This is a genomic window from Chitinophagales bacterium, assembly GCA_019638515.1.
Taxonomy (GTDB): Bacteria; Bacteroidota; Bacteroidia; order Chitinophagales; family LD1; genus UBA7692.
Map to the genome: position 1 here is coordinate 1 of JAHBTS010000008.1, position 57,671 is coordinate 57,671.

The following is a 57,671-nucleotide window of genomic DNA, read 5'->3' on the forward strand; positions in this document are numbered from 1 at the left end:
GTTCAGTGCTTTGAAAAAGCAGGCAAAAGAAGGTTGATATAGTTTAGTGCAGAAATTGGTTAGTAAATAGAGACGCGTTTTAGCAATGGGTTAGTGTTTTATTGCTGAATGGAAGTGAAGTAATAAACTTAACTTATAGACTGGGGTGGATACTTGTTTAAAACAGTAAATGCTTGGCAACAAGAGTAGTTTGTATTTGCAGTTAGTTTACAGAAAACAAAAAAGGTTAGCAAGCGCAATGCCAGCTAACCTTTTATTGAATTTTTATTAAGTACTTCGCTATTTTGTATAGCAAATTTTTCGTGTACCTTTTCTAAAAACAGGCCCCTTAGGTTTTCCGGTAAGGTTTTGGTCAATAGAAGTGTAAAGCCAGCAATCATCAATTACAATGGTAGAGCCATCGGTGCCTTTTACTTCTGCAATTACAATTTTTAAATCGCTTTTAGTTGCTTTTTCTAATAACACATTTATGGGAGTTTGAGCTGCAATTATGGTTTTTCCATTGGCAACCACATCTTTTTCAATTACAAACAAACCCATACCACCTTCGGATTTCAACACCTTTTCATTAAAATCTTTTGAAGCAACCATGCTTACAAGCGTTTTGGAGGGAACAGATTGTGCAAAGGATACAGATGCAAACGCAATAGCTGAAAGAGTGATAAATGTTTTCATTGTCAATTTATTTTTTTCAAATTTAAAAAAATAAAAAAGCCGTCTCAAAACTTTGAAACGGCTTTTTTTTATTAGCAATAAATTATTTGCCTTTTTTAGGAGCAGTACCAGATGTTCCGAATAAGAATACAGTAGTGTTTGAAGCACCTCCTGAAATTGTATTTTGGAGTGCATATTCAGTTCCAGAAACAAGTGGTGTAACCGGACGGAATTTGTAAACACCCGGTTCAACTTTTTCATATTCCAATTTTATATCATCGCGTTTTACAGATTTACCTTTAGCACCAAAAGCTCCGGCAATTGCTGCAGCAGACTGTGCTAATTCTAATTCGCGCGATTTTTTTGCAGGAATAACTTTGGTTAGGTTCCAAGCTGTTTCCGGATCGGTATCGGCATCCGGTAATTTTACAATAAATGATGCTTCAGATGGGTCAATTACTACCGGAGATTTTTCGCCCAAAATGTTTACGAAAGTAACTACTGATGCACCGTAAGAAAATCCTTTTGTTTTACTCTTTACTTCGGCAACTTGCTTTTCAAGTTTTGCTAAACTGCCATCCGCTTTTAAAAGCATGGGTACATTCTTAAATTCAGGGATTTGTGTAGCTTGGCTAAAGCCAATGGTTGCAAGCATCATGAATGATGCAAAAATTGCTGTTACTTTTTTCATGTTTTTTAAATTTTATACTTCAAAAGAGTAAAAAAAAAATGAAAGGTTTAACTTGAGAGTAAGAATATTGAAAAATTGGAGTATTTTTTAAAACAAAAAAAGGGTCGCGATGTGGCGACCCTCCTCTGACTATGGACACTTTGTTTGGTGACAAAAAATGGGGAATTGGGATAAGTGGTTGGGTATAGTGGTTAGTGGTAAAGCATTTTAGTTAGAAGCGAGGGCTACGCTAGGGAAAGTACGCGTAACTCCGTCTTTAGAAACTGTTTTAACTCTGTAGTAAGAATCGATGTTGTTAGGCAAAGGATATTTATCTGCACGGAACACGTAGTTACCGTCTTCGATTTCGGCACCTTCGGTTTGTATGTATTTTACTTGGCTGAAGAATTCGCCACCGTTGCCGCTTCGTTCAATAATAATATGGTCGTATTGCGCCATATCTTGGGCAAGGATGTGCAAAGTAACTTCGCTTTTGCTGCGTTCAATTTCGAGTGCTACATCGGCATTTGGATCTTTAAAGGCATGCTTTTGCCCCGGATTTGCTGCGAAAGAATATGAGAAGGTTCCTATTACTGCTAAAGTGGTGATTATGTTTTTCATAGGACTTTGAATTTAATTGGTTCTGCCTTCTATTACGGCAACTTTTACCAAAAGGTTTCACCTTATTCAAACTTTTTTTTGTGAGTATAAAGGCAATTAGTTCTTTCGCAGCGCAAAAACATATTCATGAAGGCTCTTGAAACTTTACTTACAGAAATTTCTGATGGCATTTTAACCATTACCATCAATCGCGAAACAAAATTAAATGCACTCAACAAATTGCTGGTACATGAGTTGGGAGAGGCAATAGACATGCTCTATAATAATGAAGAAATAAAGGCATGCATTATTACCGGAAAAGGAAGTAAAGCTTTTGCAGCCGGTGCCGATATTGCAGAATTTAAAGGCATGACCAAGCAGGAGGGTATTGCTTTGGCTCAAAAGGGACACGAAGTTTTTAACAAGATTGAACTTTCGCCTAAGCCAATAATTGCAGCCGTAAACGGTTTTGCATTGGGAGGCGGGTGCGAATTAGCCATGGCTTGCCATATTCGTATAGCAAGTGAAAATGCCAAGTTTGGACAACCTGAGGTAAACCTCGGTATCATTCCCGGTTATGGAGGTACGCAACGTTTGGTGCAGCTAATTGGCAAGGGAAAAGCATTTGAATTGCTAATGACAGGCGATACCATTGATGCCACATGCGCAGAGCGATTGGGTTTGGTAAATGATGTGGTGCAGACGGTGGAGTTATTAGAAGTTTGCAAAGCTATGTTGCAGAAAATAAATACTAAAGCACCATTTGCTATTTCTAAAGTAATTGAGTGTGTGCACGCCCATTTTAAAGATGGTATTGACGGCTTCGATACAGAAATAGAACTCTTTAGCGATTGTGTGGCTACCGAAGATTTTAAAGAAGGCACCAATGCCTTTTTGGAGAAAAGAAAGGCTGCATTTCAAGGAAAATAATCAAGTTTACTATTCAATATAAAAAGCATGTTACTTACGGTTTACAAATCAAAAATCCATCGCGCTACTGTTACACAAGCAGATTTGAATTATATTGGTTCTATTACCATTGATGAAAATTTAATGGAGGCCGCCAATATTTTTGAACACGAACGTGTACAGATTGTAAATGTAAACAATGGTGAGCGACTCGAAACCTATGTTATTAAAGGCGAACGGGGCAGCGGTGTAATTTGTTTAAACGGGCCGGCTGCACGCAAAGTAGCAGTAGGCGATATTATTATCATTATTTCGTACTGCATGGTAAACATGGAGGAGTATAAAACCCATGAACCTAGAACAGTACACGTAAATGCTGCTAACCAATTAACGCCTTAATGAATAAAGCTGTTGCCAACATCCTTAAGTTCTTGCTATCACTCGGCTTTGGAGTCTTGCTGGTGTGGTTGGCTCTTAAAAATTTATCGCAGGATGATGTGGCTAAAATGAAAGATGCTTTTGCCCGCACAAACTATACTTGGCTTATTCCTGGTGTTGCCATAGGTGTGGTAAGCAATATTTTTAGAGCATATCGTTGGCGGCTATTGCTTAGTGCAATAGGCTACACTCCGGGAATTGCCAATACTATTTATGCTGTAATGGTAATGTATTTGGGCAATTTGGCATTTCCACGCCTAGGTGAGGTTTCGCGGTGTGCATTGCTTGCCCGCTACGAAAATATACCTATTCAAAAATCAATAGGCACCATGATAACAGAGCGTATTGTAGATGTTATTTGTATGCTGCTTATTGGCTTGTATCTCTTTATTGCAGATTACGATGTGCTGGCAGGCTTTTTTGAGCAAGCTATTTTAAACGGTAAATCGCAAGGTAGTTCTTCGGCAATAAAATGGATAGTGCTGGCAGTAGGCGCTTTGCTGGCATTGGGTACATGGTTCTTATTAAAACGGTTTCGCCATAATGCCTTTGTTAGCTCGGTGTTAGAAAAAGTTGAGGGCTTGCTTGAAGGTGCCAAGAGCGTATTCAAGTTGAAGAATGTATGGCTGTTTATTTTTCACAGTATAATGGTTTGGCTGTGTTACACACTTATGGTATATGTGTGCTATCAGGCATTAAGCGAAACCGCTACTGCTAATTTCAACTCGGCACTTGCCATTGTATTTTTTGGTGGTGTGGCATTTATTGCTACTCAAGGAGGCATTGGCTCATATCCGTTGGCGGTGCAGGCTGTACTGTCTTTGTATGGTATTGCCGGAGTGGTTGGTTACGCCTTTGGCTGGATAGTTTGGGGTGTGCAAACGCTGCTTGTAATTGTGGTAGGTTTACTTTCGTTGGTATTAATTTCAGTATCAAATAAGGCAAACACTAAAGCGTGAGCAGCAATTCAAAAATTTTGAGTGAAGCCCAACTTCTGCAGCAAGTAAAGCAATGGAAAGCAGCAGGCGAAAAAATTGTTTTTACGAATGGTTGTTTTGATGTGTTTCACTATGGACATTTACAGTTGCTATTTGCTGCAAAGCAGTGGGGCAGCAAATTGCTGGTAGCGCTTAACAGCGATGTTTCTGTGAGATTATTGAAAGGAGAAGACAGGCCAATTAACAGTGAGCAGCATAGAGCGGCATTGCTGGCTGCATTAACTGTGGTGGATGCGGTAGTGCTATTTTCAGAGGAAACTCCGGAAATACTTATTCAAAAGGTAATTCCTGATGTGTTAGTGAAAGGTGGTGACTACAAGCCATCGCAAATAATCGGTGCCGATACGGTAATAAAGCATGGCGGTGAGGTAAAAATTGTGCCGTTGGAAGAAGGTTTTTCTTCCAGTAAAATTTTAACGTTGCTGAAACGTAATTAAGTTATGCAAAATAAGAATGTAGTTGTTACCGGAGGCAATGCAGGCATTGGCTTGGCAACCAGTATGGCATTGGCAAAGCAAGGCGCCAATATTTTTTTAGTAAGTAGAAATAAGGATAAAGCTGCCGATGCTGTTGAAGCAATAAAGCAAGCCACAGGTAATGGCAATATACAGTACCTTATTGCAGACTTGAGCGTGCAACAGTCTATTCGCGAGTTAAATAAAGAACTACGCAATAGGTTAGCATCTATTGATGTGCTTATCAATAACGCAGGAGGCGTTTTCCCGCAATTCAGTAAAAGTGCCGATGGTTTGGAAATGACAATTGCTACCAATCATTTCTCGTATTTCTTGCTTACCAATTTACTGTTGGATTTAGTGCAGCAATCGCCTTCGGGAAGAATTGTAAATGTGGCATCGCGGGCACACGTTAATGCTTCGATAGATATAGAATCGTTTACGCAGGATAAAGGTTATTTTATTTTTAAAGCCTATGGGCAAAGTAAGTTGGCCAATGTGTTGTTTACGGCAGAGTTGGCACGTAGGCTGGGTGACTCGCATGTAACGGTAAATAGCTTACATCCCGGATTGGTGAAAACAGACATCGGCAATAAAAAAACAAATTGGTATTCTACCTTGGCATGGACTTTATACTCGCGCATTGGAGGGTTGAGTATAGAAGATGGTGCGGCAACATCTATTTATTTGGCAAGCTCAAAGGATGTGGCAGGTATTACAGGTAAGTATTTTGCCAAATGTAAGGCTACCACACCTTCGGCATTGGCTCAGGATGTAGCATTGCAAAAAGAGCTATGGCGTATTAGCGAGCAATATTGTCCTTTAGTTTAACTTTTTTGGGCACTTAATCTTTCTTCTAAATTTTTTATGCTAACTCCCTGCTTTGCAGGAATGTGCGCCATTGCATATTCGGTGAGTGCTGTAATGGTGAGCGATGGATTTACGCCTAAATTACATGGCATAATAGAGCCATCGAGCACATAAAAATTAGAATAACCATGTACTTTGAAATAATCATCAACTACACCCTCTGCTGCAGTTTCTCCCATGGGGCAGCCACCAAGAATATGAGCCGTAGAAGCTAAACCAAGCGTAACTTCTGTAAGTGCATTCATGGGAGTGCCATTTACTTTGGCAGCATAGCGGTACAAGGCTTCTTGCCCAATTGGAATATACGTGGGCACGCTTTGGTTAGAATCATTTACCATAGAAATGCTACTGCCCCAAAATCTACGTTTTAAACGTATGCGCATAGAATTTTCGAGCGTTTGCATGATAAGAAATATTACGCTGTTGGTAGCCGGAGCTTTTGTGAAGAATAGCTTGGCGTAAGAAATTGGATTTTTAATGATTTGTCCAATCATTTTAGCTGTGCGTACAGCAGGCGATCCATCGCCTACTGCCAGTGTGCCTAAGTGTACCATAGCTCCGCTGCCATCGCCAAATTTGCAGATTTCTATTTGTGTGTTTTCATCGGGCGAAAACACGCGCGAAATGGCAAGCCCGTTATTCAGTTTTATATTGGCTCCGCCCACACCGCTCAGCATTTCGCTATTGGTTAGAATATTTTCGCCTAATTTATCCGATAAGTTGGGTAGTGTTTTGTATAAGTGTTTTTGTTTGAGTAGTAAATCCATAGTGCCCAATACTCCTCCGCTTACAATCAAACCTTTACTTTTAAATATAATTTTCTTTTTGCCCAACCATTTGGTAGAAGATTCTGTATGAATGTGGTATTCATCTTGCAGGTATTCTATTTTAGTTACTTGTGTTTCGGCTAAGATGGTGGCGCCAAATTCATGTTCTGCCAGCCAAAGATAATTTTTGTCTAGCGTGTTTTTGGCGTTGTGGCGGCAGCCGGTCATGCAAGCTGCGCATTCAATACAGCCTTTGCGTAAAGGGCCTAAGCCATTAAAGTACGGATCGCTTTCTTTATCGGTATCGCCAAGGTAAACACCTACGCCATCTACACTTTTATAGGTATTGCTATAGCCCATTTCTTGTGCTACTGCTCTTAATACATCATCTTCCGGATTGTCTTTTTTGTATTGGGTAGTACCCAACATGAACTTTGCTTTTTCATAGTAGGGTGCAAGTGTGCTTTTCCAGTCTTTAAAGTGAGCCCAAATTTTATTGGTGTAGAAATTTTCTTTGGGCATCATGTGTGTGTTGGCATATACCAGCGAGCCACCACCTACGCCTACTCCGCTGAGTACAAAAACTTCTTTAAAGAAAGTGAGTTTTTGAAAGCCAAACCATCGTAGCAACGGAAGCCAAATGTATTTGGGAACATTCCAGTCGGTTTCGGGAAAATCGGTAGCATTCCATCGCTTACCTTTTTCAATTACTAATACGCTATATCCTTTTTCTGCCAGGCGCAGTGCGCTCGTGCTGCCTCCAAACCCGGAGCCTATTACAATATAGTCGTACTCTTGTTTCATTACTTGGTGTTTAGTTTGAAAAAGCGATTTATACAAAAAACTCACAGTGGCTTCATACTTGCATTGTATTCATACACGGTGTATAGCACAGTTTCTCCAACTGCTTTTAAGGTATTTTTATCTATAGCTTTAATGTCGTCTTGGTGTGTATGCCAATACCAACCAAAGCCGCTGGGTGTGTTGCTATCGTGGTGAATAATATCTATGGTTGGAATTTTGGCACGCTCATTGATGTATTTATGGTCATCAACAATTGGGTCGGTGGTTTGGTTAGAAAAATAGTTGCCATGCCCTAAGATTTTTGCATTGTTCCATACACGGTCTAAAACCCATCCCGCATAGGCTGTTGAAGTTCCCTCGCGGGTAAACACGGCTCCGGGCGCACCTACCATATCCAATAAAATACCGAAATCTGCCTTATAGTCTGTTTGGTGTGGGCTGCGGCTCCAATGCTGTGCACCCAAGCAGTAGGAGTCGGGTACATAATTAGTACTGTTGGCAGGTTGGCCATAATCCTCGCTATCTAAAAACAAAAAATCTACTCCTATGTTTTCTAACTCTTGTGTGCGGATAGTTCTGAGTATTTCCAGTAATACTGCCACTCCGCTTGCGCCATCGTTGGCTCCTAAAATTGGTTCGTTTTGGCGGCTATGGTCTTGGTCGGCAAATGGACGGGTATCCCAGTGTGCAGTTAATAGCACTCTCCTGGCAGCCGAAGGATTTACCGATGCAATAATGTTTGTGGATTTTAAGATGGTGCCATCATAAGCGGTAGCATCAAATTTTTGTACATAGTAGCTGTCGGCATACTTTTTCACAAAGTCTGTAAGCCATGCAGCGCAGGCTTCGTGGGTTTTGGTATTGGGTACTCGTGGACCAAACCGCACTTGGGTTTCAATATAACTAAAAGCCGAATCGCTTTCAAATTTTGGAAATGTAATATCGGGTTGGGTTGAGGTTTTTTGCTCGGTGGTGGGTGGTGTTTCGGTTTTGGTTGGTTTAGTAAACCAGTTACAAGAAGAGAGTGTAAAAAGTGCAGCCGATAGTACAAGGCTAGCAATGTTTTTTAATAGCACGGTATTGTATTTAATGCGATAAATGTAGCTATTGGCTGCATATTTAAAAGGTTGAGCCAGTAATTTAGCTAAATCGGCAATGGTTTTGCGCCTTTAGTTGGGCGTGGAGAATAATTCATATTATTTTTTCTTTTGAACTCAATTTTTGTGCATATTGAACGTTATGCAAGCGCATTAGTAAAATGCTGTTATTTTCGCGCTCCAAAATGAAGAAGGCCTTCGCACTGTTTTTATTGTTTAATAGTGTATTGGCGCTGCAAGCTCAGTTTCATGAGTTTGGGGCGTTTGCTGGCTTTGCGCATTATTTTGGCGATTTAAATCCTCAGTTTAGTTTTGCCATGCCACGTCCTGCCGGAGGAATTTTTTATCGCTACAATATAAAAAAACGGGGAGCATACCGTGCTTCATTTAATTATGGAATGCTGGAATTTCGCGATGATGCCACTAAAATTCCGGCTAACATTCAACGCAATCTTTCGTTTAGAACTAACATCGTAGAAATTACTAACCTTATTGAATTTAATTTTTTGGAGTACGATAAAACCAAGAAAAAGAAATGGTTTACGCCTTATCTTGCCACAGGTTTTACGCTTTTCTTTTTTAATCCTGAGGCCAATTACAAAGGCAAATGGGTTTATTTGCAGCCATTGGGAACCGAGGGGCAAAACGACCCTGATTATTCCGGAGTGAAAAAGTATAAGCTCTATAATTTTTCTATACCGGCAGTTTTTGGTTTTAAGTTTTCGGTACAGAATTGGAATTTGGCAATAGAAGGTGGTTGGCGACAAACGTTTACCGATTACATAGATGATGTAAGCGGGCTTTACCCGGGTTACGCATCACTGCCCGGTGGATCAAAAGGCTTTGCTGCGCAGCTTTCAGATCGCTCGAGAGAACGGGGAATTGAGCCTATTGGCAAACCCGGCACACAACGTGGCGAAAGCCCCAAAACAGATGCTTATTTATTTGCAGGTATTACCGTGAGTTATACAATTATGCGCATTCAATGTCCAAAACCTTTTAGCACCCGATAATTATTATAGATTTATGATGGCAGATGGCAGCAATAAGATAAAAAACAACAGCAGAGGCAGTGTGGATACCAATCCTGCTTTGTTTTCTTTTTGCGATTGCTTACCCTGTTTTCTGTTTTTTTGATTTCTAAATTAACCAATGAGCGATTTAAAGGAACAAATTGATATTACTAATCTGCCAAAGCACATAGCCATTATTATGGATGGCAATGGGCGCTGGGCAAAGCAGCAGGGAAAGCATCGTGTGTTTGGGCACAGCAATGGCGTAAAGGCCGTTCGCGAAACGTCTGAAACTTGTGCAGAATTAGGCGTAAAACATTTAACGCTCTATGCTTTTAGTACCGAAAATTGGAATCGCCCGCAAGAAGAAGTAGGCGCTCTTATGGAATTGCTGTTAAAAACTGTGAGGTTAGAGATAAAAACGCTGATGAAAAATGATATTCGCCTCCGCGCAATTGGTAACTTAGAAGCTTTGCCTAAGGCTACGCTTCGCGAGTTGAACGATGCTATTGAAAAAACAGCGGGCAATAAACGAATGGATTTAATTTTAGCTTTAAGTTACAGCGGAAAAAGTGAACTCACTAAGGCCATGCAACACATTTCGAGTGATGTAGTTGCCGGGAAACTTCAAGTAAGCGATATTACCGAAAGCTTGGTGAACCAATATTTATATACAAGTAATATTCCGGATCCGGAATTACTAATTCGCACCAGTGGCGAAAAAAGAATAAGCAACTTCCTGCTTTGGCAGTTGGCTTATTCTGAATTGTATTTTACCGATTTATTTTGGCCGGATTTCAATAAACAAGAATTATACAAAGCCATTTTAGATTACCAGCAACGCCAACGTAGATTTGGCAAAACCGGAGAACAAATTCAATCACAAACTGCTTAAATAAGATATTGAGCGTTACGAATAGTATGTTGAAATTTTTTAAGCAATTTATATTGAATAACAGTAGGCAATTATTGCTAATACTGTGGTGTTGCATACTGCTTTTTCCGGCAGTTACATTTGCACAATCGCAGCATGTAGATTTTAGTAAATCTGCCGAATTAGAAATTCAAGAAATAAAAGTTGAAGGCACTAAATACTTAGACGAAAGAATATTGGTTACACTTTCGGCATTGCGTGTAGGCGATAAAATTAAAGTGCCGGGCGAAAGTATTTCAAAAGCCATTAAAAACCTTTGGAAGCAGCGCTTATTTACATTTGTTTCCATAAAGATAACCAAACAAGAAAAAGACAAAGTTTGGTTGCTCATAAAAGTAGAAGAAAGGCCGCGTATTTCGCGCTACACCATTAAAGGCGTAAAGTCGGGTGATTTAGAAGAAGTGCGCAAAAAAATAGATCTGCGAGCCGGTAGTATTTTAACCGAAAGCGTAAAAGCGCAAGCTGCCAATGCACTAAAAACATACTTTATAGATAAAGGCTACTTGAACACAACTGTAGAAGTTACCGAAAAGCGCGATTCGCTTATTCCCAATAGCGTAAAGGTAGAACTTTGGGTAGATAAAGGACAGCGTGTAAAAATCAACTACATCACCTTCGATGGCGTGCAAAGCGTTACCGCCAACCGCTTGCGCAGAGCCATGAAAGAAACTAAAGAAAAGGTAAAGTTTGATTTAGATGAAATACTAAACTTTAGGAAAAATATTAAAGACAGTATTTGGCGCAAACATCCATATAAATTGCTGGAATTATCGCCTATGCGTATTTACGAATATGTAGATAGATACACCAACTTGAACTTCTTTAAAAGTTCAAAATTTAAGCGTAAAGAGTACGAAGACGATAAACGGAAAATTATTGAATATTACAACTCACAAGGTTTTCGCGATGCCGCCATCGTAACAGATTCGGTGTACTTAACCGATTCGCGCAATTTAAATATTGATATTAGTGTAGATGAAGGAAAACGCTACTATTTCAGAAATATATATTTGAATGGAAACACTAAGTATTCCGACTCATTAATTTACCGAATCGTAAATATTAAAAAGGGCGAAATCTACAATCAAAAACTGTTAGATGAAAAATTATTCATGAGCCAAAACGGTGGCGATTTAAGTTCACTTTACATGGATGACGGCTATTTGTTTTTTAGCGTAACACCAATGGAAGTAAAAATTGATGACGATTCTATTGATGTGGAATTGCGTATAAACGAGGGGCCACAGGCAACCATAAAAGATGTACGCATTCTAGGAAATACCAAAACCAACGAAAGAGTAATTAGGCGCGAACTATACACATTGCCGGGTAATAAATTTAGCAGGAGCGACCTCTTGCGCTCACAAAGGCAAATTGTGAATTTGGGATATTTCGATCCGCAACAGTTAGATATGGTGCCCATTCCCAATCCTGAAAAAGGAACGGTGGATATAGAATATCGAGTTACCGAAAAGCCATCGGATCAATTAGAACTCTCGGCAGGGTGGGGCGGAAGACAGAGCCAAGGCGGAGGCTTGGTTGGTACACTAGGCTTAACGTTCACCAATTTCTCATTAAGGAATATGTTTAAGAAAAAGGCATGGAATCCTTTGCCATCGGGCGATGGGCAGCGTTTAAGTGTGCGCGTGCAAAGCACCGGAGCACGTAGCCAGTTCTATACCGTATCGTTTACCGAGCCTTGGTTGGGCGGTAAAAAGCCACAATCGCTTACGCTTAGTTTTAATAGAACAAGGCTTAATAATTTAGATCTGAACTATAAGATCGATGGTAAGTATATTGCCACTGCTGCCACCATTGCATTTGGCACACGATTAAAGAAACCAGATGATTTCTTTACAGCAGAAGTTGCCATGACTTTTCAACGCTATGAATTAACCAACTACCCTAACTCTTTCTTTATTTTCCAAGAAGGAAAGGCAAACAACTTGAGTTTCTCTTTCAACCTTTCAAGAAATTCAATAGATGCGCCTCTTTACCCAACACGCGGTGCATTGTTTGATTTTACGGTGAGTGCCACACTGCCATATTCACTCATGTTTCCGGGTAGAAAAAACATAGACTACAGCAATCCCGATTTGCCCAACTCTTCGCGCTACAATTGGATAGAATACCACAAGTGGAAATTTAAAGTAGATTGGTATTTGCCTATTTGGAAAAATTTGGTGCTAAAAACAAGTGCCAAATTGGGATTCTTGGGGTTGTATAATAGCAATATTGGCTATTCTCCATTTGAACGTTTTGAGTTAGGGGGCGATGGCATTTCTAACGCTCAAATTTTAGGTAGAGATATTATTAGCTTACGCGGTTATCCGGTAATATCGCCAAGTGGCGGTGCTCCGGTGTACAATAAATTCTCTATGGAGTTAAGGTACCCGATTTCACTAAATCCTTCGGCAACCATTTATGCCTTAGCCTTTTTCGATGGTGGGAACTATTGGATGAATATAAAAGATTACCGTCCTTACGATTTAAGAAAGAGTGCCGGATTGGGTGTGCGCGTATTCTTACCAATGTTTGGCTTACTCGGTTTCGATTACGGTATCGGTTGGGATAAAACACCGAAGGGTGGAAACAATATCTTCAGCAAGTACGGTGAGTTTAGAATTGTACTTGGATTTGAACCGGAATAGTTTTGGCTTTTCAAAAAAAGCTGTTTACCTTCCGAATCTTCATTCACTAAAAGAAAATTTATGACCTATCCAATTAACTGGCTGGTGGTGTTTGGTTCGGCAATAGTGCCTATTGTTGTTGGCTTTATATGGTATCATCCAAAAGTATTTGGCAATATATGGATGAAAGAAAGCGGTACAATGCCCGATGCACCTAATAAATCCAACATGGGAATTGTGTTTGGTGCAACAGTTTTTTTGTCGCTTATGCTGGCCGCAGCATTGGTGTTTGCAGTGGTACATCAATTGCATATTTTTTCAACCGTAATGGGCAATCCCGAACTGCAAGATCCCAATTCGGAGTTAAATACTTTACTCAAAACACTTATTGAAAAATATGGGCAAAATTTCCGCACCTTTAAGCATGGAGCCTTGCACGGGTCAATGGCGGGCTTTACCATGGCGCTGCCCATTGTTGCCATCAATGCTTTGTTTGAAAGAAAGAGCGCCAAATATATTTTCATAACTGCCGGGTATTGGATTGTAACATTTACATTGATGGGCGGTATTATTTGTGGTTTTGCATAAGATGGCTTTCAGCAATTTAAAATGGCGTGTAGCGCAGTTTTTTGAATTATGGTGGTGGCGTTTTTATTTTAAAAACAAGCAAAAACACACTTACCTCGAATGGAAAAAAAAGTATTGGGAAAGCGTATTTAAAAAAGTAGAATCGGTATTGCACATTCAGCCTCAGCAACAAATTTTGGAGTTGGGATGCGGTCCAGCAGGATGTTTCATTTTTCTGAATAAAAATAAAATAACAGCAGTAGATCCATTGCTGTTGGCTTACGAGCAGAAGTTGCCATTTTTCAACCCGAAAGAATATGGACATGTAACTTTTGTACCTGCATCTATTGAAGCGGCATCTATTCACCATAGTTTTGATGTGGTACTTTGCTTCAATGCTATAAACCATGTGCGCGATATTCAACTTTGTTTAAAGCGCTTGTATAGTTGGGTAAAGCCGGGCGGTAGAGTACTGCTCTCGGTGGATGCGCATCGCCACAGTATGTTGAAGCGTGTTTTTGCAACTATTCCGGGCGATATTTTACATCCACATCAATACACATTGCAGGAGTACGAAACATTGTGCAGTATGGTCGGTTTACACAAAGAAACTGTTGTACTGCTAAAGCAGGAATCTATTTTTTCGCATTACTTGTTGGTGCTATCAAAATAAGTAGTTGCTGAGGTGGTTTTGCAGTAATTTTTTGGTTGAATTATTTTTTTTGAAAAACTTTTTTTGGGTTAGTACTTGTAGAAATCTGAAAAGAATATACATTTGCGCTCCCAATCGAGAGGGCGCATAGCTCAGTTGGTTCAGAGCATCTGCCTTACAAGCAGAGGGTCGGAGGTTCGAATCCTTCTGCGCCCACAAACAAAAAGCTACCTACAGGTAGCTTTTTTTATTTTAATTGTTTAATCTGTTTCGCTATTTTAAAAATCAATATGTACATGAAGACTTTTTTTTCAGTGTTGGCGGTATTTGTAATGGTAATGGCATCAAGTTGCTCAAAAAAATGTACCACTTGCACTTTGCCAAGTAAAAAATGTGCTACGTGCGTAGTGCAAGGTGCTACGCAAAATCTATGCGAAGGTGATATTCCCGGAGGTGTAAGTTTAGAGCAAGTAATGTTAGGAATAACATTGGCAGGCGGTAGTTGCACGCTCAACGATTCTTCGGCAGTAAAAGAAGAGAAGTTTTGCTGGAGCGATAACGCCAGTGAAAACACAGCTAAGTTAGGTAGAATAACTTTGGAAGATAAAGGCTATACCTGCGTAGAGAAGTAATAAACCTAAGCCTGAGGTAAAGTAGTATTGTTTTTCTGGCAAGCAATGTTGTAGTGCACTAAAAGAAAACAGCACAAGCGATTGGGTTTTGTGGCAGCTTTCTTATTTTGCAGTTTATAGAATAAAAGCATTGCTAGTAAATGGAAGATAGTATACAAGCTACCGAGAGTGATTGGTGGAAATGGGGCGATCCTGCAAAACGGAAAAAGCTCACACAATATCAAAAGTTGAAAACGCATTTTGAAACGCGTTTCACCACATCGTTCGATAACATAAATAATACGCCTGCGTATAAAATAGCAGTAGATTCATCCGATGAGGTTGTTCAACTCTTCTCTCGGCATTTACCTTCTATAGAAATTAAAACCACTATAGATGCGCGCTTAAAAAAAGCTACCGGAAAGAGCTACCCCGATTTGTTATCTGCCTTTTATCATAGCAACATTCACTTACCCGATGCAGTAATTTGCCCATCTTCGCCAAGCGAGGTGCAGCAAGTAATAGCGTGGGCAAGCGAGCATCGTATTGTAGTTGTTCCGTTTGGTGGTGGAAGTAATGTGGTAGGCGCATTTGCGCAAAAAGAAAAGACAACTAAGCATGTCGTGCTGGATTTAAGTGCCTTAAACAGTGTAGTAAGCATAGATGAGGTAAACCATACCGCTGTTTTCGAGGCCGGTATTTATGGGCCGGAATTAGAACAGCATTTGAATAAGAAGGGGTTTACACTTGGGCATTTCCCCCAATCGTTTGAATACTCTACTTTGGGAGGATGGATTGTAACACGCTCGGCAGGGCAGGAGTCTTCTTATTATGGAAGGATCGAAGATATTGTTATAGCATTAAAGGTGGTTACACCTCAAGGCGAAATTTCTGCAGGTGCCTACGAAGGCGATGCGGAAGGTGTAAATATTAAATCGCTTTTCTTTGGTTCCGAAGGCACCTTTGGCATAGTGGTAGAAGCGAAAGTGCGTATTCACCCATTGCCCCAAAGTAAAAAATGGGTAACGGCCGTTTTTCCTTCGTTTGAAAACGGGACACACGCTTTGCGCGAATTGATTCATGCGGGTTTGTATCCTTCGGTTGTGCGCTATTCAGATGAACAAGAAACGTTTTTTCTATCGCAATTATCGCACGAAGCACCTTCGGTATTTTCTAAATTGAAATCGTATTTCACCCAGATGGTTTTGAAGTTTAAGGGCATCGAAAAACCTTCTCTGATGATGCTGCGTTTTGATGGCGCCTCAGATGAAGCAGTGCAGAGATCGGCATTTGCTTCATCTGTAATAAAAAAATACAATGGCCTTTTAAGTGGCGAAAGTTTGGGTAAAAAATGGGAGTTGTCTAGATTTGGACTTCCTTACTTGCGCGATGATTTATTGGAGCGTGGTATTTTTGTTGATACTATGGAAACCGTGCTTCCGTGGAATAAGATTGGCGCAATGAAGGCAGACCTACAGTTGAAATTGCAACAGTTACCGGCCTTTGGAAATGAAAAAGGGATACTGCTAGCACACCTGTCGCATGTGTACACAGCTTCGAGCAGTATTTATTTTACGGTAATTACCAGGCAAGATAGCGTGCAACCACTGGCACAGTGGCAAGCAATTAAAACTGTAGTTACGGATACCATTGTGGCGCATGGCGGGGCAGTGTCGCACCACCACAGTATTGGACGCGACCATCAAAAATGGTATGTGCAACAAACTGACACACTTACACGTGAAGTGCTAAAGGCAATAAAGCATACACTCGATCCCAATACAATTTTAAATCCCGGAAAATTGTTTGATGAATAGAGAGCAGCAAATAGCGCGCGCCCAAACAGAGCAATTTGATATTTGCATTATTGGTGGCGGCATTACGGGATCCGGTATTGCACATCATGCAGTTGCAAATGGCTATAAAGTATTGCTGTTAGAACGCGAAGATTTTGCTTATGGAACTAGTAGCCGCTCTTCAAAAATGATTCATGGTGGATTGCGGTATCTTAAAAATTTTCAGTTGCAATTGGTGCACGAAGCATTATTAGAGCGTGGCCATTTATTAGAGATGTATCCACATTTAGTAAAGCCCATTCCTTATGTTTTACCTTCGTATGGTTCCAAAATAAATTTATGGGTTAAAAATATCGGGCTTAGTTTATATGATGCGCTGGCAGGAAAATCTGCTATTCCGCCTCATCGCTTACTTTCTGCCAAAGAAGTATTGCAGCACTTGCCCGGATTGAATGCTGCCAATCTTGCAGGTGGAATTATTTATTGGGATGCAAGTACCAACGATGCCAAGTTAGTACTTGAAGTAATTTCTACTGTTGCACAGCAAAGTGCGGTTGTGCTTAATTATTGTGGCGTAGTTGGCTTTAATCGGCAAGAAGATAGCATACAAGCCATACGCTGTAAAGATTTTGTTTCTGGTGAAATTTTTGAAGCAAAAGCAACAGTGTATGTAAATGCTGCCGGAGTTTGGACTGATGAAGTTTTGGGTATGCTAAGTGCCTCTGATACTTCTGTAATGAAGCCAAGCAAGGGAGTACATGTAGTAGTTGCAACTTCAAAAATGCCTAAAGATACAGTTGCCATTGTTGCTTCGGCCAATGGCGATGGGCGTTTGCTTTACAACTTGCCGTGGGAAAACAACTTAACCATTTTGGGGACTACCGATACAGATTTTTTGCACCCGCCCGATACGGTAAATGCTACACAAAAAGATGTGGATTATATATTACAATCGTTCAATAAAAGTTTTCCCTCTGCTCACCTCTCTTATAGCGATATTATTGCTGTGTACGCAGGTTTGCGGCCAATGCTTGCAGATGAGAAATCTTCTAATAGTTATGGTCGGTCGCGGGAGTATAAAATTTGGTGGAACGCTACTAATATGTTGAATATAGCCGGGGGCAAACTCACTTCGTTTCTTTCTATGGGCGCGCATTGCTTAGCTATAGCTAAAGAAAAATTAAACTCACCAGCTAAATTTGAAATACCTGTGGTGCATAGTACAGCAACTGTATGGAGTTTACAATATGGAAAACAGGGTTGTTTTATAGATGCAATTATTCAAGAAGATAAAGCAGCAGCGCATAAAATTTCAGATGCTTACAGTTATTCAGTTGCAGAAATAATATTTTTTATCAGGCATCAGTTTGCTGTTACCTTAGATGATATTTTAACCCGCAGAACACATATTACTTATGCAATGAAAATGTGGGACGAAACAATGGTGCAAACTATAGCCAAAATAATGGCAAAAGAATTAGGAAAAGATAATGCATGGATACACCTGCAAATAAGCAATTACCGTAGCCGATGGCAGCAGTACCATCCCGATTTTACATACCCAAATTAGCAGTATGAAACGCATCGCATTTATTATTCATGGTAAGGCAAAAGGAGCTTCGGCTCTAGCCGAAAAAGCCAAACTATTATTTGCCGAACACGATGTGCTGGTTGAAGAAACAAAGCATATAGCACATGCTACCGAAATTGCTTGTGATGCAGTAAAAGCAGGCTATCGGTATATTGTTTGCGCAGGTGGCGATGGCAGTTTAAACGAAACTGCCAATGGTGTAATGAAAGGTGTAAAAGTATTGCCCGAGCATGAGCAACACCTTGTTCGCCTAGCGGTATTGCCCCTTGGTGCAGGAAATGATTTTATTAAAACCATACAGTCGCCCAGCACAATAGAAACACTATATCAGTCTATACAAAACGATACTTGTACGTTAATAGATTTAGGACATGCAACTTATTTTACAGTTGGTGGCGAAAAGGTGCAGCGATGGTTCGTAAATATCACCGATGTGGGAATGGGCGGTGTGGTAGCCGAACGTTTAAGCCGCTATTCCAAATGGATGGGAGCTGCGCTAACGTATCAGCGCGCTATTGTAGGTACATTGCTTACCTACAAAAACCAAGCAATAGAAGTAAAGAGCAATTCATTTTCTTATACCGGAAGCGTAATGAATTTTGTGGTAGCAAATGGAAAGTATTTTGGTAGTGGTTTAGGTATTGCTCCCGATGCAAATGTAGCTGATGGTAAATTTTCAATTGTAATTCTTGGTGAAATTTCGATGCTTGATTACATTAAAAATTTGGGCAACGTAAAAAAGTGCAAAAGAATATTGCATCCTCAAATGAAATATATGGAAGCAGAATATATAAGCATACATGCCCCCCAAGGAAAACTTCCTATCGATATGGATGGCGAATTTGTTGGATATAGCCCTATTGAATTACAGCTAGTAAAACAGGCCATTCACTTTGTAGTGTAAATTGGCTAATTGGTTTTAAATTTAATCTTCCACATGCCTCGCAATTCGCCTAAGCTGTAGCCTGTGGCCAAATCGTTAGGATATTTTTGTTTTAAAAGAACTTGGGTTCCTTCAGTAATATCGGAAGTGTTTCCGTGGCATTTTATACAAGCCGGCATGGCTAAAAATATGGGCTTGTAGTACACCACTTCGCCTTCGTTTTTTTGTTCTGCAAAAGATACTTTTTGCGTTTCTATTTTTTTCCATGCCAAGCTATCGGCAGTGGCGTTAATTGCATTTAAAGGGTTTCTATTCTTATTGCTTAACCTTTGTATGCTTGCGTGGTAAATGTTTGAAAGCGAATCGGTAATAGGCATTGCATGTATATTGCAATAGGTTACGGCATGCTCGGAACCGCCTTGCTGCATTGCAGCACTTACGCGCTGCATAAATACTTGTTGAATTTCGGTAGTAATACTATCGCCCAGTGCTGTATAGTTGGGTGGTGGTGCGGTACTAACCGATTGAGGTGTATTGCCGCAGCTATTAAGTAATAGTGCTAATGGTAACATTGCTAAGTATCGCATTGGTGTAAGATGGTAGTGAAAAGATAGAGAGGCATAAATCAAGTATATAAAATTATGCAGGCAGTATATTTTGCTTACAGCGCCCTATTTAATTCATTATTGTAACTTTTTTGTAACCCATTCCTGCACAGTATGTTTACAAAACTGATAAATATTAGCTTTTAAATATGCGCAGGTAAACTATTTTTGACGGGCTTAAATTTTAAACAGTGAGTACAAAAACAGATAAAACCATCAGTTCTTATCTCTTTAAATCCTCTATTGGCAAAAAGGCTTTAATGGGATTAACGGGACTTTTCTTGATTTCATTTCTTGTAATTCATGCTGCTATAAACGCCATGATTTTTTACAACGATGGAGGTGAAACATTTGGGCATTGGGCACATTTTATGGGAACCAATCCAATTATTAGAACTTTAGAAATTGGCTTAGTGGCAGGCTTTCTCATTCACATTGTGGATGGTATTTTGCTTTTAAAACATAACAACGATGCCCGCCCCGTAAAGTATGCTTACAGCAATGCAAATGCCAATAGCAAATGGTATTCGCGCAGCATGGGCTTGTTGGGAACCTTATTATTGTTGTTCCTAATTATTCACACAGCTCATTTTTGGATACCAAACAGAGCCAACCAATTTGCCACAGGCGAAGAGTTGAATTTATATTCTTTAATGAAAGAAAAATTTAGCTATTGGTATATAGTGGTAATTTATTTGGCAGGTTGCATTTCGCTACTTTGGCATTTAATGCACGGTTTTAAAAGTGCCTTTCAAACATTGGGTCTAAACCACGTGAAATACAATGCGCTCATTGCCAATGTAGGCACTGTGTTTTCAATTGTAATTTCAGCACTTTTTGCTTCTATGCCTTTGGCATTTTATTTTCAACTTATTCAATAGAAAGAACCTTTAAAATATTTAGTACATGGCAGCATTAGATTCAAGAATTCCTGATGGTACAATCGAAACTAAATGGACAAAATATAAATCTACCGTTCATTTAATAAATCCGGCAAACAAACGCAGTATTGAAGTGTTGGTTATTGGTTCTGGCTTAGCCGGAGCGGCAGCCGCAGCTTCGTTGGCAGAGTTGGGATATAAAGTAAAAGTATTTTGCTTTCAAGACTCGGCACGTAGAGCGCACTCTATTGCTGCACAAGGAGGTATAAATGCCGCTAAGAATTATCAGAACGATGGTGATTCTGTTTATCGTTTATTTTACGATACCGTAAAAGGTGGCGATTACCGCTCGCGCGAAGCCAACGTATATCGCTTGGCAGAAGTGAGTGCCAATATTATTGACCAATGTGTGGCACAAGGTGTGCCGTTTGCGCGCGAATACGGTGGTATGTTAAGCAACCGCTCGTTTGGCGGTACACAAGTGCAAAGAACTTTTTATGCTGCAGGGCAAACCGGTCAGCAGTTATTGTTGGGCGCTTATTCCGCATTGCAGCGTCAAGTAGGTATGGGTATTGTAAAAATGTATGCCCGCCACGAAATGCTAGATGTGGTAATGATAGATGGAAAATGCCGTGGAATTATAGCCCGCGATTTAGTAAGCGGCAAGTTGGAACGCCACTTTGGGCATGCCGTTTTATTGTGTACAGGAGGTTATGGCAATGCATTTTTCCTTTCTACCAATGCAATGGGTTCCAATGTAACTGCAGCGTGGAAAGCGCATAAAAAAGGCGCATTTTTTGGTAATCCTTGTTTCACACAGATTCACCCTACTTGTATTCCGGTTTCGGGCGACCACCAAAGTAAGCTTACGCTCATGAGTGAATCGTTGAGAAACGATGGTAGAATTTGGGTGCCTAAAAAGAAAGAAGACGCAGAGGCAATTAGAAAAGGAAAGAAAAAAGCCAGCCAAATACCTGAAGAAGATCGCGATTATTATTTAGAAAGAAGGTATCCGGCTTTCGGAAACTTAGTACCGCGCGATGTGGCTTCACGTGCTGCAAAAGAACGCTGCGATGCAGGTTTTGGAGTAAATGCAACGGGTGAAGCTGTATTCCTCGATTTTGCATTCAATACAAAACGCTATGGAACCATAGAAGCTGCTAAACATGGTTTAACCAACGTGTCGGATGCAGAGCTGGTGGCAATGGGTAAAGAAGTAGTAAAAGAAAAATACGGCAACTTGTTTGATATGTACAAGCAAATTACCGGAGTAGATCCATACGAAGAGCCCATGCAAATTTATCCTGCCGTGCACTACACTATGGGAGGCTTGTGGGTAGATTACAATTTAATGACAACCGTTCCGGGCTTATATGCCTTGGGCGAAGCTAACTTCTCCGATCACGGAGCCAATCGCTTGGGAGCATCTGCACTCATGCAAGGTTTGGCCGATGGTTACTTTGTAATTCCATATACCATTGGCGATTATCTCTCAAACGAAATTCGAGTAAAAGCAATACCTACCGATCACGAAGCGTTTGTGCAAGCAGAAAAAGCAGTACAAGAAAAAATTGATAAGTTTTTCTCCATTAAAGGGAAACAACCAGTAGATCATTTCCATAGAAAGCTAGGAAAAATAATGTGGGAAAAGTGCGGTATGGCACGTAATGCCGAAGGCTTAAAATTAGCCATAACCGAAATTCAGCAATTGCGCGAGGAGTTTTGGAAAGATGTACGCGTACCGGGTACTGCCAATGAATTTAATCCTGAGTTGGAAAAGGCAGGAAGAGTTGCCGACTTTTTAGAGTTAGGCGAATTGATGTGTAAAGATGCACTCAATAGAAACGAATCTTGTGGCGGACACTTCCGTGAAGAGTACCAAACAGAAGAAGGCGAAGCACTCCGCGATGATGCCAACTACAGCTATGTTGCCGCATGGGAATTTAAAGGCAACGATTGGGAACTACATAAAGAAGAGTTGAAATACGAGAATATTAAAATTGCACAGCGTTCATACAAATAAGCTGATACTAAAATAAATGAATAGAAAGTAATTAGAAATTCAAGCAAAAAATACAGTTATGAGTGGCAATATGAAAGTAACCTTAAAAGTTTGGAGACAAAAGGACCAAAATGCAAAAGGTAGTTTAGAAACACACCAAGTAAATGATGTATCTCCAGATATGTCTTTTCTTGAAATGTTTGATGTACTGAACGATAAACTTATTTGCGATGGTAAAGACCCAATTGCATTCGACCACGATTGCCGCGAAGGTATCTGCGGTATGTGCAGTATGTACATAAACGGACAACCGCACGGACCATTACAAGGTGTTACAACCTGCCAGTTGCACATGCGCTCGTTTAAAGATGGCGATACTATAGTAGTAGAACCATGGCGTGCAAAGGCATTTCCGGTTATTAAAGATTTAGTAGTAGATAGAAGTGCTTTCGATAGAATTATTTCTGCCGGAGGTTTTGTATCTGTAAATACAGGCAATGCACAAGATGCCAACTCTTTGCCCATTGGAAAAGAAGATGCCGATATGGCGTTTGCATCGGCTACCTGTATTGGTTGTGGCGCTTGTGTAGCGGCTTGCAAAAACGCATCTGCCATGTTGTTCGTTTCGGCCAAGGTTTCGCAATTTGCACTGTTGCCACAAGGGCAGCCGGAGCGCCATTCGCGTGTGTTAAACATGGTGGCTCAAATGGATAGTGAAGGTTTTGGAAATTGTACCAATACCGGAGCTTGCGAAGCAGAATGTCCCAAAGGTATTTCTATTTCAAATATTGCACGTATGAACCGCGATTTCTTAAACGCTGCTGTGGTAGAAGAATAAGTTTATACAAACTCTCTTAAATAAAAAAAGAGGCTGTCACAAAAGGACAGCCTCTTTTTTTATTTGGGTGAAGCAAAGTTTGCAATAGAATTTGCTTAGTGCTGAATAAGCACTTGTGCCCTGCCGCCAACTTTGCCATTATTTAAAATTACCTCAGCAACATAGCTGCCGGCCTGTATATCTGCTGTTGAAACCCGCGCAAAAATACTGTTTTCGTTTACGGCAGTTTCTTTCACTATTCTTCCTTCTAAATCTATAAGACGAATGCTGTGTACGCCCATTAAAAAAGGAAGGTTATTTCTTACAAAAAACATATCAGCCGAAGGATTAGGATAAATTTTGTACACTACATCTTCTACTTCATTTATAGAAGCACAAGTAATTACAACTTGTTGGCAAGAAGAATCTACTCCAAATTTATTGTAAGCATACAAGCATACATTGGCTTGCCATGTGGTAGAGTTTGTATGGGTAATGTTTAGCGTATCGCCAGTTGCAAGCGTATCGGTAATACCGGTTATTGCATTTAATTTCCAAACTACTGAATCTGCATGTAAAGAAGCATTGCTGAAAACCGCACCACAATTGGTTGTGCTGGCGGTATAGTTAAAAGCAGCATTAGGAAGTATCACCGGTTCTTTTACTTCAATAAAAATATAAGCAGTATCGCAAAGCGAAGGTGTGCCATTATCGCAGATAGTATAGCGTATTGTATCGAATCCTACATAACTCGCGTTGGGTTGATACAGTATGGTTTGGCTGTTTATTGCGGTGTCGTTGCCATGCGTAGCATTTTGGAGGATAGAAACGGTAAGCGCATTTTGGTCGGGGTCGCTATCGTTTGCTAGTACAGGAATGGATATTGAATTTGGTTGAAATACGATAACTGTATCGTTTATAGCAATTGGCTTTTGGTTGGGTGTGCCAATAGTTGCAACACGCACCGTATCGCAAAATGTGTGGCTGCCACCTGCATTAGTGGCTGTTAAGCACACGTAATAATTGCCGTTAGAAGTATAGGTGTGTGTAGGATTTTGTGTGTTTCCGTTAGGCGTATTATCGTTATAGTTCCAACTCCATGTATTGGGGTAGTTATCTGAACTATCTGTAAAAGTTACTACTCCATTTGGTGCAACCGAATAGGTAAAAGCTGCAATGGGCGGGTTGGGGTTTTGGAGCGACCAGGCAACTTGTAAAAGTGTGCCGGAGGTATCATAACTAAAGGTGAGTGCTGAGCCGCGCGCTTCTTTGGTTAAGTAAGTATAGCGTTTGGTGGTATCAAAAGTATTGCTGAAGGTTGAAAATATATTTGGAATAATTGCCACTTCAATTTTGGTATTACTGGTTTCGTAGCGTTGGTCGCGCAGGCATTTATAGGCAGCATGTGGTGTAATTACTTTTCCCCACCCGTCTATTGTATCGGTGTACTTTCCGGTGTAGGTTACCTTTACTTGGCTTACGGCAGGCTGCCCAACTGCAGAGCCGGCCACCGTTTTAGTAAAGCCCCAAGTGCCGCTATAAGTGTTGCCATACTTTGTTGGGAATTTGGCAACAATTGGTTCGGGATTAAAAGCTACATCAGTAGAAAATCCGGGAAGCAGTTCTCCGTCTAACCCTTGCCATGTTACTCCTGTTGCAGTTGTTTTTGAAAAAAGAAACGATACTCCATTGGCAGTAGTTGCCAAGTTGGAAGATGAGAATTTTGTTTTTTGCGGATTGGTAAGCGCTCTGTATTCAATTGTATCGTTATCGAATAAAACCAAGTTGCTGAAATCGTAAGTTCGGTTGGCACCTTTTAAACCATAGTTTACCGAAGGAAGAGGGAAGGTGTCGCGGGCTGTTTTTTGTGTCCAGCCAACATAGGGCATATTAGTAGAATCTAACTGAATAGGTTGCTGGCTATAGGAGTTAATGAATAATACAGTTGCTATAAGCGCAAGGCATAAGTTTTTCATTACAGCGTTTTTTAATGAGAAGTGAATTGCCAATAATAAAACTTATATAACAAAAAAGGTGAGCATATTTTCTGCTCACCTTTCTTACAATAACAAGGTAGTAAAAACTACTGACCCAAATATGCTTTAAGCGATTTGCTGCGAGTTTGAGAACGTAATTTTGTAATGGCCTTATCTTTAATTTGGCGGATACGTTCGCGCGTAATTCCTAATTCTTCTCCAATATCTTCTAATGTTTGCGGATGCTCTACTCCAATACCAAAGAAGCGCTTAATAACTTCGCGTTCGCGATCGGTTAAAGAAGAAAGCGTACGCTCCGTTTCTTGGCGCAACGATTCTTTATAGTCTAAATGCGCGTCTGTTTTTTCGGCATTCAGGTTTTCCAATACATCAATAAGTGCATTGCTTTCGCCATCGGTAAAAGGAGCATCCATAGAAACGTGGCGGGCAGAAATACCCAAAGTAGCTTCTACTTCTTCAACTGTAATTTCTAGAATATCTGCCAACTCCTCCGGTGTGGGTTCGCGTTGGTACTTTTGTTCTAAATCGGAGAATGCTTTGTTTATTTTGGTAAGTGAGCCTACTTTATTAAGCGGTAAGCGAACCAAGCGGCTGTGTTCTGCCAATGCTTGAATAATAGATTGGCGAATCCACCAAACAGCATACGAAATGAACTTGAAACCACGGGTTTCATCAAATTTCTGTGCGGCTTTTACCAAGCCGAGGTTGCCCTCGTTTATTAAGTCGTTTAATGAGAGTGAGTTGTTTTGATATTGTTTGGCTACCGAAACCACAAAGCGCAAATTGGCACGTGTAAGTTTTTCTAAGGCTGTTTGGTCGCCTTGTCTAATTCTGCGTGCTAATTCCACCTCCTCTTCGGGAGTAAGCAAATCTTCCTTGCCAATTTCCTGAAGATATTTCTCAATAGACTGGCTTTCGCGATTGGTAATTGATTTGGAAATCTTGAGTTGCCTCATGATTTTATTGTGTTTTTATTTAATAAAAGATAAAGAAGCGTGCGAAGTTAGAAAATTTTATTCGCGCTTGCAATATAAGTGTTCAAACGAACGAAATCAAGAGATAGTTTAATTGTGATGTTAATTTTCTTTAGCGGCTTCTGCGGGTTTGGGTTCGCTTGCCGGTTTAGGCTGCTGCCCATGAATTTCGCGCAGCCAACTTACAATTTCAGGCAAAATATCATCGGTGTTTTCGTGCATGAGTGCGTGTGTCATTCCCGGAAACACGGTCATTTTTTTGCGGCTGTTGATTTTGTTGAAAATCTGTTGCGTATAGCTAACCGGGAAAATAGAATCTGCATCGCCCTGAAATACCATTACGGGCACTTTGATTTCTTCAATCGGTTTTGCCATTGGTGTGGTAGCAAGCGATTGAAGCGCTTTGAGTGAGATTGTTTTTAATGTAAGTGGATCGTTTTCTATAAAGTTTTTAGCATTGCCAAAATAGCGTACGGGAATTTTTTCTAGATCAATATAGCTTGTAATGGGAATTTGTGCTGCTGGTAGAATGTTTCCTGCCTTTGCCAATAGGGCTTTCAGGTATTTAAACAAGCGGGGATGCCTTGCCAATTGTATGGTTTCGGGTGCTAATAAATCTGCAAAGTTTTGGCAGGTTACGCCTTTAAGGCGCTCATCAATGGCTGCGGTGTAAAAACTTACAATGCCGCCTTGGCTGCTGCCCATTAGCGAAACATTGCTATTAAACTGCTGTATAGCCCAAGTAATAACGCTTTGGGCATCGCGCGTAAGTTCTGTAATGGTGTAATCGCCACGTGTACCTTCGCTTTGGCCGTGTCCGCGCGGGTCGAAGCCAATTACATTAAAACCCTGCTCGCCTAATTTCCACATAAATTCGGCATAGCAAAGTGCATAAAGCGAAGTGCCCGGCATAAAAACAACGGTTGGCGCTTCTTTAGCGTATTCATATACATCTAAATGAATGCTTATGCCATCGCTAAATGTTACATCGCTTACAAAGTAGTCTTTTAACTCTTGTGGGTAGCCGAGTGTTTCGGCAATGTAAAGAAAATACTCGTCTAACGATTTAAATTTCCTATCTTTTATTTGTAACATTTCCCTCGCGTTTTTGTTGTAGAAACAATGATACGCTTATTTTGCTTTTTAAGATATAGTTGGAGCAAAGCTCCTTAATATGTTTTGCAAAAGTTGATATATCTACACCCTTGTTTTTCAATTGAATTTGCATTTTTTTCTATAATAATATGATAGAAACTATTGAAAACTTTCATTCTATAAATAGTTTACAGAGCATAGTGTTTACTTATGCTTTGAGGAAACTCTATATTAAAAAAACATTCTCTAAAGTTTGACAAAATCATATAAAGGCATTTATATTTGCCCCGTAACAAAGAAGAAGAAATTATGAACGGATATTCCACCTATTCAAAATCGGGGAACCAACAACGTAGCAGGCAAATGCACTACTCACCCAATTTGCTAAGCACTATTAACAATGCAATTGATAATTGCAAACTCACCACCATTGAGTACGATAGCCGCGAAAAAGGCGTTACTGTGCGCGATATTGAGCCAATGGCATTGGTTTACAAAGATCGTAAACGCAATTTGGTAGGCTTTTGCCATTTGCGTAATGAGTATAGAAATTTCCGCCTCGATAGGCTGAATATGGTTAAATTAAAACAAGAAGAGTTTTCGCGTAGGCAAGACTTTAGTATTGATAATTTTCAGGACGATACCGCCAAGTATGGCGAAGACTTTGAGGAAGAAGAAGACTAATCGTTCGCTCCGGTTCCGACTTAAATAAATTAGGAGTTCAATTTGGTTTGAACTCCTTTTTTTGTTTAAAATGCATGTGTTTTTGCTCTTATGGCTAAAACAAAACAGAGCTAATAATCAATTTTTTAGCGTAGTATTTTTCCATAGGCAGAGAATTTGTATTTTTATCTGCAACTTACATACCAAATTTTAAGATTCTTTAACAGGGTTGTCTTATATTAAAAAATCAATATGTGCTTTGGGTGATTTTGTACAAGAAAAGATACTGTGGCTGAATATAAAAGTGTACAAAAAGTGGAGCATATCGGATTCGAACCGATCACCTCTACGCTGCCAGCGTAGCGCTCTAGCCAAATGAGCTAATGCCCCTTTTGTAGAAAAGCGGTGCAATAATAGTAACTTTAGAATAAGGTAAAAATGTTGAGCAAAAAAATACAGTATATAAACTAAGACTCCTCACAGAATTGCTTTCGGTGAGGAGTCACTATGGTGAGCTGGTGCTTCGTCTATCCTAAAAAGGCGTCTAGCAAATTAGGGTTGGTATGTTGTTTTAATTTTTGCATAGAGCGTTCTTTAATTTGGCGCACTCGTTCACGGGTAAGCCCAAATTTTTGCCCTATTTCTTCTAAGGTCATGGGTTCTTTACCTCGTAAACCAAAGTAGCTGGTAATAATTTCAATTTCTCGTTCGTTTAGCTGCTCCAGCATGGCAAAGAGTTCGGCTTCGGCACTTTTTTTAATAAGGCTTTGCTCGGGAGTCATATCTTCTATGTTAGAAAGTGTATCGGCAAGGCTGGAGCCTTCGGTAAAGCGGGCATCGGTGGAGAGGGTTGGTGTATTATTTTTAAAGTAATCGTTCACATCTTCTTTACTCATGCCCACATGCTCTGCCAGTTCATCAATACTGGGTTCGCGCTGGTATTCTTGCTCGAATGCTTGGAAAGCACGATTTATTTTTGTGAAGGTTCCTACCTTGTTAATAGGTACGCGGATAATGCGCGATTGCTCAATAATGGCTTGCATAATGGCTTGGCGAATCCACCAAACGGCATAGGAAATAAATTTGAAGCCTTTGGTTTCGTCAAATTTTTTGGCGGCTCTGATTAATCCTAAATTGCCTTCGTTTATTAAATCGCTGAGTGGCAGCCCTTGGTTTTGATATTGTTTGGCTACGCTTACTACAAAGCGTAGGTTAGAATTTACCAGTTCTTCTAATGCTTCTAAATCATCGTTTTTTATGCGCTTGGCTAAATTTGCTTCTTGTTCGGAAGTGAGCATGTTGGTTTTGCCTATTTCCGATAGGTATTTTTCTACACATTCACTATCGCGCTGGGTAATTTGGTTGGTAAGTCTTAGTGCTTTCATTTAATAGGATTTTCAAGTTTTTCGTTAGTTCATCATGTAATACGCGTTCTGTTAAAAAAATGTTTCGCTGGGTATTGACAAAATCTAAACTTCGCATTATGCTGTTTGGGCTTCTCAAAAAATACTTACGTTTGAACCATTATGCAACGCATTTATTTAGATAATGCTGCCACCACACCTTTAGATAAAAGAGTGTTAGATGAAATGTTGCCATACTTTACAGAGCAATTTGGCAACCCAAGTTCCATTCATTTTTATGGTAGGAAGCCAAAGGCAGCGATTGAAAAAGCTCGAAAACAGGTAGCCGGATATTTGAATGTTTCGCCCGGAGAAATTTTCTTTACCAGCGGAGGTACCGAGAGTAATAATATGGCACTGAATGCTGCAGTGTATTCACTGGGAGTTAAAAGAATTATTACATCTAAAACGGAGCACGATTGTGTGTTAAATACTTCGTTGCACTTAGCAAAAGCTGGTGTAGAAATAGTGTTTGTGCCGGTAGATGGCAAAGGGAATATTGATATGAATGTGCTGCAACAATTGTTGCAAGATACTAAGTGTACATTGGTAAGTCTTATGCACGTAAACAACGAAATTGGAACTATTACCAATATCGCAGCTATAGCACAATTGTGCGAGCATTATGGCGCTTATTTCCATACCGATACAGTACAGAGTTTGGCTTATTTTTCATTTGATTTGCAGCAGTTGAAAGTTCATTTTTTGAGTGGCTCGGCACATAAGTTTCACGGGCCCAAAGGTGTTGGCTTTTTATATATCAACAGCCAAATAAATGTGCAACCCATGTTTTATGGCGGAGGGCAAGAAAGGAATATGCGCGCTGGTACCGAAAATGTACCATCTATTGTAGGTTTAGGGAGGGCGTTGGAGTTGGCGCAGCAAGAAACCGCAAGCACGTTAGCCCATTTTTTACTGCTAAGAAATGAAATGAAACAGCAACTAGCGCAGGCTATTGCAGGTGTGGAGTTTAATGGAGCGCAAGAAAATGTGTTTGCGAAAATACTAAGTGTGTCGTTGCCGCCACATGCTAAAAACGAAATGCTGCTAATGAATTTAGATATGGCCGGCATTGCGGCAAGTGGAGGCAGTGCTTGCTCTTCGGGTACCGAAAAAGGCAGCCATGTATTAGAAGCAATTGGTGCAGATGAAAGCAGGAAATCGCTTAGATTTTCGTTTTCTAAGTTTAATACCATAGAGGAAGTTACAACTGCCGCAAAGGTGCTGGCAAATATTTTTTAATGTAGTTATAGGTTTACATAAAGAAGCGGACACAACTTGTTATTATTCTACATTGCTGTTTATGATTTTGTGCTGTTGCTTTACTACATAGCAGCAGTTTTAGTTGCTCCATTTATGCCCAAGGCAAAGCAGTGGTTACAAGGCAGAAAGGAAACACAGCAGCGGTTAAGTACTTGCTCGTGTAAGAATCGCATTTGGTTTCATTGCAGTTCGCTGGGAGAGTTTGAGCAAGCGCGCCCACTCATAGAAATGGTAAAACGTGAAGTGCCCGATTGTTATATCTATTTGAGCTTTTTTTCGCCATCGGGTTTGGAGCCAACTAAGAATAAGCAGGTGGCAGATCTAATATTCTACCTTCCGCACGATACTCGAAGCAATGCACAATGGCTGTTAGGTCAGCTACAGCCAACCTTGGTTTTTTGGACAAAGTACGATTTCTTTTTTCATTACTTGAGCGAGTTGCAAGCAGCTAAAGTGCCTACAGTGCTATTTGCTGCAAGGTTTTTGCCTAATCAAGTTTTCTTTAAAGCATATGGTGCTTTACACAAAAGAATGCTTACTTTTTTTTCTTATGTATTGGTACAAGATAGCAATTCTAAAAAGTTGTTAGATACAATTAGGATAGAAAGTGAAGTTGTAGAAGATACCAGATTCGATAGAGTAAAAGCCATTGCTCAGCAATCATTTTCCAATGAAATAATTGAGCGATTTTTGCAAGGAAACAAGCGGGTGTTGGTGGCGGGTAGCACATGGTTAGACGATGAAAAAATAATTGCCGCAGCACTGCAACAAAGTAGTGATGTAAAAGTTATTGTGGCTCCTCATCAAATTACAGAAAGTAATTTGTTGGCAACAGAAAGTTTGTTTGCAGCACAACAAGCGCAAGTTGCTTTTTACAGTAAATTTTGTGATGCCGATGCAAGCAAGAAGGTATTGATTATTGATAATATAGGAATGCTTTCGCACTTATATCGCTATGCGCAGGTTTGCTATGTGGGGGGAGGTTTTGGCGCAGGCGTGCACAATGTTTTAGAGGCAGCGGTATATGGCAAACCGGTGGTGGTGGGAACTAATTTTCATAAAAGTTTAGAATGCATTGAACTTATCCGTGCCGGAGCAATATTTTCAATTTCAAATGCAGTAGCATTAGCAGCAGTAATGGAAATGTTGGAAGATAGCAGTAAGTTGAAATCTGTTGAAGCTATTGCACTTCAATTCATTGAGAAAAATAGCGGAGGCACCCAAAAAATATTTAGTCATGCAAAGCAATTTTTTAAGTAGAGTAATAGGCATAGTTTTTTTTGTGGCGATGGTTGGAATGGCACAAGCGCAGTTTATTGCGCCATATAGCGATTTCAACAATATACAGTATGTGTTTGACGATGGGCAAACCTATAAAATAGAGCCACAACCTTTCCGCAGTTTTAAGGTGGGTAAGAAGGTGTTGGCATACATTCCACAGAACGATCGCTTAAAGATTTACTACCAGGGCAAGGGCTATAATGCTTCTGCTATTGTGCCCAACTATTTTGTAACCGATAATCTATTTGTATTCCGAAATATAAACAGCATAAAGGTGCTGTGGGAGAATGAATTGAAGCAAATAGAATTTCAATTTAGAGAAGATACCGATAGGCTTTGGGTAAGCGATAGCTTAGTTGTTTGGACAAATCCATTTAGAGAAACCAACGTTTTTTACAACGGATCGGTGAAAAAAATAGATGATCTAAACATGAATTCCGATGGTGCAAAAATTGGCGATAATGTATTTGCATACACCGATATTTCGGGAAATTTCAAAGTGTTTTACAAAGGTAAATTACAAGTGCTCGAAACGTATGTGCCCGAAGAGTTTTATGTAAATAGAGATATAGTTTGTTATCTCGATTACCAAAGCAACTGGAAGTTTTTCTTTGAAGGAAATTTGTATGAAACCAATATAAACAATGTAAAGAAAGTGTTTCCGTGCGAACGTAAATTTGTGTTTGTTTCTAGGCTAAACGAATTGAGTGTTTGGGAGAATAATGAAGAAAAAGTATTGCTCAATTATGAACCATCCACCATTGAAGTAAAAGAGAATATGGTAGTGTATGCCGATAATGGAAGAAACCTTTATTGCTATTACAATGGCAATAATATTTGGGTTGAACGCTACATTCCAACCGAGTGGGAGATAGACAACGATATCCTGGTTTACAAAGATATTAACGGTCGTTTAAAGGGCGTTTACTATGGAAAAGAAGTTGCAGTAAGCGACCAAATTGTACAGAAATTTAACTTGTACAACGAGGTAGTTACCTACTCGCTACAACCATACGAAACAAAAATTTGGTGTAAAGAAAAAACCTACACTTACCGATAAATTATGTACGAAATTTTAAGACATTTTCTATTCAACATGGATGCCGAAAAGGCACACCATTTTACCATTCAAATGTTGCAACTATTTAAGCGGAATCCGGAAATGCTACACTGGTTTTTCGGCAAGCCAATAGTTGAAAATTCACTTCAGCGCGAGGTGTTTGGCTTGCAGTTTGCCAATCCGGTTGGCTTGGCTGCGGGCTTAGATAAAAATGCAGAAGTAATAGATGAAATGGCTGCATTAGGCTTTGGTTTTGTGGAAATTGGTACTGTAACTCCCAAGCCGCAGCCCGGCAATGAAAAACCTCGTTTATTTCGCTTGGTAGAAGATAAGGCACTTATAAACAGAATGGGCTTTAATAATGTGGGTGCAGACCTTGCCGCAGCACGATTAAGTAGGCGCAAAACAAAAATAATTGTAGGTGCCAATATTGGTAAAAACAAGCTAACACCAAACGAAGAGGCGCATCGCGATTACGAAATTTGTTTCAATACTTTATTTGATACTGCTGATTATTTTGTGGTGAATGTAAGTTCGCCTAACACACCGGGGTTGCGCGCTTTGCAAGACAAAGAATCGCTCACTAAAATACTGGCAAGTTTGCAGCATATAAATGCGGGAAAAACCACTCCCAAGCCATTGTTGCTTAAGATTGCACCCGATTTAAATGAAAGCCAAATTAAAGATGTTGCCGCAGTGGCTAAAGAAACACAGTTAAGCGGAATAGTGGCAACCAACACTACCATTAGCCGCTCAGGCTTGGTAATGCCAGAAGCTGAAGTAGAAAAAATTGGAGCAGGTGGCTTGAGCGGAAAACCATTAACCAATGCTTCTACTGCTGTAATTAAAACGTTGCAGGCGGCACTTAAAGAAGCGGGTGTTGAAATTCCGGTGATTGGTGTTGGTGGTATTATGAGTGCCAACGATGCCAAAGAAAAATTAGATGCCGGAGCTGCATTGGTGCAGCTTTATACCGGTTTTATATACAGCGGACCACCGTTGGTGCGTAGCATTAACCGTCTTTTGTTGCCATAGGAAGTGCGATGTGCATATAGGTGCTACTGTTTTACTACTGTACGAAAAAGCAGAAACCAACTTGTTTTTAATGGAAAAAAAAGTGTGCTAAAAGCGTAAGGGCGCAGCTATCTGCTCTATCTTCAAACCCATAAAATTAGCGCACATGTTTTACGAATTTCTTTCTCCTGCCGATGTAGAATTAATAGTTGGCGATGAACAATTTCAATTGAACCAAATTGGAAATCATATAAAATACTTTACCGGAGAGGCAATTGATTTGCAGGAGTTCAACATGGCAATAGTTGGCGTAACCGATGGCAGAGGCGATGTTGAAAACGAAGGCTGTGCGGGCGCTCCAAACGAAGTAAGAAAGCAACTTTTAAAGTTGTTCATTCCTTCAAAGAATCAATTTAAGGTAATAGACTTAGGCAATATTATTGCTGGAGAAACAGCCCGCGATACATACTTTGCATTGGCATCGGTAGTGTTGAAATGCATTACACACAAAGTAGTGCCAATTATCTTGGGTGGAAGCCACGATATTTCTTTCGGTCAATTTTTGGGATACCAAGATTTGCAAGGTATGATAAACGTAGCCAATATTGATGCACGTATAGATATGGGAGCTACGCCCGATGCGCCTTTGAGTGCTTCTTCATTTTTAATGCACTTGCTGATGCACCAGCCTAATATTCTTTTTAATTACAGCCAGTTGGGGCATCAAAGTTATATGAACGATCCAAATGCCGTAGATACCTTGGAGAGCTTGGGTTTCGATTGTTTTCGTTTGGGTATGATGCAAAGCAATATTGAATTGGCAGAACCAATTGTGCGCGATGCCGATATGGTTTCTATTGATATTAGCTGTGTGCGTATGAGCGATGCTCCTGCACATGCACAAGCATCACCACACGGTTTTTATGGCGAAGAACTTTGCCAAATTACACGCTATGCAGGTATGAGCGACCGCGTTAGTTCTATTGGTTTTTATGGCATGAATCCACATTATGATATTAACCAGCAAAGTGCTCAATTATACGCGCATGCAGTGTGGTATTTTATGGAAGGTTACTACTGTAGAAAGAATGATATACCTGTAGAAAATTCAAACTACTTGTGCTTTAAAGTAAACTTGGGTGTTACCGATCACGAAATTGTTTTTTGGAAAAGTAACCTTACCGATAGATGGTGGATGGAGCTGCCTTTTAAGAATACTAAATACTCGCGCGAACAATTACTGGTTCCTTGCACTTATGCCGATTACCAAATGGCATGCAACGATGAGGTGCCCGATAAATTTATGAAGTACTATACCAGAATGTTGTAATACTTACAAGTATTCTATTTCGATTTTTAAATCGGCAAAACTGCGCACCATGGCACCTACACCACAGTACTTCTCTTGCGATAGGTTTACTGCTTTTTGCATTTTTTCTTTATCGCTTTCGTTGGCCAATTTTATAGAGTATTTCAAATAAACCTTGTTGTAAATTTTAGGATGCTCATCGGTTAGTTCACCATCGGTAGAAACCGAGAAATTAGAAAACTCAACTTTCATTTTGTTTAGTAATGAAATGATGTCCATGGCTGTGCATCCTCCTAAAGCTGATAGAATAAGCGCTTTAGGACGTACTCCTTTATTTTCGCCTCCAACCTCTTCGGCTGCATCTACTAGAAATGTGTGTCCGTTTTGGTGCACTTCCAATTGCATTTTGCCAATGTGTTTTACAGTGCCGTTTTGTATTTCTCCCATAATAGAATGTGTTTTTAGTTACAAAATATTTCCATTTACAATAGTGTGTGCTATGCAGTTACCGCCAAAAAAGTAAGGTATGGCAGCAATGCTTTCGATGGGTTTAGTAATAATTAAATCTGCCTTTTTTCCTATGGTTATGCTTCCGTGTTTGCTCTCTGTTTGCATAGCATAAGCTCCGTTTATGGTGGCGGCTGCAATTGCTTCTTTTGGCAGCATTTTCATTTGTATGCATGCTAATGATAGCACAAAGGGCATATTGCCGCTGGGTGAGGAGCCGGGGTTAAAATCGGTGGCTAATGCAATGGGCAATCCCTCGTCTATCATTTGGCGGGCAGGTGCGTAAGGCAGGCGTAAAAAAAATGCCGTAGATGGTAGCAAAGTTGGCATGGTGTTGCTATTCTTCAAAAGTGCGATGTGAGCAGCAGAAGTGTGCTCTAAGTGATCTACGGATCGGGCTTGGTAGTGTACACCTGTTTCTATGCCGCCTGTTTCGCCTAGTTCGTTTGCATGTAGTTTGGGAACTAAGTTGTATTTTAAACCTGCTTCTAAAATGGTGGCTGTTTGTTGTGGTGTAAAGAAACCTTTGTCGCAAAACACATCAATAAAATCGGCAAGTCCTTCGTTGGCAATCGTGGGTATCATGCTATTTACAATGAGTTGCACATAGCGTTCTCTATCTTGCTTGTATTCTTCGGGAAATGCGTGCGCACCTAAAAAGGTTGCTTTAATATTCAGTTGGGTGTGTTCTTTCAGCCTTCTAATAACTTTTAGCATTTTTAGCTCGCCTTCTACGCTTAAACCATAGCCGCTTTTTATTTCTACAGAGGTGGTGCCCAAGGCAGCAATTTCGTGTAAGCGAAGTAAAGCGCTATCAAAGAGCGCTTCTTCCGAAGTGTTGTTTAGTCGCTTGGCAGAGTTTAGAATGCCACCGCCATTGGCAGCAATTTGTTCATAACTCAGTCCTTTTATTTTATCTACAAATTCGTTTTCTCTACTGCTGGCAAATACTAAATGTGTGTGCGAATCGCACCAGCCGGGTAGCACCAATCTATCGGTAGCATCTATAATTTTATCGGCTCTTTCGGGGGCGTTTCTTTGCTCGCCAAATGCAGCAATAGTACCATTTTCAACTAGTAAGAATGCATTTTCTATACTCTTATAGTTGTTCATGGCTGCCCCCTTGAGCATTGTTTGCTCCGGTGATAGAACTACTTCCAGTGAAGCAATATTTTGTATAAGTAAAGATGACATGTTTGCAAGTTACAATTTTTGTAATGATGGCGTGAAGTGCATTTAAAACTATGTGTACAACTGGTTTCAATAAGCATAAAAATGAATGGCTGCTGCCTACTATTTTGTGTGAAGTTGCAATTTCTTAGATGTGCACATGGCAGCTGAAATTTGTTTTGTAATACTATGTATATTGCCACCGCCAAGTAAATAAGTTAGAAGTGATACAAGAAAATGTAATTGTTCCGTGTTGTTATTTGCCGCCCATTTCATTTTGGAGTGTTTGGTTAAATGCAGCACACATAGAAATAGAAGCGCAAGAAAATTTCGTAAAAAGTACTTTTCGTAATAGGTGCGAAGTAGCAGGAACCAATGGTTTGTTGAAACTTTCTATTCCGGTTGAGGGAGGAAAAAGCCATCGTCAATTATTTAAAGATACAAGAATAGCCAACGATAAACGTTGGCAAAAAATACATTGGCAAACCCTTTGCAGTGCATATAGGCGCAGCGTATATTTTGAATATTACGAAGATAGATTAGCACCATTTTATCATAAGGAGTTTGAATTTTTATACGACTTCAACAGGCAGTTATTGGAACTTGTTTGTTCTTTTTTTAAAGTAGAAAAGCCAAACGCCTTTACTTCTACTTATGAAAAAGAATATGGCACAGGGGTATTAGATTTACGTAGTTACTTTAAATCTTTGAACGAAACGCTGCCGGGCAATATCCATTTTGAGGCACCGGAATATTTTCAATGTTTTGGCGACCGCACCGGATTTTTACCCAATTTAAGTGTATTGGACCTATTGTTTAGCGAGGGACCTAACGCAACTGCAAAGATTAAAGCTGCGCTAACAATACAGTGAGAAAAATGATTTTACATTCGCACTTCAAATACTAATTATGAAAACAACCATACTTACAGATACACATATTGCACTAGGTGCAAAAATGGTTCCATTTGCAGGCTACAATATGCCTGTAACTTACAGCGGATTGGTGGCAGAGCATAACCAAGTTCGCAATAGTGTAGGCGTTTTTGATGTTAGCCACATGGGAGAATTTATTTTGCGTGGTGAAAAGGCTTTAGACCTTATTCAACTTATTAGCACCAACGATGCTGCTAAATTAGCAGACGGAAAGGTGCAGTATAGCTGTATGACTAATAATGAAGGCGGTATTGTGGACGATTTACTGGTGTACCGCAAGAACGCCAACGAATACTATTTAGTAGTAAATGCTTCTAATATTGAGAAGGACTGGAACTGGATTCAGCAGCACAATACTTTTGGAGTGGAGATGGAAAATATTTCCGACAATCTTAGCTTGTTTGCGGTACAAGGACCTAATGCCATTCACGTCATTCAACAACTAACGGATGTAAACCTTTCCGAAATTTCTTACTACAGTTTTGAGGTTGGAAAAGTAGCAGGAGTAGAAGATGTAATCATTAGCTGCACAGGCTATACCGGAGCTGGCGGTTTTGAATTATACGTTTGGAATAAGGATGCAAAAAAATTGTGGGATGCTATATTTGAAGCAGGGAAAGAGTTCGGTATTTTACCATGTGGCTTAGGTTGCCGCGATACCTTACGTTTAGAAAAAGGCTTTTGCTTGTATGGAAACGATATAAACGATACTACTTCGCCCATAGAAGCAGGCTTGGGTTGGATTACCAAATTCAGCAAGCATTTTGTAAATGATACATATCATAAGGAATTAAAAGAAAAAGGCGTAGAAAAGAAACTTGTTGGATTTGAAGTGTTAGATAAAGGAGGGATACCTCGCCAGCATTATTTGTTGAAGAATGCAGCAGGTGAAACCGTTGGCACTGTTACTTCCGGCACTCATTCACCTTCGTTGAATAAACCAATTGGTATGGCTTATGTACAAGCAAAATATGCTGATGTTGGTACCGAAGTATTCTTAGAAGTACGCGATAAACTCTTAAAAACTAAAGTGGTAAAAACTCCATTTTTGTAAAAACACATTTGCTATGAATTCGGAAGTTATAGCCATCAAAAACATAAGCAAAAAGTACATCATGGGCGACCAGCTAATTGCTGCGCTCAAAGATGTGTCGCTTAGCATTCAACGCAATGAATATGTAGCATTAATGGGACCTTCCGGTTCGGGCAAATCAACCCTAATGAATATCTTGGGATGCTTAGATACACCAACTTCCGGCTCATATCTCTTAAACGGAAAAGAGGTAAGCAAAATGGAAGACGATGAGCTGGCATATATTCGCAATAAAGAAATAGGATTCGTATTTCAAACATTTAATTTACTGCCGCGATTAAGTTCGCTTGAAAATGTGGCATTGCCGTTGGTATATGCCGGAATGAGTGCTGCAGAACGTACACAGCGCAGCGAGTACGTAATGGAATTGGTAGGCTTAAAAGAACGTATGGATCATAAGCCCAATCAACTTTCGGGAGGGCAAAGGCAAAGAGTGGCTATTGCCAGAGCTTTGGTAAATAATCCTTCTATTATTCTTGCCGATGAACCTACTGGTAATTTAGATACCAAAACCAGTTACGAAATTATGAATATTTTTGAGGAAATAAACAGCAAAGGCAATACTGTTATTTTGGTTACGCACGAAGAAGATATTGCAAAACATGCCAAGCGAATTATGCGTTTGCGCGATGGACTAATTGAGTCTGATGAGGCTAATATCCCACAAAAAGCATTTGCACATTCAGGGCAATAATCAGCAGACTATAGCTACTTTTAATTGTATTAAATACGGGTATGAAAATTTATACTAAAACGGGCGATATTGGCGAAACATCATTGTTTGGCGGCAAACGCCTGCTAAAAAGCAACCTTAGAATAGAAGCCTACGGTACAGTAGATGAACTAAATTCATTTATTGGATTAGTACGCGATGTGCAAACCAATAAAGAGCAATTAGATATTCTAAAAGAAGTGCAAGATCGCCTATTTACCATTGGCGCAACCCTTGCCAGCGCACCGGATAGCAATGCACTCAAAGCAGTGCCGGATTTATACGAAGATGATGTGGTGCTGTTAGAAACTGCCATAGATAATATGGATAAAGTTTTGCCACCCATTACGCATTTTGTGTTGCCGGGCGGGCATGTGCATGTAAGCTATTGCCATATTGCACGAACTGTTTGCCGCAGAGCAGAGCGCTTAGTGGTAGCACTAAATTCACAAAACGAAATTGCTCCTTTGGCTATTAAATATCTAAACCGATTATCGGATTATTTATTTGTGCTGGGGCGCAAAATGGCATACGATTTACAAGTGGAAGAAGTGAAATGGTTTCCGCGTAAAAAGAAAGATGGCACAGTATGAATATTCTTATTATTTCGGGCAGTGTGCGCACCGGAAGGCAAACGCATAAAGTAGCCGTAGAGTTAGGAAATCAATTGATTGAAGCGGGATATCAGCACACAAAAGTTTTGGACATAGCCGCCTATAATTTGCCGGTAGCCGAAGAGCAATTTGGTAAAATACAGCAGCCCGTTCCGGGAATAGAAATTATACAGCAAGCGTTGCATGGTGCCGATGCTATGGTTTTTGTTTCACCAGAATATCATGGAAGTTTTAGTGGGGCACTCAAAAATTTTTTAGATTATTTTTCAACGGAATTTTTTCGTAAACCTATTGGTGTGGCAAGTGTTTCAACCGGAAGAATGGGTGGTATAAACGCTTCTTCCGAAATGCAGCAGTTGGTTTTATCGTTGGGTGCTTTTCCTATGCCTGTTAAGTTGATAGTTCCGTTGGTACACAATGCTTTTGCCGAAGATGGCACCCTGAAGGAAGATTTTCAGAAAGCAGGATTCAAAAGATTTGTACATGAGTTTGGATGGTTTGCTTCTGCCATTGCCGAAAAGAAAAAGCGAGATTTAAACAAAGATTCAAAGTAGCGTATTGCTATTTTTGGTTGTATCGTATAAAAAAGATAATAGGTTTGTTATGCTAAACACAAACACATGTTTTATACAAATACGCAAACCGAAAAATTGCACCACCAGCAGTTCGCATTTTTAAAAGTAAAGGAAGAAAACAACATACTGTATGTGGGACTCAATAATCCTGCACGTAAGAATGCGCTTAGCCCTCAGTTGCTGAACGAGTTGGCATTTGCAATGGCCTACGCACAGCATACAGCAAGTGTTTGGATGGTGGTATTGCAGGCAGAAGGCAATGTGTTTTGTGCCGGAGCAGATTTAAAGGCATTTGCAGGAAGCGAACTTAATGCTGCATCCAGCATTCCTGCACCGCTGCGCGATATTGTAATAGGCGAAATATTTACATCGCTGCACAAACCAAGTATTGCAAAAGTAGAAGGCGATGTGTATGCCGGAGGCTTTTTGTTGCTGTGCGGAGTGCGATTTGTATTAGCAAACAGTGGGTTAAAATTCGGATTGCCAGAAGTAAAAAGAGGCTTGTACCCATTTCAAGTAATGGCAGCACTTATGGAAGTAATGCCTGCCCGTAAAGTACTCGATTGGTGTGTGCGCGGCTATAATCTTCCGGTAGAGCAGGCCGCCAATTTAGGTTTGGTAACTCAAGTAGTAGCGCCCGGTGAAATGGAAACAGCACTAAATGCACTTATTGATGAATTGAAGCAAAATTCACCTAATGCCATGAGTATGGGAATTGCAGCGTATGAGCGCATAAAAAAGAGTGCTTCGCCCGAAGAGCATGCAGCAATGAAAACCATGCTAGGAGAATTGTTGCAAACAGAAAATGCAGTGGAAGGCTTGGCAGCATTTAAAGAAAAACGCAAACCCATTTGGAAATAGGTGTACTCAAACAGAGAATTTTGTAAACCATAATTTATACGAAATGAAAACAGTTATTACTGCAGCACTTACAGGTGTGTTGGCTAATAGAAATCAATGCCCATATATTCCATACACACCCGAAGAAATAGCAGAAGAGGCATTGCGAGCCACCAATGCTGGAGCTGCAATTTTGCATATTCATGCGCGTAAAAGTGATGGGCTGCCGGCTTACGATATAGCAACCTACAAGCAAATAGGAGAGGAGGTGCGCAAGCGTGTGCCCAATGCAATTTTAAATTATTCCACCGGGGCAATCGGTATTTCTAAAAGCGAAAGAATTCACCATGTTACTGCACTAAAGCCGGAGATGGCAGCTTTGAATATGGGCAGTATGAACTATGGCATTTACTCCACTAAAGCCAAGCAGTTTTATCATGATTTTGTATTTCAAAACCCATTTGCCGATATCCAATTTTTTCTTGAAAGAATGAAAGAAGCAGGCACTGTTCCCGAGATGGAAATTTTCGATAACGGGCATATAAATAATGCTAAGCCATTTATAGATATGGGCTTATTGCAAAAACCGTATGTAATGAGTTTTGTAATGGGTGTAATGGGCGGTATTCCTGCTACTACGCAAAACTTAATGCACCAAATTGCCTCTGTGCCGCAAGGTGCACATTGGCAGGTAATTACTGTAAGTAGAAAGCAATGGGCTTTGGCAGCAGTTGCATTGAGTGTTGGAGGCAATTTTAGAGTGGGTTTAGAAGATAACTTTTACTTGCCCAATGGCGATATGGCTAGAAGCAATGGCGAGTTAGTAGATGCTGCAGCGCAACTTACCCGTATGTTGGGTTCAGAGCCTGCAAGCATTGCAGAAACTCGCGCTATGCTTGGTTTGCCGCAGCTGTAAATTATTTTATGGAGCGAAGCGTTTCTACCAGTAAGTCTAACTCACTGAATGAAGTGTAAATATGTGGTGTAATGCGCACTCCGTTTAAGCCTTCTTGCACCACAGCCGAAGCGTGAATTTTACTCTTTTCCAATAAGTGCGCCACAATATCTTCTGCCTTTTTATGCAGCACTTCAAATGTGGCTAAGCCGCAACTATATTCTTCTTTTAATGAAGTAAGCAACTTGAAGTTAGGTATGTTTTGAAGTTGCGCTGCCCAATAGTTTTTTAGTGTGCGCAATCGGTTTTCTTTTCTTGTGCTGCCAATAGAAAGGTGAAAATCTAAGGCGGCAAGAATAGCCATTTCTGCTGCAAAGGAACGTGTGCCAAGGGTTTCAAACTTTCGTATGTTATCTCCTTTTGGATCGTATGAAGAAAGCAACGGCCAAACATTTTTTATCTTTTCTTGCTTGATGTATAACAAGCCGGTACCAAAGGGAGCACACATCCATTTGTGAAAGGATGCTGCAAAATAATCGCAGTTTAAATCGCTAATTTTAAAATCTAATTGCGCAAAGGAATGCGCACCATCTACTATTACCTCGCAGCCTTTTTGCTTAGCTATGGCTGCAATGCGAGCAACAGGAATTACTTGGCCGGTCCAGTTTATTACATGCGTGAGATGCACAATTTTTGTGCGTGGCGTTATTTGCGAAACATATTTTTCTACTAAGGCGTTTTCATTTTCTTCAGGAAAATTGAGTGTTACCCAGTTGAGTTTAATGCCGTCTTTTACAACACGTTGTTTCCACGCATTTAACATAAACGGATAATCGAATCTTGAAACCACTACTTCATCGCCAGCCTTTAAATCGAGTCCGAAAATTATGGTATTTAATCCTTCGGTTGTGTTGCGGTTAAAGGCAATTTCATCGGGAAGCACACCGCAAAAATCTGCTATTCTTTTTCTGAGCGGTTCACGTTGTTCATCTAATTTTTGCCACATAAAATACGATGGTGCAAGGTTGCTGTATCGGTAGTTCTTTATGTGTGCATCTTGTACGCTTATTGGTTGCGGACTTACGGCACCGTTGTTTAAATTTATTATGTCAGAAGAAAGTGTAAACTGGTTGCGTATTTGCTGCCAAAAAGTGGCTTCGTTTTCTTCAGAGAAGTTTACTGATAGGTTTTCTTTAAAGGCATTTGCAGCTAATGGCACTGCGGCACTTAGCAGCAGCGATTGTTTCAAAAATTCTTTTCGGCTTTTCATTTATGCCAAAGTTACCTTAAATACCTTTTCAAATGTTTGTTTAAAGATGTTTACCACCTCTATAACATTAAAATTGTTGCCTGCAATTTGCGCCATACTGGTAACTTCTTTGTTACTAATGCCACAGGGAACAATATGTTTAAAGTACGATAAATCTGTGTTGATGTTAAGTGCCATGCCGTGCATGGTAATGTGTCTGCTTATTTTAATTCCAATGGCTGCAATTTTTGCATTATCCACCCATACGCCAGGTTCGCCTTGGCTGCGGGCAGCTTCTATGCCAAAATGGTGAAGCGTTTCAATAACAGTTTGTTCTAAGTTGAATACGTATTGTGCTACACCTATTTGCAATGTATCTAAATCCCAAATGGGATACACCACCATTTGTCCCGGCCCGTGAAATGTAATATCGCCTCCGCGGTTTATTTCTACATATTCAGCACCAATAGTTTCGGGATTGGTAAGCAGGTTTTCGCGCTTGCCGCTTTTGCCCAATGTGTAAACGGGATGGTGTTGGCAAATAATGAGTGTAGGTTGTGGTTCGCCTCCTGTTTCTTTGGTAGCAACGGCTTTGTCAAACAGTGTTTGCTGGTATCTAAGTACCGAACTGTAGGGCGAAACCAAAAAGTATTTTACAGGAACACGAATCATTGAACGGGAAAGTAGAGAATTTATATAAAAGTTGTAGTCCCGTCAGGAATCGAACCTGAATCTGAGGCTCCGGAAACCTCCATACTATCCGTTGTACTACGGGACCAACAAAGCATACTGGTTCAAAAAAATATTTTCATATTTTTTTCTGATGCGCGGCAAATGTAAAATTTTGAAATTGTAGGTTTTCAAAATTATTATTGCAGTATGAGTACGCAAAAAAAATTTGAAGAAGCGCAAGTGCGCGTAAAAACACTTACCGAGCGCCCCGAAAACGAAGAGTTGCTAGATTTATATGCCTTGTTTAAGCAAGCCACAGAGGGCGATAACAACACCAAGGAGCCGGGCATGTGGGATATAAAAGAAAAATTTAAGTGGAAACAGTGGGATAGCAAAAGAGGCATGAGCAGCGAAGAGGCTATGCAAGCATATACCGCATTGGTAGATACTTTACTTGGGAAATACAGCCATAGCTAATATTTTGAAGGTGTGAATAAAGATTTATAGCAACAATTTGCACTAAGTCTTTGATATTAAGTTTGAATTGCTACATTTGCACCCGCTTTTAAAGTAAGGCTCGTTCGTCTATCGGTTAGGACATCTCCCTTTCACGGAGGAAAGAGGGGTTCGATTCCCCTACGGGCTACAAGGCGTAAAGATTTCTTTACGCCTTTTTCTTTTTTACAACCGTTCGGTTAAACAGTTTCAATTGCATACATAAAATTATATTCTGTGTTATATAGTCTGTATAGGTGTGTTTTAAGGCGGTTGCAATAAATTGAGAGGAATAGAGAGATATTGGAAAAAAGAAAAGGGTGTGAAACTTGCGTCTTACACCCTTTGTGCTCTCGAAGGGAGTCGAACCCCTAACCTTCTGATCCGTAGTCAGATGCTCTATCCAGTTAAGCTACGAGAGCTCCTTTTCTTTATTTTTTCAAAAGAGGGTGCAAATATAGCATTCGTATTTTATTTTCACAGCAAAAATTTTCTTTCATGGCTCTAACACCATCAAATATGATTCCGCTGGGTACGCTTGCTCCCGATTTTTCTTTGCCGGATACAGTTTCGGGTAGAGAATTTTCTTTTTACGATATAAAAGGAATAGCGGGAACCTTGCTTGTATTTATGTGTAATCACTGTCCTTATGTAAAACATATCAACCATCAATTTGCAGCCATTGCAGCAGAGTATGGGCAAAAAGGAATTGGTATTGCCGCCATTAGTTCTAATAATGTAGAAAAATATCCGGACGATGCTCCCGATAAAATGAAAGAGTTGGCATTGGAAGAAAATTTTGTGTTTCCGTATTTATACGATGAAACACAAGCAGTGGCTAAATTGTATGATGCTGCTTGCACACCCGATTTTTATTTGTTTAATGCAGAGAATAAATTGGTATATCGCGGACAGTTTGATGATTCGCGACCAGGAAATAATGTGGCTGTTACCGGAAAAGATTTATTGGCAGCCATGAATGCGTTGCTTGCAGGCAGGGAAATTTCGCCTGTGCAGCGACCGAGCATGGGCTGTAACATTAAATGGAAAACTGCATGAAATATCTCTTAGTTTTGTTGTTTCCATGTGTGATATTTGCTTCGGGAAATGAAGCATTGAGCATTGCATTGCTAAAATATAATGGTGGTGGAGATTGGTATGCCAATCCTACTTCGCTCCCCAACCTTATTAGTTTTTGCAATAAAAATTTAAATACCAATATAGATGCAGAACCGGGTACGGTTGAGGTTGGCAGCCCGGAAATTTTTAATTACCCGTTTTTGCACATGACGGGACATGGTAATGTGGTTTTTAACAATGCAGAAACTGATAACTTACGAAATTACTTAATGGCAGGGGGCTTTCTACATGTGGATGATAACTACGGCATGGATAAATTTATTCGCCCGCAATTAGAAAAGTTGATTCCAGGAAGTAAGTTGATGGAGTTGCCTTTTAATCATCCTATTTTTAATCAAAAATTTAAGTTCTCCGGTGGCTTGCCCAAAATACATGAGCACGATAATAAACCGGCACAAGCATTTGCATTGTTTTACGAAGGTAGAATGGTGGTGCTATACACTTATGAGTGCGATTTGGGTGATGGATGGGAAGATGCGGAAGTGCATAAGGACCCGGAAGAAACGCGACAAAAGGCATTGCGCATGGGTGCCAATATCATTAATTATGTTTTTGGGAATTAAGTGCAATCTTATATTCACCACATTTATTTTCTATTAAAACTATTACATTGCTGGTAGAAAAATTTTTAGATTTTAATAAACAGCACCAACTTTTTTCCACTAAAAGAAGAGTGTTGGTTGCTGTAAGTGGTGGTGTGGATTCTATGGTGCTTTGCTCGTTGCTGCAGCAGGCAGGATATAGTTTTGCAATGGCGCACTGCAATTTTGGATTAAGAGGCGAGGAGAGTAATGGCGATGAGCAATTTGTAAGCGATTATGCAACGCAAAATGAAATAGAGTTTTATATTGAAAGGTTTGATACAGCAACGTTTGCAGCCGAAAGTAAATTATCGGTACAAGAGGCGGCTCGCCAGTTGCGCTATGCTTGGTTTAATAAAATTTGCAGAGAAAAGAAGTTTGATTTTATAGCCACGGCACACCATTTAAACGATAATATTGAAACCATACTTTTTAACCTTTCGCGCGGTACCGGTATAAAGGGATTAAGAGGAATTTTGCCCAAGCACGATAATATTATTCGTCCATTATTGTTTGCTACCAGAGCAGAAATAGAGGCCTTTGCTATGCAAGAAAAATTGCAGTGGCGCGAAGATAGTTCTAATGCTTCCGATAAGTATTCGCGCAATTTTATCCGCCATCAAATTATTCCACTTTTTAAGGAATTGAATCCGTCTTTTGAAGAAACATTTGCCGAGAACATTGCTGTTTTTTCTGAGGTAGAAAAACAGTTCAATACACATTTTGCAAAGGTGGCTAAAACATTATTGTTTCATAGGCATGGCGATGTATATATAGCTATCGAAAAGTTGAAGCAGTTGCAAGACAGGCGCAGCATTCTATTTACATATCTGAGTGGTTTTGGTTTCAATGCGCAGCAAGTAGATAGCATGCTGGCACAGTTGCACGGGCAAGCAGGTGCAGTATATGAAAGTGGGCAAGCACGCATTATTCGCGATAGAAAATTTTTAATACTTACTAAGGGAAAGACTGAGGCTGCATCGCAACATTATGTTTACTCAGATTCTTGCGAGGTTAAAAGTGCAGATTTTACATTGAAAGTAGCACCGGTACACGCAGTGCCAGCTTCGCTTAAAACAGCTGCAAATTCCATTTGGGTGAATGCACAAATGTGCACTTTCCCATTAACGCTGCGCAAGTGGAAAGCAGGCGATTATTTTTACCCGTTTGGCTTTAATCTTAAAAAGAAAAAAGTAAAGAAGTTCTTAACCGATATAAAGTTGCCGCTGCATAAAAAGGAAGATGTATGGGTTTTAGAAAGCAATAAAAAAATTGTGTGGGTAGTTGGTTTCCGTGCCGATGAGCGCTTTAAGGTAATGCCTAATTCACCAGTAATAAGCATAACAGTGTTGCCACATGAGAGTACTGCTGATTGAACCTTTTTTTACAGGCTCGCATAAGCAGTGGGCATTAGGTTGGCAGCAACACAGTGCATTTCAAATAGAGTTGCTTACACTGCCGGGCTATCATTGGAAGTGGCGCATGCATGGCGCAGCAGTTACATTGGCGCAATTATTTCTTCGGTTAGAAAATAAACAGTTCGATGCAATAGTGGCGACTGATATGTTAGATGTAAGCCTATTCAAATCACTTACTGCGGTATATACATCTTCTACTCCAATGGTGCTGTACATGCACGAAAACCAATTAACATATCCGTGGAGCGCAACAGATGCAGATGTGTTGCTAAAGCGCGATAATCATTATGCCTTTATCAATTATACTTCTGCCTTGGTTGCCAATGCGGTATGGTTTAATTCTCAGTATCATCTTCGTAGTTTTATAGACGCGTTGCCACAATTTTTGAAGCAATTTCCCGATTTTAATAATCTTGAGACCATTGCAGCCATTGAGCAGAAAAGTAAGGTAGTTTACTTAGGAATTGATTTAGAAAAGTATGAGCAGAAGAAGCCGGCCATTGTAGAAAAGTACACAAGGTGTTTAGTACTTTGGAATCATAGATGGGAGGGCGATAAGAATCCTATTCAATTTTTTGAAGCACTCTTTTTATTGCAAGAACATGGCATAGATTTTAAGTTGGCAGTACTGGGTGAATTGTTTAAAAATACACCAGCCATTTTTAAGGAAGCAAAAGAAAAATTGAGCGAAAATATTGTGCATTGGGGTTTTGCCGAAAGCGAGGAGGCATATTGCCAATGGTTGTGGAAAGCAGATTTGCTCCCTGTAACTTCGCATCAAGATTTTTTTGGCGCAAGTGTGGTAGAAGCCATGTTTTGCAACACAGTACCCTTGTTGCCTAAGCGATTGGCTTATGCCGAGCATGTGCCGCAGCAGTTTTCATCTACCTTTTTTTATGATGAAAACGATTTTGTGAGTAAGCTGCAAAAGCGCATTATGGATGTAAAATATCTCCGCACTATGAATACACGCCAATGGGTAGAAAAATACGATTGGAAAACGTGCGTAGCGGAATATGATAATGGTTTAAGAGAAATGATTAAAACTGCAAGATGAATAAGCAATCTATTTCGGTTTTTGCTCCGGCAACAGTTGCCAATGTAGCATGTGGTTTTGATGTGTTGGGGTTTGCCGTAGAGCAGCCTGGCGACACAGTAAAGCTAACCTTAAATAATACGCAAGTAGTAAGCATTACAAGCATTGCAGGCGATGGTGGCAGGTTGCCGCTTGCTGCCCCCAAAAACACGGCAGGAGTAGCTATAATTGAATACCTGAGGCACATTGGCAAAGAGCAAGGTGTTGAAATTTCTATTGAAAAGAAACTGCCACTGGGCAGTGGTTTAGGCTCTAGTGCAGCAAGCTCGGCAGCAGCAGTAGTAGGCATAAATGAATTGATGGGTAAGCCGCTTTCTAGAAAAGAATTAGTACCATTTGCAATGGAAGCAGAGCGCATTGCTTGTGGTGCTGCACATGCCGATAATGTGGCACCTGCAATTTTAGGTGGCTTCGTATTGGTAAGAAGCTACGAACCATTGGATATTATAGAGATTCCATCGCCCGACAACTTGTTTTGTGCGGTAGTAAATCCACACATAGAATTGCGTACCGAAGATGCACGAAAGGTATTGAGGCGAGAAGTGCAGTTACACGATGCCATTGCCCAATGGGGCAATTTAGCTGCCCTTATTGCTGGTTTAATGAAACCGGATTTTAATCTTATAGGACGCTCCTTGCACGATGTGGTTGCGGAGCCTATGCGTGCGCTGTTAATTCCAGGTTTCAACGATATTAAAGATGCTGCACTAAATGCAGGCGCATTGGGTTGCAGTATTTCAGGTTCCGGGCCTTCGGTGTTTGCACTTTGTGAGCATAGCACTATTGCTCAAAACGTGGCATTGGCTATGCAGCAGGCATTTGCAGCAATTGACCTCAACAGCGATGCATATATTTCTAAAGTAAACAAAAGTGGTGCTGCAATTGTGTAAATTCGGTAGAGGCGTTCAACATTATTCTGTTTTCAATAAAAATTTGCAACCTTACATTTGGAATGAAACAATACACCTTTCAATTATTATTTTTCTTGTTGGCAGCTTTCTTTTTAGGTTCTTGTGGCGAAAGCCATTCTAAGAAGGTAGATGTGAGCGCTATTCAAGTAGATGCTAAGATTGAGCCGTTTTACAAAGATTTTTTTTCGTTGAATGCAGAAAATTTTGAAGCGCAAGAGGCATCGTTGAAATTAAAGTACAATGGATTTTATCCTTTTTATGTACACGATGTGATGGGCGATTTTCAAGTTGCCAATACACAGCGTTTACCCAAAGAAAACATGCTTGCATTTTTGGCAGATACGGGCGTTCGTTCGCTCTATGATACGGTTGCATTCCGATATAGCAATACCGATGTGTTGCAGCAAAACATCGCCAACCTTTATCGCCATATCAGGTACTATTTTCCGGAATTTCCGCTGCCTAAGCCGGTTACAATTATTTCGGAGTTTAGCTATGGTGCTTTTACTTTCGATACTACCGTTTTGGCTATTAGTTTAGATATGTATTTGGGACAGCAGTATCCGGTTTATACTTACTTGGATATTCCACGGTATGTACAGCGCAAATTACGCAGCGATTTTATAGTGCAAAACTGTGCCGATGTGTTGTATAACATGTATTTTGGCGATGATGTTTACCAACCCGGAACACCTTTGCTCGATGCTATGATTAACAAAGGGAAGAAACTTTATTTTATGGAGATGATGCTTCCCAATTTGCCGGATAGTTTAATTATTGGATACACCAGAGAGCAAGACCAATGGTGCCGAAGCAGCGAGTATGCTATTTGGCAATACATGAACCAGCGCGACTTGTTATATACACAAAGTTTTATGGAGCATAAGCGGTATTTATCGGATGGCCCTACCACCACAGGTATGCCTCCCGAAAGTCCCGGAAACATTGGTAGTTGGGTTGGTTGGCAAATTGTGCGCAAGTTTATGAAAGAGTCGGGCGGCAAAGTGAGCTTGCGCGATTTATGTACAAAGTACGATGCCAAAACCATTGCATCGAAAGCGAAATATAAGCCGAAAGGACAGTAGTATTTTTAAAACATATTTGCACTATGGAGCACATTACCGGAAGAGAACAGTGGGTAGGAAAATTTTTTAGAGTATTGAACTCTGCGGTTTGTTCTGCAATGGCTTATTTGGTGGTACTTTTTACGTGCGGTGCTACTAAATCTTTCGTAGAAAAGTTATATGATATCAAGTCTAAGTTGGTGTTTTATGAATCTTTTCCAATTTCAAAGGGAACCGATATTTGGTATCTAAAAGATATCGTAATTGTATTTTCTTCAGGGATATTGGCATCGGTGGTGGTGGGGCTGCTTGGCTTATTGGTATTCCATAGATTGAAGCATTTTAATATTCCTTCAGCCATTTTTTTCTTATGGTTATATGTGTGGGCAATTGCCATGTTTTGTGCGCAAGGTTTATTGGCGCTGTTGGGTTTAGAAGAATATTATTCACCATATTTTAATAACTTGGTAATAGTGTTGGCATGGCTGCATGTGCCTAAAATTTTTGCATATATTTTAATGCCGCTTTCTATAGGATTATTAACGTTTTTGTGCTTTTTTTCTACCCGGCCATTTATTTCTATGGCATATTCTTACGGCAAGGTAAACAAGCTGGAAAAGCGGAGAAAGTATTTTGTAGAAGTAGCGGTAGTTCCCTTTATTATTAGTGCTTTATTTGTAACAACGCTTATTTTGCCGGAGCCATTTACATATACCAATTTAATTTATGTTGGCTACGGAGCATTAGGTCTTGTTATTAGCTGGTATTTGCTTTTTTATGTGGATGTGGATAGAGAAGGTGTGTTTAGAAATGAGGCTTTGCAACGTTTTAATCTTTTTATTGTGTTGATGTTTGTGCTGGTAATGGCAGCTATTTATTGGAAACTGTACGATGGTATTAAAGTAGGATAAAAAAATCAATTCAATGTATAATACAATTCTGTTTGAAATTAACGAAGGCGTAGCAACGCTTACGCTCAACCGTGCCGATAGGTTTAATGCTTTTAATGAAGAAATGAGCCGCGAAGTAATAGATGCCATAAAGCAAACGGCAAAGAACGAAGCTGCGAGGGTATTGGTAATTACGGGTGCGGGCAAGGCTTTTTGCAGCGGTCAAGATTTAAAAGATGCAGAGGCCGCGAAGGGAAGAAGTTTAAGCGATTCGGTATTACGTAGGTATAATCCTATGATTTTGGGCTTGCGCGAAATGCCCAAGCCTGTAATAGCAAAAGTAAATGGTGTGGCTGCCGGAGCCGGTGCATCTTTGGTTTTTGCTTGCGATTATATTGTGGCAGCAAAGAGTGCTGTTTTTGTAGAGGCATTTGTGAATATTGGTTTGGTACTCGACTCCGGAGGCTCTTACTTTTTGCCTCATGCTTTGGGCTATAATAAGGCATTTGAATTGGCAACCTTGGGCGATAAGTTTTCGGCAGAGCAAGCTTATGGTTGGGGTTTGGTAAACAAGTTGGCTGAAGATGAGCAACTTAATGATGTGGCGAATGCTATAGCAGCAAGGTATGCCACCGGAGCTACCAAAGCTATTGGTTTAATAAAACGCATGTTGAATAAAGCAGGCACAGCATCGCTGGCAGAAATGTTGCAGCAAGAAGCATGGAATCAAGAAATAGCTGGTAGAAGCGAAGACTACCGCGAAGGTGTAGCTGCATTTGTAGAAAAACGCAAAGCTGCATTTAAAGGAAAATAGCTGGTAGTTGTTTAAAGTTCCTCGTACTCAAAAGTAGGGTAGCCACGCTCGAATTTTTCGTTGTAAAAATCTAAGAAGCGCAGCTTGTAAAAGCGTTGGTCTCGTGTTTTAATAAAGAATATTTTATAGGGCGATACTTTGTATTCCGTGTAATCGTATTGTTTCCAATCGTAGCCAATTACATCTCTATTGGGCGAAAAATATTCTTGTTTTAAATCGCTGAGTTTTGAATTGGAATAGCTTATGCTGGAATCTGCATAAGCTTCTATTTGCAATGGGTTCGATAGCGCACCTACTACAATATATGGCAAATAGTATGGGTCGTAAAATACATAACTATATCGGGTAAAAACTATATCCCATGCTTCTTTGGCGGGTTCTATTTCTACTAAACTTCCTCCGTTTTGAAAAGAGAAATACCGATAGCACGAAACTCCATTTTTTGAAACGGAAAATACATGCTCATCGCTGCCATCGGGAAAGGCAAAACGTATATTGTAAGTGTTGGCGGCAAAGCTTTCAATTTGTATTTTTCGGTAGCCTAAAAGATTACCGTTTATATCTTTCCCAAGTTGAATAAGGTACACTTCTTTTTTAGATGCAGTGCTGCCATTATTTTGTTCCCACCAAGTGCCAATGGCATTAGAATCTAGGTTAAAATCGGGTTTGTCTAATAGCCAGCCATCGGCAGAAAGTGTATCGCTGTAAGTAACTTTGCTAAAGTCGGTTTGGTTGGTGCGCTTTGCCATCATCAGCTTACTTCCATTGAGCCAAATGGCAATTTTACTGTCGGTATTTTCAAACATTAAATCAAAGGTTTCGGGGTTGCTTTCTTTTACAATTTGGCCGCTTTGCAGGTTAAAGAAAAACATGTTTTGGTAAGTAGGAGTCATTGGTACTACGATATGCTTATCGCTGTTTGCCGATCCTTTGGGTGTAAGTGGTTTTTCTTTAAAACAAGATGAAAAAGTAAACATTACAATACCGCATACTACAGCCGTAATAGTAGTTGTAATGTTTGGTTTCACTAATTTCATTATCTCCGTATTCATTTGTGTTTTTACTCCTATTTTATTTGGTGTATTGCAGCACCAAACTCACAAAAAAGGTTCTTCCTCTATTTACCATTAAGCCGCCACTGCCACCTGCACTATGCGCGGCTCCCGAAACATTTTGTGCATTTATATTGGTTACGTTTGCCAGGTTTTTTCCTCCCACGGTTAATTGAATTCTATTTTTCCAGAAGCTACGCGAAGCTGTAATATCTACGGTGTGGAAACCATTTACAAACCCAGTGCTCAAGCTGCTGTTCATAGAAAATACAGCTCTGCGGCCGGTATATTTGTAAAATACATTTACTGCAATTTCTGCTTTGGGAATGGTGTAACCTATGCGCGCATTGGCATCGGGGCTAAGGTTCTTTATTGTTTTTTCTTTTATGGACTCATCAAAAGTTTCAAACTGGGTTAGCAATACTCCGGCACTGGCACTTAGTTTTTTCCAAGTATAGTTGATAGTAAAATCGCCACCATAGGTCATTACGTTTTTAAAATTATCGTATCGGTAAGATACTACTCCAGGTGTGGCATCGGGTGAAGGTGCCACAGCTTTTAAGTCTATTTTATTGGTGATGTAATTGAAGAATCCGGATGGTTGCAGTTCTACTTTGTGCGCGCCTTTGCGCAAAGTAATGTTGGTAGAAAGTTGGGTGTTGTGCCCTGTTTCTGGTTTTAAGTCTTCGTTGCCGGCAATATCGTGGTTGCTATCCTTAAAATCAATATAGAGTTCTTTAAGTGCGGGTGCGCGATATCCTAAACCATAAGAAGCACGCAGGGTGAAAATTTCTTTGTAGGCATATTTAATATTAAGTGAAGGCACTAATGGCGAGCGGAAGCGCGAGTTGTAAGCAAAGCGAATGGCAGGCTGTATAATAAGGTCTTTGGTGGCATACCATTTCATGCTGCCGAATGCTGCTGCATCTGTAATTTGTTGTGAGCCGTTTTTTAGGCGTTGTTGCGAAGTAAGTTCGTGGTTAATGTCTAAACCAAATTGAAAGCCCAACTTGGCATTTTTGGTGTACATGGAATAAATAGGGCGCAATGTAAATTGGTGGTAAGTAGAGGTGTCTTGTGTTTCTGAGGGAATAATGGTTTCTTCCATTGTAACCATATTTTTCATTACGGTATTCCAAAACCTGAAAAAGCCGGAGTATCCGGCAACAATATCTAAGGTGCTATTGTTGGTAAAGCGGTACAAAAAAGTTGCGTTTACACGTGGGCGGAAGGTAAGAAAATGCTCATCTTTTGCCGTTACTCTATCGGCAGTGTATTTGGGCTCTCCTTTGCTCATCATAAGTTCATTAAATAGGGAGCCGGAAAGTGAAAAGCGCAGTTTGCTGCCTGAGTAAGTGTATTTAATATCGCCCATATATTGTTCTTTTGGGCGCCATTCGCTGTATCGTTCGTAGATATTTTTTATGGAGTAGCCATCAAAGAAATATCGCCCGAAGTTGGCATTTATTTGGTGGTTACCGAGCCTAACAGTAGCTCCGGCATCTATATTGTATTGCCCTACGGTTTCGTAGTATCCTTTGGTAAATACTTTAAGGCGCTCTTTTTGGAAGTTTCCTGTAATAAGGTTTATTACGCCTCCCATAGCATCGGTGCCGTACATTACGCTTAGCGGACCTTCAACCACTTCTACTCTTTCAATATTGTTGAGGTTAATTTGGCTCAGGTCTATTTTCCCTTCTAAGCGCCCAACCACAGGCACGCCATCTACCATTATTTTTACGCCTTCGCCCGAAATTCCATTGATACTGATACCACTTCCAAAAACAGGGTCGGTGCTCTGGCTTATATTGAGTTCATTAGAGAGTGCATCTTGCAGGTTTACTGCACCTTTGTTTTTAATAAGTTCGGTATTAAGTACTTTAACTTCATACACCGAACTTGCGGTGCTGGTGGCTGCATATTGGCCGGTTACTACCACATCGCTCAGTTTATTGGTTTCTAAGGATAGGGTGTATTCTTTGGCATTTGCAGTATGCAATGTATCGGAAATAGTGGAGTATCCTAAGTGGGCAATTTTAATTACAATGGGTAAATTTTGATTGGTTTTTACTTTACCGTCTTTTCCTGTAGCAAGTAATTGAAGTGGCTTGGTGCTATGTTGTAAATTGAAAAAGCTAATGGCTGCATGTGGCATAGGCAAACCGGTAGCTTCATCTTTCACTAAAATTTCAATATTGTTTTGCGAAAAGCTGTATAGCGTGAATGCTAAAAAAAATAGCAGCCAAAAAGACCTGCAACCCGTTTTCATTTTGCCCCGCGAAAGTAGGTTTAAAAGGGGGGAAGGTGTCTTTTTGGATTGTCATAGAATTGTAAAAGTATGCACCGGGCAAGCGTTTTACTTCCTATTTTCTTTGATTTTGTATGAAAATGGCAGTTAATTTTTGTTGGGAATCCGTTTTTGTATAGAAATACCATTATTCCCATAGTTAAAAACCACAGCTTTTTCGATGTTTCTTTTTGCAACTTCTGTTTCTAGTTGCGTGTTATTTTCAACCCATTGCATATTGCGTTGCGCATACCAAATTTCTTGTGGTTCAGGTTCTTTTCCAACAATAAAAATAACTTCATCGTTGGCGGCATTGTTTGCAATAAAATGTCCCACTTCTTGAGCTTCGGCATATTTTTTTCCAAAAATGGAAGTGCTGCCGGGTTTATTCATAATATAAAATTGGGCAAGGCTAACCAGTATAAATGCAATTACAGTTCCATTGAGTTGCGCAATCGAAAACACTCCGGATTTTTTAAGTTTATCGTATAAAATACCCAGTAATACGCTAAAGAAAAGCGAAGCATAAAGAACCGTAAAATCTTGAATGCTATAGTTTAAGAAAATGCAGTGCAAGAGTACCACCGGCAGCACAGAAAGCCAAATAAAGCGATAACCGTTTTCGCTGAAAACCATCTTTAGTTTTGCTTTGGTGAGCGCAATCCACATAAATCCGGCAAGCAATACATAAACAGGAAAATAGTTTGCTACATAGTTGAATAGTACTGTTTTAACCAAACCAAGGTATGAAAAGAGGAAGTGTAGCAATCCGTGCGAAGTATCATTTAAGCTGCCGCGCACCAAATAGCGCATCATAATTTCTGTAAAGTATGCTTCTATGCCATTTATTTGCGCATATTGGTAAGTAATAATGCGCAGCGCCAAAAGCAGTATTATTATGGTAGCAGCAATAAGAATACCAAAACCCTTTAGCTGCTTTACATGAAGCAAACTGTAAACCAATACGCCAAAAGCAAAAAATACGCCCAGCCAGCTGGTGTAAATCATTAAAAACAGTAAAATGGTGTAAAAGAAAATATACTTAAAGGAGTAAAATTTTTGGCGCAATATCATTTTAAGCGTGGTGTAAACTCCCATAATAAAAAGTGTATGAACAGCCATATCACTCATATACACATTCCCTTGAAACCACAAGGTAGGAGGTAGAAAAATATAGATAGAAAAAGCTACTAAAGAGGCTAAATGCGGATAGCTTCTTGCCCTGTTGAAGCTAAGTAAACACACCGTGAAATATATAAACAATGCACTTAAAAAATGCAGCCCCATATTAAATAACTGCAGGGGCAACACATCGGGTTCAATATGCAGCAGCTTAAATAAAACAAATGGAAAATAGT

Annotated in this window: 56 protein-coding genes and 5 tRNA genes (1 of these 61 running past the window's edge); 41 read left to right on the forward strand and 20 right to left on the reverse strand. The window is 40.0% G+C overall.

The window, feature by feature from the left end; translation table 11 throughout:
- Window positions 1–279 precede the first annotated feature (279 nt).
- From KF872_11595 to KF872_11605, 3 genes are all read right to left on the reverse strand, one after another.
- Window positions 280–675 (reverse strand): hypothetical protein, encoded by a 396-nt coding sequence (locus KF872_11595; GenBank protein ID MBX2904186.1) that lies wholly within the window; start codon window positions 673–675, stop codon window positions 280–282.
- 82 nt (window positions 676–757) lie between these two features.
- Complete coding sequence (locus KF872_11600) at window positions 758–1,345, reverse strand: hypothetical protein (GenBank protein MBX2904187.1); 588 nt, start codon at window positions 1,343–1,345, stop codon at window positions 758–760.
- A 207-nt stretch (window positions 1,346–1,552) separates the two neighbouring features.
- On the reverse strand, window positions 1,553–1,945 hold the full coding sequence (locus tag KF872_11605) for a hypothetical protein (GenBank protein ID MBX2904188.1): 393 nt from the start codon (window positions 1,943–1,945) through the stop codon (window positions 1,553–1,555).
- Between the two features lie 126 nt (window positions 1,946–2,071).
- On the opposite strand from KF872_11605, the gene KF872_11610 reads away from it, so the two are divergent.
- Genes KF872_11610 through KF872_11630 form a run of 5 tightly spaced genes read left to right on the forward strand, consistent with a single transcriptional unit; the run spans window position 2,072 to window position 5,555 of the window.
- Window positions 2,072–2,854 (forward strand): enoyl-CoA hydratase/isomerase family protein, encoded by a 783-nt coding sequence (locus tag KF872_11610; protein MBX2904189.1) that lies wholly within the window; start codon window positions 2,072–2,074, stop codon window positions 2,852–2,854.
- Between the two features lie 27 nt (window positions 2,855–2,881).
- Window positions 2,882–3,232, forward strand: coding sequence for an aspartate 1-decarboxylase (locus KF872_11615; GenBank protein MBX2904190.1), 351 nt, complete (start codon window positions 2,882–2,884; stop codon window positions 3,230–3,232).
- Entirely contained in the window at window positions 3,232–4,230 is a 999-nt protein-coding gene (locus KF872_11620) for a flippase-like domain-containing protein (GenBank protein ID MBX2904191.1), read from the forward strand. Before KF872_11615 ends, KF872_11620 begins: the two co-directional genes overlap by 1 nt.
- Window positions 4,227–4,706, forward strand: coding sequence for a D-glycero-beta-D-manno-heptose 1-phosphate adenylyltransferase (gene rfaE2 / locus KF872_11625; protein MBX2904192.1), 480 nt, complete (start codon window positions 4,227–4,229; stop codon window positions 4,704–4,706). Before KF872_11620 ends, rfaE2 begins: the two co-directional genes overlap by 4 nt.
- Window positions 4,707–4,709: 3 nt before the next feature.
- Complete coding sequence (locus tag KF872_11630; protein ID MBX2904193.1) at window positions 4,710–5,555, forward strand: SDR family oxidoreductase; 846 nt, start codon at window positions 4,710–4,712, stop codon at window positions 5,553–5,555.
- Here KF872_11630 and KF872_11635 read toward each other — a convergent pair.
- Both KF872_11635 and KF872_11640 read right to left on the reverse strand, forming a co-directional pair.
- Window positions 5,552–7,165: a GMC family oxidoreductase gene (locus KF872_11635; protein ID MBX2904194.1), complete on the reverse strand. Its 1,614-nt coding sequence runs from the start codon at window positions 7,163–7,165 to the stop codon at window positions 5,552–5,554. The genes KF872_11630 and KF872_11635 overlap by 4 nt on opposite strands.
- Before the next feature lie 41 nt (window positions 7,166–7,206).
- On the reverse strand, window positions 7,207–8,241 hold the full coding sequence (locus KF872_11640) for a M28 family peptidase (protein MBX2904195.1): 1,035 nt from the start codon (window positions 8,239–8,241) through the stop codon (window positions 7,207–7,209).
- A gap of 206 nt (window positions 8,242–8,447) precedes the next feature.
- On the opposite strand from KF872_11640, the gene KF872_11645 reads away from it, so the two are divergent.
- From KF872_11645 to KF872_11690, 10 genes are all read left to right on the forward strand, one after another.
- Window positions 8,448–9,275 carry a hypothetical protein gene (locus KF872_11645; GenBank protein ID MBX2904196.1) on the forward strand — a complete coding sequence of 276 codons (828 nt, stop codon included), beginning with the start codon at window positions 8,448–8,450 and terminating at the stop codon, window positions 9,273–9,275.
- 139 nt (window positions 9,276–9,414) lie between these two features.
- A complete protein-coding gene (locus tag KF872_11650; protein ID MBX2904197.1) occupies window positions 9,415–10,170 on the forward strand; it encodes an isoprenyl transferase in 756 nt (251 codons plus the stop codon).
- A gap of 26 nt (window positions 10,171–10,196) precedes the next feature.
- Complete coding sequence (locus KF872_11655) at window positions 10,197–12,860, forward strand: BamA/TamA family outer membrane protein (GenBank protein ID MBX2904198.1); 2,664 nt, start codon at window positions 10,197–10,199, stop codon at window positions 12,858–12,860.
- 60 nt (window positions 12,861–12,920) lie between these two features.
- A complete protein-coding gene (locus KF872_11660) occupies window positions 12,921–13,427 on the forward strand; it encodes a DUF1761 domain-containing protein (protein ID MBX2904199.1) in 507 nt (168 codons plus the stop codon).
- A 1-nt stretch (window position 13,428) separates the two neighbouring features.
- A complete protein-coding gene (locus tag KF872_11665; protein MBX2904200.1) occupies window positions 13,429–14,079 on the forward strand; it encodes a class I SAM-dependent methyltransferase in 651 nt (216 codons plus the stop codon).
- 120 nt (window positions 14,080–14,199) lie between these two features.
- Window positions 14,200–14,274 (forward strand) — tRNA-Val (locus KF872_11670).
- Between the two features lie 80 nt (window positions 14,275–14,354).
- Entirely contained in the window at window positions 14,355–14,690 is a 336-nt protein-coding gene (locus tag KF872_11675; protein MBX2904201.1) for a hypothetical protein, read from the forward strand.
- Window positions 14,691–14,830: 140 nt separating this feature from the next.
- Window positions 14,831–16,486, forward strand: a complete 1,656-nt coding sequence (locus KF872_11680; GenBank protein MBX2904202.1) for an FAD-binding oxidoreductase — start codon at window positions 14,831–14,833, stop codon at window positions 16,484–16,486.
- Window positions 16,479–18,035, forward strand: coding sequence for a glycerol-3-phosphate dehydrogenase/oxidase (locus KF872_11685; GenBank protein MBX2904203.1), 1,557 nt, complete (start codon window positions 16,479–16,481; stop codon window positions 18,033–18,035). Before KF872_11680 ends, KF872_11685 begins: the two co-directional genes overlap by 8 nt.
- Window positions 18,036–18,039: 4 nt before the next feature.
- Complete coding sequence (locus KF872_11690) at window positions 18,040–18,960, forward strand: hypothetical protein (protein ID MBX2904204.1); 921 nt, start codon at window positions 18,040–18,042, stop codon at window positions 18,958–18,960.
- A 5-nt stretch (window positions 18,961–18,965) separates the two neighbouring features.
- On the opposite strand, the gene KF872_11695 is transcribed toward KF872_11690, so the two are convergent.
- The gene (locus KF872_11695) at window positions 18,966–19,526 is read right to left on the reverse strand and encodes a DUF3365 domain-containing protein (GenBank protein MBX2904205.1); all 561 of its coding nucleotides are present in this window, start codon (window positions 19,524–19,526) and stop codon (window positions 18,966–18,968) included.
- A gap of 278 nt (window positions 19,527–19,804) precedes the next feature.
- On the opposite strand from KF872_11695, the gene KF872_11700 reads away from it, so the two are divergent.
- The 3 genes from KF872_11700 to KF872_11710 are packed head-to-tail and all read left to right on the forward strand — an operon-like array spanning window position 19,805 to window position 23,265.
- On the forward strand, window positions 19,805–20,425 hold the full coding sequence (locus KF872_11700; GenBank protein MBX2904206.1) for a succinate dehydrogenase cytochrome b subunit: 621 nt from the start codon (window positions 19,805–19,807) through the stop codon (window positions 20,423–20,425).
- Window positions 20,426–20,450: 25 nt separating this feature from the next.
- Entirely contained in the window at window positions 20,451–22,448 is a 1,998-nt protein-coding gene (locus KF872_11705) for a fumarate reductase/succinate dehydrogenase flavoprotein subunit (GenBank protein MBX2904207.1), read from the forward strand.
- A gap of 58 nt (window positions 22,449–22,506) precedes the next feature.
- Window positions 22,507–23,265: a succinate dehydrogenase/fumarate reductase iron-sulfur subunit gene (locus KF872_11710; GenBank protein MBX2904208.1), complete on the forward strand. Its 759-nt coding sequence runs from the start codon at window positions 22,507–22,509 to the stop codon at window positions 23,263–23,265.
- Window positions 23,266–23,360: 95 nt separating this feature from the next.
- Here KF872_11710 and KF872_11715 read toward each other — a convergent pair whose 3' ends face one another.
- From KF872_11715 to KF872_11725, 3 genes are all read right to left on the reverse strand, one after another.
- On the reverse strand, window positions 23,361–25,220 hold the full coding sequence (locus tag KF872_11715; protein MBX2904209.1) for a cadherin-like domain-containing protein: 1,860 nt from the start codon (window positions 25,218–25,220) through the stop codon (window positions 23,361–23,363).
- A 107-nt stretch (window positions 25,221–25,327) separates the two neighbouring features.
- Window positions 25,328–26,197, reverse strand: coding sequence for an RNA polymerase sigma factor RpoD/SigA (locus KF872_11720; protein MBX2904210.1), 870 nt, complete (start codon window positions 26,195–26,197; stop codon window positions 25,328–25,330).
- 120 nt (window positions 26,198–26,317) lie between these two features.
- Entirely contained in the window at window positions 26,318–27,310 is a 993-nt protein-coding gene (locus tag KF872_11725; protein ID MBX2904211.1) for an alpha/beta fold hydrolase, read from the reverse strand.
- A gap of 309 nt (window positions 27,311–27,619) precedes the next feature.
- On the opposite strand from KF872_11725, the gene KF872_11730 reads away from it, so the two are divergent.
- Window positions 27,620–27,994: a WYL domain-containing protein gene (locus tag KF872_11730; GenBank protein MBX2904212.1), complete on the forward strand. Its 375-nt coding sequence runs from the start codon at window positions 27,620–27,622 to the stop codon at window positions 27,992–27,994.
- Window positions 27,995–28,289: 295 nt separating this feature from the next.
- Here KF872_11730 and KF872_11735 read toward each other — a convergent pair.
- Both KF872_11735 and KF872_11740 read right to left on the reverse strand, forming a co-directional pair.
- Window positions 28,290–28,363: transfer RNA gene (locus KF872_11735), tRNA-Ala, on the reverse strand.
- Window positions 28,364–28,500: 137 nt separating this feature from the next.
- A complete protein-coding gene (locus KF872_11740) occupies window positions 28,501–29,358 on the reverse strand; it encodes an RNA polymerase sigma factor RpoD/SigA (protein ID MBX2904213.1) in 858 nt (285 codons plus the stop codon).
- 141 nt (window positions 29,359–29,499) lie between these two features.
- Here KF872_11740 and KF872_11745 point away from each other — a divergent pair, with 141 nt between their 5' ends.
- The 5 genes from KF872_11745 (at window position 29,500) to KF872_11765 (ending at window position 35,324) form a co-directional block, all read left to right on the forward strand.
- Window positions 29,500–30,618, forward strand: coding sequence for a cysteine desulfurase (locus KF872_11745; GenBank protein ID MBX2904214.1), 1,119 nt, complete (start codon window positions 29,500–29,502; stop codon window positions 30,616–30,618).
- Between the two features lie 36 nt (window positions 30,619–30,654).
- On the forward strand, window positions 30,655–31,899 hold the full coding sequence (locus tag KF872_11750; GenBank protein ID MBX2904215.1) for a 3-deoxy-D-manno-octulosonic acid transferase: 1,245 nt from the start codon (window positions 30,655–30,657) through the stop codon (window positions 31,897–31,899).
- The gene (locus KF872_11755; protein MBX2904216.1) at window positions 31,877–32,980 is read left to right on the forward strand and encodes a hypothetical protein; all 1,104 of its coding nucleotides are present in this window, start codon (window positions 31,877–31,879) and stop codon (window positions 32,978–32,980) included. Before KF872_11750 ends, KF872_11755 begins: the two co-directional genes overlap by 23 nt.
- A 3-nt stretch (window positions 32,981–32,983) precedes the next feature.
- Window positions 32,984–34,015 carry a quinone-dependent dihydroorotate dehydrogenase gene (locus KF872_11760; protein MBX2904217.1) on the forward strand — a complete coding sequence of 344 codons (1,032 nt, stop codon included), beginning with the start codon at window positions 32,984–32,986 and terminating at the stop codon, window positions 34,013–34,015.
- A gap of 145 nt (window positions 34,016–34,160) precedes the next feature.
- A complete protein-coding gene (locus KF872_11765) occupies window positions 34,161–35,324 on the forward strand; it encodes a formimidoylglutamase (protein MBX2904218.1) in 1,164 nt (387 codons plus the stop codon).
- A gap of 3 nt (window positions 35,325–35,327) precedes the next feature.
- Here KF872_11765 and KF872_11770 read toward each other — a convergent pair whose 3' ends face one another.
- Both KF872_11770 and hutI read right to left on the reverse strand, forming a co-directional pair.
- Window positions 35,328–35,750: an OsmC family protein gene (locus tag KF872_11770; protein ID MBX2904219.1), complete on the reverse strand. Its 423-nt coding sequence runs from the start codon at window positions 35,748–35,750 to the stop codon at window positions 35,328–35,330.
- A gap of 18 nt (window positions 35,751–35,768) precedes the next feature.
- On the reverse strand, window positions 35,769–37,004 hold the full coding sequence (gene hutI / locus KF872_11775; GenBank protein MBX2904220.1) for an imidazolonepropionase: 1,236 nt from the start codon (window positions 37,002–37,004) through the stop codon (window positions 35,769–35,771).
- A gap of 200 nt (window positions 37,005–37,204) precedes the next feature.
- Between hutI and KF872_11780 the strand changes: the two genes are divergently transcribed.
- From KF872_11780 to KF872_11810, 7 genes are all read left to right on the forward strand, one after another.
- The gene (locus tag KF872_11780) at window positions 37,205–37,852 is read left to right on the forward strand and encodes a WbqC family protein (protein MBX2904221.1); all 648 of its coding nucleotides are present in this window, start codon (window positions 37,205–37,207) and stop codon (window positions 37,850–37,852) included.
- A 37-nt stretch (window positions 37,853–37,889) separates the two neighbouring features.
- Window positions 37,890–38,969, forward strand: coding sequence for a glycine cleavage system aminomethyltransferase GcvT (gcvT, locus tag KF872_11785; GenBank protein ID MBX2904222.1), 1,080 nt, complete (start codon window positions 37,890–37,892; stop codon window positions 38,967–38,969).
- 13 nt (window positions 38,970–38,982) lie between these two features.
- Window positions 38,983–39,702, forward strand: a complete 720-nt coding sequence (locus KF872_11790) for an ABC transporter ATP-binding protein (GenBank protein ID MBX2904223.1) — start codon at window positions 38,983–38,985, stop codon at window positions 39,700–39,702.
- Between the two features lie 41 nt (window positions 39,703–39,743).
- Window positions 39,744–40,313 carry a cob(I)yrinic acid a,c-diamide adenosyltransferase gene (locus KF872_11795; GenBank protein ID MBX2904224.1) on the forward strand — a complete coding sequence of 190 codons (570 nt, stop codon included), beginning with the start codon at window positions 39,744–39,746 and terminating at the stop codon, window positions 40,311–40,313.
- Window positions 40,310–40,888 (forward strand): NAD(P)H-dependent oxidoreductase, encoded by a 579-nt coding sequence (locus tag KF872_11800; GenBank protein MBX2904225.1) that lies wholly within the window; start codon window positions 40,310–40,312, stop codon window positions 40,886–40,888. Before KF872_11795 ends, KF872_11800 begins: the two co-directional genes overlap by 4 nt.
- A 66-nt stretch (window positions 40,889–40,954) precedes the next feature.
- Entirely contained in the window at window positions 40,955–41,770 is an 816-nt protein-coding gene (locus KF872_11805; protein MBX2904226.1) for an enoyl-CoA hydratase/isomerase family protein, read from the forward strand.
- Window positions 41,771–41,813: 43 nt separating this feature from the next.
- Window positions 41,814–42,665 carry a 3-keto-5-aminohexanoate cleavage protein gene (locus tag KF872_11810; protein ID MBX2904227.1) on the forward strand — a complete coding sequence of 284 codons (852 nt, stop codon included), beginning with the start codon at window positions 41,814–41,816 and terminating at the stop codon, window positions 42,663–42,665.
- Between the two features lies 1 nt (window position 42,666).
- Here the strand turns inward: KF872_11810 and KF872_11815 are convergent, their stop codons facing one another.
- The 3 genes from KF872_11815 to KF872_11825 all read right to left on the reverse strand — a co-directional run bounded on the left by KF872_11815 (window position 42,667) and on the right by KF872_11825 (window position 44,671).
- The gene (locus KF872_11815) at window positions 42,667–43,914 is read right to left on the reverse strand and encodes an aminotransferase class V-fold PLP-dependent enzyme (protein MBX2904228.1); all 1,248 of its coding nucleotides are present in this window, start codon (window positions 43,912–43,914) and stop codon (window positions 42,667–42,669) included.
- Complete coding sequence (lipB, locus tag KF872_11820) at window positions 43,915–44,565, reverse strand: lipoyl(octanoyl) transferase LipB (GenBank protein ID MBX2904229.1); 651 nt, start codon at window positions 44,563–44,565, stop codon at window positions 43,915–43,917.
- A 34-nt stretch (window positions 44,566–44,599) separates the two neighbouring features.
- Window positions 44,600–44,671: transfer RNA gene (locus KF872_11825), tRNA-Arg, on the reverse strand.
- Between the two features lie 101 nt (window positions 44,672–44,772).
- Between KF872_11825 and KF872_11830 the strand changes: the two genes are divergently transcribed.
- Window positions 44,773–45,042 carry an acyl-CoA-binding protein gene (locus KF872_11830; protein MBX2904230.1) on the forward strand — a complete coding sequence of 90 codons (270 nt, stop codon included), beginning with the start codon at window positions 44,773–44,775 and terminating at the stop codon, window positions 45,040–45,042.
- Between the two features lie 97 nt (window positions 45,043–45,139).
- Window positions 45,140–45,211, forward strand: a tRNA-Glu gene (locus KF872_11835).
- A gap of 197 nt (window positions 45,212–45,408) precedes the next feature.
- On the opposite strand, the gene KF872_11840 is transcribed toward KF872_11835, so the two are convergent.
- Window positions 45,409–45,482: transfer RNA gene (locus KF872_11840), tRNA-Arg, on the reverse strand.
- Window positions 45,483–45,558: 76 nt separating this feature from the next.
- Here KF872_11840 and KF872_11845 point away from each other — a divergent pair.
- From KF872_11845 to KF872_11880, 8 genes are all read left to right on the forward strand, one after another.
- Window positions 45,559–46,119, forward strand: a complete 561-nt coding sequence (locus tag KF872_11845) for a thioredoxin family protein (GenBank protein MBX2904231.1) — start codon at window positions 45,559–45,561, stop codon at window positions 46,117–46,119.
- Window positions 46,116–46,763: a DUF4159 domain-containing protein gene (locus KF872_11850; protein MBX2904232.1), complete on the forward strand. Its 648-nt coding sequence runs from the start codon at window positions 46,116–46,118 to the stop codon at window positions 46,761–46,763. The genes KF872_11845 and KF872_11850 overlap by 4 nt, the downstream gene beginning before the upstream one ends.
- Before the next feature lie 47 nt (window positions 46,764–46,810).
- On the forward strand, window positions 46,811–48,157 hold the full coding sequence (tilS, locus tag KF872_11855; GenBank protein ID MBX2904233.1) for a tRNA lysidine(34) synthetase TilS: 1,347 nt from the start codon (window positions 46,811–46,813) through the stop codon (window positions 48,155–48,157).
- Window positions 48,138–49,256, forward strand: a complete 1,119-nt coding sequence (locus KF872_11860) for a DUF3524 domain-containing protein (protein MBX2904234.1) — start codon at window positions 48,138–48,140, stop codon at window positions 49,254–49,256. The genes tilS and KF872_11860 overlap by 20 nt, the downstream gene beginning before the upstream one ends.
- Window positions 49,253–50,185, forward strand: coding sequence for a homoserine kinase (locus KF872_11865; protein ID MBX2904235.1), 933 nt, complete (start codon window positions 49,253–49,255; stop codon window positions 50,183–50,185). Before KF872_11860 ends, KF872_11865 begins: the two co-directional genes overlap by 4 nt.
- A gap of 62 nt (window positions 50,186–50,247) precedes the next feature.
- On the forward strand, window positions 50,248–51,291 hold the full coding sequence (locus tag KF872_11870; protein MBX2904236.1) for a hypothetical protein: 1,044 nt from the start codon (window positions 50,248–50,250) through the stop codon (window positions 51,289–51,291).
- A 23-nt stretch (window positions 51,292–51,314) separates the two neighbouring features.
- On the forward strand, window positions 51,315–52,181 hold the full coding sequence (locus KF872_11875) for a hypothetical protein (protein MBX2904237.1): 867 nt from the start codon (window positions 51,315–51,317) through the stop codon (window positions 52,179–52,181).
- A gap of 13 nt (window positions 52,182–52,194) precedes the next feature.
- Entirely contained in the window at window positions 52,195–52,974 is a 780-nt protein-coding gene (locus KF872_11880) for an enoyl-CoA hydratase/isomerase family protein (protein ID MBX2904238.1), read from the forward strand.
- 11 nt (window positions 52,975–52,985) lie between these two features.
- On the opposite strand, the gene KF872_11885 is transcribed toward KF872_11880, so the two are convergent.
- The 3 genes from KF872_11885 to KF872_11895 all read right to left on the reverse strand — a co-directional run.
- Window positions 52,986–54,011 (reverse strand): HmuY family protein, encoded by a 1,026-nt coding sequence (locus KF872_11885; GenBank protein ID MBX2904239.1) that lies wholly within the window; start codon window positions 54,009–54,011, stop codon window positions 52,986–52,988.
- A gap of 34 nt (window positions 54,012–54,045) precedes the next feature.
- Window positions 54,046–56,208: a TonB-dependent receptor gene (locus KF872_11890; GenBank protein ID MBX2904240.1), complete on the reverse strand. Its 2,163-nt coding sequence runs from the start codon at window positions 56,206–56,208 to the stop codon at window positions 54,046–54,048.
- Between the two features lie 213 nt (window positions 56,209–56,421).
- On the reverse strand, window positions 56,422–57,671 hold the 3' portion of the coding sequence (locus KF872_11895) for a hypothetical protein (protein MBX2904241.1). It continues 295 nt past the right edge of the window; only the last 1,250 of its 1,545 coding nucleotides appear in the window; its start codon lies off the right edge, out of view — the gene reads right to left on this strand; it ends in the stop codon at window positions 56,422–56,424.

Bases quoted from the DNA above. Each gene is read 5' to 3' on its own strand.
- KF872_11605 (MBX2904188.1), bottom strand. From the start codon at position 1,945: ATGAAAAACATAATCACCACTTTAGCAGTAATAGGAACCTTCTCATAT.
- KF872_11720 (MBX2904210.1), bottom strand. From the start codon at position 26,197: ATGAGGCAACTCAAGATTTCCAAATCAATTACCAATCGCGAAAGCCAG.
- KF872_11620 (MBX2904191.1), top strand. From the start codon at position 3,232: ATGAATAAAGCTGTTGCCAACATCCTTAAGTTCTTGCTATCACTCGGC.
- KF872_11850 (MBX2904232.1), top strand. From the start codon at position 46,116: ATGAAATATCTCTTAGTTTTGTTGTTTCCATGTGTGATATTTGCTTCG.
- KF872_11740 (MBX2904213.1), bottom strand. From the start codon at position 29,358: ATGAAAGCACTAAGACTTACCAACCAAATTACCCAGCGCGATAGTGAA.
- KF872_11880 (MBX2904238.1), top strand. From the start codon at position 52,195: ATGTATAATACAATTCTGTTTGAAATTAACGAAGGCGTAGCAACGCTT.
- KF872_11695 (MBX2904205.1), bottom strand. From the start codon at position 19,526: ATGCGATACTTAGCAATGTTACCATTAGCACTATTACTTAATAGCTGC.
- KF872_11655 (MBX2904198.1), top strand. From the start codon at position 10,197: ATGTTGAAATTTTTTAAGCAATTTATATTGAATAACAGTAGGCAATTA.
- KF872_11700 (MBX2904206.1), top strand. From the start codon at position 19,805: ATGGGATTAACGGGACTTTTCTTGATTTCATTTCTTGTAATTCATGCT.
- KF872_11715 (MBX2904209.1), bottom strand. From the start codon at position 25,220: ATGAAAAACTTATGCCTTGCGCTTATAGCAACTGTATTATTCATTAAC.
- KF872_11595 (MBX2904186.1), bottom strand. From the start codon at position 675: ATGAAAACATTTATCACTCTTTCAGCTATTGCGTTTGCATCTGTATCC.
- lipB (MBX2904229.1), bottom strand. From the start codon at position 44,565: ATGATTCGTGTTCCTGTAAAATACTTTTTGGTTTCGCCCTACAGTTCG.
- KF872_11725 (MBX2904211.1), bottom strand. From the start codon at position 27,310: ATGTTACAAATAAAAGATAGGAAATTTAAATCGTTAGACGAGTATTTT.
- KF872_11860 (MBX2904234.1), top strand. From the start codon at position 48,138: ATGAGAGTACTGCTGATTGAACCTTTTTTTACAGGCTCGCATAAGCAG.
- KF872_11610 (MBX2904189.1), top strand. From the start codon at position 2,072: ATGAAGGCTCTTGAAACTTTACTTACAGAAATTTCTGATGGCATTTTA.
- KF872_11665 (MBX2904200.1), top strand. From the start codon at position 13,429: ATGGCTTTCAGCAATTTAAAATGGCGTGTAGCGCAGTTTTTTGAATTA.
- KF872_11690 (MBX2904204.1), top strand. From the start codon at position 18,040: ATGAAACGCATCGCATTTATTATTCATGGTAAGGCAAAAGGAGCTTCG.
- KF872_11870 (MBX2904236.1), top strand. From the start codon at position 50,248: ATGAAACAATACACCTTTCAATTATTATTTTTCTTGTTGGCAGCTTTC.
- gcvT (MBX2904222.1), top strand. From the start codon at position 37,890: ATGAAAACAACCATACTTACAGATACACATATTGCACTAGGTGCAAAA.
- KF872_11710 (MBX2904208.1), top strand. From the start codon at position 22,507: ATGAGTGGCAATATGAAAGTAACCTTAAAAGTTTGGAGACAAAAGGAC.
- KF872_11730 (MBX2904212.1), top strand. From the start codon at position 27,620: ATGAACGGATATTCCACCTATTCAAAATCGGGGAACCAACAACGTAGC.
- KF872_11680 (MBX2904202.1), top strand. From the start codon at position 14,831: ATGGAAGATAGTATACAAGCTACCGAGAGTGATTGGTGGAAATGGGGC.
- KF872_11770 (MBX2904219.1), bottom strand. From the start codon at position 35,750: ATGGGAGAAATACAAAACGGCACTGTAAAACACATTGGCAAAATGCAA.
- KF872_11885 (MBX2904239.1), bottom strand. From the start codon at position 54,011: ATGAAATTAGTGAAACCAAACATTACAACTACTATTACGGCTGTAGTA.
- KF872_11645 (MBX2904196.1), top strand. From the start codon at position 8,448: ATGAAGAAGGCCTTCGCACTGTTTTTATTGTTTAATAGTGTATTGGCG.
- KF872_11615 (MBX2904190.1), top strand. From the start codon at position 2,882: ATGTTACTTACGGTTTACAAATCAAAAATCCATCGCGCTACTGTTACA.
- KF872_11745 (MBX2904214.1), top strand. From the start codon at position 29,500: ATGCAACGCATTTATTTAGATAATGCTGCCACCACACCTTTAGATAAA.
- KF872_11765 (MBX2904218.1), top strand. From the start codon at position 34,161: ATGTTTTACGAATTTCTTTCTCCTGCCGATGTAGAATTAATAGTTGGC.
- KF872_11795 (MBX2904224.1), top strand. From the start codon at position 39,744: ATGAAAATTTATACTAAAACGGGCGATATTGGCGAAACATCATTGTTT.
- KF872_11650 (MBX2904197.1), top strand. From the start codon at position 9,415: ATGAGCGATTTAAAGGAACAAATTGATATTACTAATCTGCCAAAGCAC.
- KF872_11600 (MBX2904187.1), bottom strand. From the start codon at position 1,345: ATGAAAAAAGTAACAGCAATTTTTGCATCATTCATGATGCTTGCAACC.
- KF872_11630 (MBX2904193.1), top strand. From the start codon at position 4,710: ATGCAAAATAAGAATGTAGTTGTTACCGGAGGCAATGCAGGCATTGGC.
- KF872_11675 (MBX2904201.1), top strand. From the start codon at position 14,355: ATGAAGACTTTTTTTTCAGTGTTGGCGGTATTTGTAATGGTAATGGCA.
- KF872_11660 (MBX2904199.1), top strand. From the start codon at position 12,921: ATGACCTATCCAATTAACTGGCTGGTGGTGTTTGGTTCGGCAATAGTG.
- KF872_11830 (MBX2904230.1), top strand. From the start codon at position 44,773: ATGAGTACGCAAAAAAAATTTGAAGAAGCGCAAGTGCGCGTAAAAACA.
- KF872_11845 (MBX2904231.1), top strand. From the start codon at position 45,559: ATGGCTCTAACACCATCAAATATGATTCCGCTGGGTACGCTTGCTCCC.
- KF872_11810 (MBX2904227.1), top strand. From the start codon at position 41,814: ATGAAAACAGTTATTACTGCAGCACTTACAGGTGTGTTGGCTAATAGA.
- KF872_11805 (MBX2904226.1), top strand. From the start codon at position 40,955: ATGTTTTATACAAATACGCAAACCGAAAAATTGCACCACCAGCAGTTC.
- KF872_11815 (MBX2904228.1), bottom strand. From the start codon at position 43,914: ATGAAAAGCCGAAAAGAATTTTTGAAACAATCGCTGCTGCTAAGTGCC.
- KF872_11755 (MBX2904216.1), top strand. From the start codon at position 31,877: ATGCAAAGCAATTTTTTAAGTAGAGTAATAGGCATAGTTTTTTTTGTG.
- KF872_11705 (MBX2904207.1), top strand. From the start codon at position 20,451: ATGGCAGCATTAGATTCAAGAATTCCTGATGGTACAATCGAAACTAAA.
- KF872_11865 (MBX2904235.1), top strand. From the start codon at position 49,253: ATGAATAAGCAATCTATTTCGGTTTTTGCTCCGGCAACAGTTGCCAAT.
- KF872_11790 (MBX2904223.1), top strand. From the start codon at position 38,983: ATGAATTCGGAAGTTATAGCCATCAAAAACATAAGCAAAAAGTACATC.
- hutI (MBX2904220.1), bottom strand. From the start codon at position 37,004: ATGTCATCTTTACTTATACAAAATATTGCTTCACTGGAAGTAGTTCTA.
- KF872_11635 (MBX2904194.1), bottom strand. From the start codon at position 7,165: ATGAAACAAGAGTACGACTATATTGTAATAGGCTCCGGGTTTGGAGGC.
- KF872_11760 (MBX2904217.1), top strand. From the start codon at position 32,984: ATGTACGAAATTTTAAGACATTTTCTATTCAACATGGATGCCGAAAAG.
- KF872_11800 (MBX2904225.1), top strand. From the start codon at position 40,310: ATGAATATTCTTATTATTTCGGGCAGTGTGCGCACCGGAAGGCAAACG.
- KF872_11875 (MBX2904237.1), top strand. From the start codon at position 51,315: ATGGAGCACATTACCGGAAGAGAACAGTGGGTAGGAAAATTTTTTAGA.
- KF872_11685 (MBX2904203.1), top strand. From the start codon at position 16,479: ATGAATAGAGAGCAGCAAATAGCGCGCGCCCAAACAGAGCAATTTGAT.